General features: G+C 39.0%; 48 protein-coding genes, 1 tRNA gene, 3 other RNA genes and 1 pseudogene (1 of these 53 only partly in view). 32 read left to right on the forward strand and 21 right to left on the reverse strand.

The features are described from left to right. From A7P55_RS09155 to A7P55_RS09170, 4 genes are all read left to right on the forward strand, one after another. Positions 1-2,524 (forward strand): YadA-like family protein (locus A7P55_RS09155; RefSeq protein WP_252727846.1); only part of this gene is annotated, 2,524 nt, incomplete at its 5' end. Between the two features lie 65 nt (positions 2,525-2,589). Continuing rightward, entirely contained in the window at positions 2,590-3,381 is a 792-nt protein-coding gene (locus tag A7P55_RS09160) for an OmpA family protein (RefSeq protein WP_171551866.1), read from the forward strand. Between the two features lie 419 nt (positions 3,382-3,800). Beyond that, positions 3,801-4,001 carry a hypothetical protein gene (locus tag A7P55_RS09165; protein WP_171551867.1) on the forward strand — a complete coding sequence of 67 codons (201 nt, stop codon included), beginning with the start codon at positions 3,801-3,803 and terminating at the stop codon, positions 3,999-4,001. A 230-nt stretch (positions 4,002-4,231) separates the two neighbouring features. Then, on the forward strand, positions 4,232-5,470 hold the full coding sequence (locus A7P55_RS09170; RefSeq protein ID WP_171551868.1) for a putative solute-binding protein: 1,239 nt from the start codon (positions 4,232-4,234) through the stop codon (positions 5,468-5,470). A gap of 219 nt (positions 5,471-5,689) precedes the next feature. Here the strand turns inward: A7P55_RS09170 and ssrS (A7P55_RS09175) are convergent. The 5 genes from ssrS (A7P55_RS09175) to A7P55_RS09195 all read right to left on the reverse strand — a co-directional run bounded on the left by ssrS (A7P55_RS09175) (position 5,690) and on the right by A7P55_RS09195 (position 7,678). Beyond that, positions 5,690-5,871: non-coding RNA, 6S RNA (gene ssrS, locus A7P55_RS09175), on the reverse strand. Between the two features lie 137 nt (positions 5,872-6,008). Beyond that, positions 6,009-6,197: non-coding RNA, 6S RNA (gene ssrS / locus A7P55_RS09180), on the reverse strand. 140 nt (positions 6,198-6,337) lie between these two features. After that, positions 6,338-6,527, reverse strand: a non-coding RNA gene (ssrS, locus tag A7P55_RS09185) — 6S RNA. 309 nt (positions 6,528-6,836) lie between these two features. Next, positions 6,837-7,121 (reverse strand): cell division protein ZapA, encoded by a 285-nt coding sequence (locus A7P55_RS09190; RefSeq protein ID WP_016163025.1) that lies wholly within the window; start codon positions 7,119-7,121, stop codon positions 6,837-6,839. 2 nt (positions 7,122-7,123) lie between these two features. Beyond that, positions 7,124-7,678 carry a hypothetical protein gene (locus A7P55_RS09195; protein WP_004808598.1) on the reverse strand — a complete coding sequence of 185 codons (555 nt, stop codon included), beginning with the start codon at positions 7,676-7,678 and terminating at the stop codon, positions 7,124-7,126. Between the two features lie 66 nt (positions 7,679-7,744). Here A7P55_RS09195 and A7P55_RS09200 point away from each other — a divergent pair, with 66 nt between their 5' ends. The 5 genes from A7P55_RS09200 (at position 7,745) to A7P55_RS09220 (ending at position 13,352) form a co-directional block, all read left to right on the forward strand. Beyond that, positions 7,745-8,377: a UPF0149 family protein gene (locus tag A7P55_RS09200; protein WP_171551869.1), complete on the forward strand. Its 633-nt coding sequence runs from the start codon at positions 7,745-7,747 to the stop codon at positions 8,375-8,377. A gap of 69 nt (positions 8,378-8,446) precedes the next feature. Beyond that, a complete protein-coding gene (gene pepP / locus A7P55_RS09205) occupies positions 8,447-9,766 on the forward strand; it encodes a Xaa-Pro aminopeptidase (RefSeq protein ID WP_171551870.1) in 1,320 nt (439 codons plus the stop codon). A gap of 722 nt (positions 9,767-10,488) precedes the next feature. Beyond that, positions 10,489-11,700, forward strand: a complete 1,212-nt coding sequence (ubiH, locus tag A7P55_RS09210; protein WP_171551871.1) for a 2-octaprenyl-6-methoxyphenyl hydroxylase — start codon at positions 10,489-10,491, stop codon at positions 11,698-11,700. Next, entirely contained in the window at positions 11,697-12,929 is a 1,233-nt protein-coding gene (locus tag A7P55_RS09215; protein WP_171551872.1) for an FAD-dependent monooxygenase, read from the forward strand. The genes ubiH and A7P55_RS09215 overlap by 4 nt, the downstream gene beginning before the upstream one ends. Before the next feature lie 174 nt (positions 12,930-13,103). Then, positions 13,104-13,352, forward strand: a complete 249-nt coding sequence (locus tag A7P55_RS09220; RefSeq protein WP_005295870.1) for a hypothetical protein — start codon at positions 13,104-13,106, stop codon at positions 13,350-13,352. 24 nt (positions 13,353-13,376) lie between these two features. On the opposite strand, the gene A7P55_RS09225 is transcribed toward A7P55_RS09220, so the two are convergent. Then, positions 13,377-13,826 carry a MerR family transcriptional regulator gene (locus tag A7P55_RS09225; RefSeq protein ID WP_171551873.1) on the reverse strand — a complete coding sequence of 150 codons (450 nt, stop codon included), beginning with the start codon at positions 13,824-13,826 and terminating at the stop codon, positions 13,377-13,379. A gap of 61 nt (positions 13,827-13,887) precedes the next feature. Between A7P55_RS09225 and A7P55_RS09230 the strand changes: the two genes are divergently transcribed. After that, positions 13,888-14,529, forward strand: a complete 642-nt coding sequence (locus A7P55_RS09230) for a cation transporter (RefSeq protein WP_171551874.1) — start codon at positions 13,888-13,890, stop codon at positions 14,527-14,529. A gap of 63 nt (positions 14,530-14,592) precedes the next feature. Here the strand turns inward: A7P55_RS09230 and rsmI are convergent, their stop codons facing one another. Continuing rightward, the gene (gene rsmI, locus A7P55_RS09235) at positions 14,593-15,435 is read right to left on the reverse strand and encodes a 16S rRNA (cytidine(1402)-2'-O)-methyltransferase (RefSeq protein WP_171551875.1); all 843 of its coding nucleotides are present in this window, start codon (positions 15,433-15,435) and stop codon (positions 14,593-14,595) included. 16 nt (positions 15,436-15,451) lie between these two features. Here rsmI and A7P55_RS09240 point away from each other — a divergent pair, with 16 nt between their 5' ends. The 4 genes from A7P55_RS09240 (at position 15,452) to A7P55_RS09255 (ending at position 18,459) form a co-directional block, all read left to right on the forward strand. Further along, entirely contained in the window at positions 15,452-16,384 is a 933-nt protein-coding gene (locus A7P55_RS09240; protein WP_171551876.1) for a penicillin-binding protein activator, read from the forward strand. 12 nt (positions 16,385-16,396) lie between these two features. After that, a complete protein-coding gene (locus A7P55_RS09245; protein ID WP_171551877.1) occupies positions 16,397-16,801 on the forward strand; it encodes a YraN family protein in 405 nt (134 codons plus the stop codon). A 71-nt stretch (positions 16,802-16,872) separates the two neighbouring features. Beyond that, positions 16,873-17,583 carry a BON domain-containing protein gene (locus A7P55_RS09250; RefSeq protein ID WP_171551878.1) on the forward strand — a complete coding sequence of 237 codons (711 nt, stop codon included), beginning with the start codon at positions 16,873-16,875 and terminating at the stop codon, positions 17,581-17,583. A 3-nt stretch (positions 17,584-17,586) separates the two neighbouring features. After that, a complete protein-coding gene (locus A7P55_RS09255; RefSeq protein ID WP_171551879.1) occupies positions 17,587-18,459 on the forward strand; it encodes an alpha/beta hydrolase in 873 nt (290 codons plus the stop codon). An 18-nt stretch (positions 18,460-18,477) separates the two neighbouring features. On the opposite strand, the gene nudC is transcribed toward A7P55_RS09255, so the two are convergent. The 3 genes from nudC to dnaQ form a co-directional block, all read right to left on the reverse strand. Then, a complete protein-coding gene (nudC, locus tag A7P55_RS09260) occupies positions 18,478-19,230 on the reverse strand; it encodes an NAD(+) diphosphatase (protein ID WP_171551880.1) in 753 nt (250 codons plus the stop codon). After that, positions 19,230-20,876 carry a chemotaxis protein gene (locus A7P55_RS09265; protein ID WP_171551881.1) on the reverse strand — a complete coding sequence of 549 codons (1,647 nt, stop codon included), beginning with the start codon at positions 20,874-20,876 and terminating at the stop codon, positions 19,230-19,232. Before A7P55_RS09265 ends, nudC begins: the two co-directional genes overlap by 1 nt. A gap of 127 nt (positions 20,877-21,003) precedes the next feature. Beyond that, positions 21,004-22,362, reverse strand: coding sequence for a DNA polymerase III subunit epsilon (gene dnaQ, locus A7P55_RS09270; protein WP_171551882.1), 1,359 nt, complete (start codon positions 22,360-22,362; stop codon positions 21,004-21,006). A 520-nt stretch (positions 22,363-22,882) separates the two neighbouring features. Here dnaQ and A7P55_RS09275 point away from each other — a divergent pair. From A7P55_RS09275 to A7P55_RS09325, 11 genes are all read left to right on the forward strand, one after another. Further along, the gene (locus A7P55_RS09275; protein ID WP_171551883.1) at positions 22,883-26,137 is read left to right on the forward strand and encodes a LysM peptidoglycan-binding domain-containing protein; all 3,255 of its coding nucleotides are present in this window, start codon (positions 22,883-22,885) and stop codon (positions 26,135-26,137) included. A 6-nt stretch (positions 26,138-26,143) separates the two neighbouring features. Then, on the forward strand, positions 26,144-27,985 hold the full coding sequence (locus A7P55_RS09280; RefSeq protein WP_171551884.1) for an extracellular solute-binding protein: 1,842 nt from the start codon (positions 26,144-26,146) through the stop codon (positions 27,983-27,985). Positions 27,986-28,011: 26 nt separating this feature from the next. Continuing rightward, on the forward strand, positions 28,012-29,082 hold the full coding sequence (gene yejB, locus A7P55_RS09285; protein WP_171551885.1) for a microcin C ABC transporter permease YejB: 1,071 nt from the start codon (positions 28,012-28,014) through the stop codon (positions 29,080-29,082). Beyond that, a complete protein-coding gene (locus tag A7P55_RS09290; protein ID WP_171552239.1) occupies positions 29,082-30,092 on the forward strand; it encodes an ABC transporter permease in 1,011 nt (336 codons plus the stop codon). Before yejB ends, A7P55_RS09290 begins: the two co-directional genes overlap by 1 nt. Further along, positions 30,070-31,665: a dipeptide ABC transporter ATP-binding protein gene (locus A7P55_RS09295; RefSeq protein ID WP_171552238.1), complete on the forward strand. Its 1,596-nt coding sequence runs from the start codon at positions 30,070-30,072 to the stop codon at positions 31,663-31,665. The genes A7P55_RS09290 and A7P55_RS09295 overlap by 23 nt, the downstream gene beginning before the upstream one ends. 111 nt (positions 31,666-31,776) lie before the next feature. Beyond that, complete coding sequence (locus tag A7P55_RS09300; RefSeq protein ID WP_171551886.1) at positions 31,777-33,021, forward strand: NADH:flavin oxidoreductase/NADH oxidase family protein; 1,245 nt, start codon at positions 31,777-31,779, stop codon at positions 33,019-33,021. A 762-nt stretch (positions 33,022-33,783) separates the two neighbouring features. Further along, positions 33,784-33,951, forward strand: coding sequence for a hypothetical protein (locus A7P55_RS09305; protein WP_171551887.1), 168 nt, complete (start codon positions 33,784-33,786; stop codon positions 33,949-33,951). A gap of 70 nt (positions 33,952-34,021) precedes the next feature. After that, a complete protein-coding gene (locus A7P55_RS09310) occupies positions 34,022-34,720 on the forward strand; it encodes a lasso peptide biosynthesis B2 protein (protein WP_171551888.1) in 699 nt (232 codons plus the stop codon). Next, a complete protein-coding gene (locus A7P55_RS09315; RefSeq protein WP_171551889.1) occupies positions 34,720-36,453 on the forward strand; it encodes an asparagine synthetase B family protein in 1,734 nt (577 codons plus the stop codon). Before A7P55_RS09310 ends, A7P55_RS09315 begins: the two co-directional genes overlap by 1 nt. A 10-nt stretch (positions 36,454-36,463) precedes the next feature. Continuing rightward, on the forward strand, positions 36,464-38,242 hold the full coding sequence (locus tag A7P55_RS09320; protein ID WP_171551890.1) for an ABC transporter ATP-binding protein: 1,779 nt from the start codon (positions 36,464-36,466) through the stop codon (positions 38,240-38,242). 14 nt (positions 38,243-38,256) lie between these two features. Beyond that, positions 38,257-39,423, forward strand: coding sequence for a cupin domain-containing protein (locus A7P55_RS09325; RefSeq protein ID WP_171551891.1), 1,167 nt, complete (start codon positions 38,257-38,259; stop codon positions 39,421-39,423). Positions 39,424-39,826: 403 nt separating this feature from the next. Here A7P55_RS09325 and A7P55_RS09330 read toward each other — a convergent pair whose 3' ends face one another. The 4 genes from A7P55_RS09330 to pyrC form a co-directional block, all read right to left on the reverse strand. Continuing rightward, positions 39,827-40,273: an Arm DNA-binding domain-containing protein gene (locus A7P55_RS09330; protein WP_252727847.1), complete on the reverse strand. Its 447-nt coding sequence runs from the start codon at positions 40,271-40,273 to the stop codon at positions 39,827-39,829. Positions 40,274-40,433: 160 nt separating this feature from the next. Then, positions 40,434-40,509 (reverse strand) — tRNA-Glu (locus A7P55_RS09335). Positions 40,510-40,528: 19 nt separating this feature from the next. After that, the gene (rnt, locus tag A7P55_RS09340) at positions 40,529-41,194 is read right to left on the reverse strand and encodes a ribonuclease T (protein ID WP_016540473.1); all 666 of its coding nucleotides are present in this window, start codon (positions 41,192-41,194) and stop codon (positions 40,529-40,531) included. Beyond that, entirely contained in the window at positions 41,179-42,213 is a 1,035-nt protein-coding gene (gene pyrC / locus A7P55_RS09345) for a dihydroorotase (RefSeq protein WP_171551892.1), read from the reverse strand. Before pyrC ends, rnt begins: the two co-directional genes overlap by 16 nt. Positions 42,214-42,376: 163 nt before the next feature. Here pyrC and A7P55_RS09350 point away from each other — a divergent pair, with 163 nt between their 5' ends. Beyond that, complete coding sequence (locus A7P55_RS09350) at positions 42,377-43,654, forward strand: diguanylate cyclase (RefSeq protein WP_171551893.1); 1,278 nt, start codon at positions 42,377-42,379, stop codon at positions 43,652-43,654. Positions 43,655-43,705: 51 nt separating this feature from the next. Here A7P55_RS09350 and A7P55_RS09355 read toward each other — a convergent pair whose 3' ends face one another. Then, positions 43,706-44,911, reverse strand: coding sequence for a L,D-transpeptidase (locus A7P55_RS09355; RefSeq protein ID WP_171551894.1), 1,206 nt, complete (start codon positions 44,909-44,911; stop codon positions 43,706-43,708). Between the two features lie 463 nt (positions 44,912-45,374). Between A7P55_RS09355 and hemE the strand changes: the two genes are divergently transcribed. From hemE to A7P55_RS22865, 5 genes and pseudogenes are all read left to right on the forward strand, one after another. Then, the gene (gene hemE, locus A7P55_RS09360) at positions 45,375-46,448 is read left to right on the forward strand and encodes a uroporphyrinogen decarboxylase (protein WP_171551895.1); all 1,074 of its coding nucleotides are present in this window, start codon (positions 45,375-45,377) and stop codon (positions 46,446-46,448) included. A gap of 42 nt (positions 46,449-46,490) precedes the next feature. Further along, a complete protein-coding gene (locus A7P55_RS09365) occupies positions 46,491-47,285 on the forward strand; it encodes a DUF817 family protein (RefSeq protein ID WP_171551896.1) in 795 nt (264 codons plus the stop codon). 183 nt (positions 47,286-47,468) lie between these two features. Continuing rightward, positions 47,469-47,939 (forward strand): DUF3015 family protein, encoded by a 471-nt coding sequence (locus tag A7P55_RS09370; RefSeq protein ID WP_016163047.1) that lies wholly within the window; start codon positions 47,469-47,471, stop codon positions 47,937-47,939. A gap of 79 nt (positions 47,940-48,018) precedes the next feature. Continuing rightward, entirely contained in the window at positions 48,019-49,899 is a 1,881-nt protein-coding gene (locus A7P55_RS09375) for a DUF4105 domain-containing protein (RefSeq protein WP_171551897.1), read from the forward strand. 2 nt (positions 49,900-49,901) lie between these two features. Beyond that, positions 49,902-50,767, forward strand: a pseudogene (locus A7P55_RS22865) (PoNe immunity protein domain-containing protein). Here the strand turns inward: A7P55_RS22865 and A7P55_RS09385 are convergent. The 6 genes from A7P55_RS09385 to trpD form a co-directional block, all read right to left on the reverse strand. After that, positions 50,746-51,108 (reverse strand): cupin domain-containing protein, encoded by a 363-nt coding sequence (locus A7P55_RS09385; RefSeq protein ID WP_171551899.1) that lies wholly within the window; start codon positions 51,106-51,108, stop codon positions 50,746-50,748. The pseudogene A7P55_RS22865 and the gene A7P55_RS09385 sit on opposite strands and share 22 nt — an antisense overlap. Before the next feature lie 15 nt (positions 51,109-51,123). Next, the gene (folE, locus tag A7P55_RS09390; protein ID WP_005202404.1) at positions 51,124-51,672 is read right to left on the reverse strand and encodes a GTP cyclohydrolase I FolE; all 549 of its coding nucleotides are present in this window, start codon (positions 51,670-51,672) and stop codon (positions 51,124-51,126) included. A 91-nt stretch (positions 51,673-51,763) separates the two neighbouring features. Next, positions 51,764-52,453, reverse strand: a complete 690-nt coding sequence (locus A7P55_RS09395) for a Smr/MutS family protein (RefSeq protein ID WP_171551900.1) — start codon at positions 52,451-52,453, stop codon at positions 51,764-51,766. Between the two features lie 175 nt (positions 52,454-52,628). Next, positions 52,629-53,054, reverse strand: coding sequence for a hypothetical protein (locus A7P55_RS09400; protein ID WP_171551901.1), 426 nt, complete (start codon positions 53,052-53,054; stop codon positions 52,629-52,631). A gap of 129 nt (positions 53,055-53,183) precedes the next feature. Then, positions 53,184-53,990, reverse strand: coding sequence for an indole-3-glycerol phosphate synthase TrpC (trpC, locus tag A7P55_RS09405; protein ID WP_171551902.1), 807 nt, complete (start codon positions 53,988-53,990; stop codon positions 53,184-53,186). Between the two features lie 9 nt (positions 53,991-53,999). Further along, positions 54,000-55,049 carry an anthranilate phosphoribosyltransferase gene (gene trpD / locus A7P55_RS09410; protein WP_016540486.1) on the reverse strand — a complete coding sequence of 350 codons (1,050 nt, stop codon included), beginning with the start codon at positions 55,047-55,049 and terminating at the stop codon, positions 54,000-54,002. A 370-nt stretch (positions 55,050-55,419) separates the two neighbouring features. On the opposite strand from trpD, the gene A7P55_RS09415 reads away from it, so the two are divergent. Then, positions 55,420-57,671 carry the 5' portion of a TonB-dependent receptor gene (locus tag A7P55_RS09415; protein ID WP_171551903.1) on the forward strand. The gene runs 481 nt beyond the window's last position, so only the first 2,252 of its 2,733 coding nucleotides appear in the window; it begins with the start codon at positions 55,420-55,422; its stop codon lies beyond the right edge, outside the window.

A 57,671-nucleotide genomic window follows, 5' to 3' on the forward strand; every position in this document is an offset into this window, starting at 1 on the left:
TGCCAACACAGGAGCGATCACTACCAATGACATTGGTGGTACCGGTTCGAACACGATTGATGGTGCAATCAGCAATGTGAATGCAGCTTCAAAAGCAGCGAAAACCACAGTGACAGCGGGTGACAATGTTGAAGTGACTTCAACAATTGATGCGAAAGATGGTCATACCAATTACGAAGTGAGGACTGCGAAAGAGGTCAACTTCGATAAAGTGACTGTCGGTAGTGTCGTTGTGGATAAGACTAGCAATACCATTGAAGGCTTGAGCAATAAAGACATCAAAGCTGGTGATTTTGCAACCAAGGGTAGAGCAGCGACTGAAGAGCAATTGAAGAGCGCAATCACGAGCAACATCACAGAGGTTGTTGATGGGAATGGCAACAAAGTCAATATTATTGACCAAGTTGTAAATAAGAACCCTGATAATAAGAACCAAGACTCATTGTTCTTAACCTACGATAAACAAGGTCAAGAAACGACAGATCGTCTGACGATTGGTCAAACGGTTCAGAAGATGAATACCGATGGTATTAAATTCTTCCATACCAATGCCGATACTTCTAAAGGTGATTTGGGTGCAACCAATGACTCAAGTGCAGGTGGTATCAACTCTACTGCAATTGGTGTAAATGCAATTGTTTCTACTGGCGCAGATAGTGCAGTTGCTTTAGGCCACAACAGTAAAGCTGGAGGAAAAGAGTCAATTGCAATTGGTCAAGGTGCCGAGGCATCTGGATTGCAATCAATCAGTATTGGTACTGGCAACAAAGTGAAAGGTGATCACTCTGGTGCGATTGGTGATCCAACAATTGTGGATGGTGCGAACAGTTATTCTGTGGGTAACAATAACCAAGTGCTTACAGATGATACGTTTGTACTTGGTAACAATGTGACCAAAACAGTAGCTGGCTCAGTGGTGTTGGGTAATGGCTCAGCGGCAACGACAGGCGCAGGAGTTGCAGGGTATACGTTATCTGCTATCACAAGTGCAGATAAGAAAGCTATTGATAAGACAACATCAACCACAGGTGCAGTTGCAGTAGGTGATGAGACGGGTGGTATCTATCGTCAAATTACGGGTGTTGCAGCAGGTAGCGCCGATGCTGATGCAGTGAACGTTGCTCAGTTGAAGGCTGTTGGTAATCAGGTTGTAAACACTCAAAATACATTGGTTAGTAGTTTGGGCGGCGGTGCTAAAGTTGAGGCAAATGGTGCGATCACAGGTCCTACTTATAATGTTGCTCAAGGCAAACAAACCAATGTTGGCGATGCTTTAACAGCGCTTGATAAAGCAATTGGCTCTGCCGCAACAACATCGAAAACTACAGTTTCTGATGGTCAAAATATTGTTGTGAAAAAGACCAAGAATACCGATGGTTCTGATAACTATGAGGTTGCAACAGCAAAAGACTTAACAGTTGATTCTGTGAAAGCTGGTAATACCGTGCTCAACAATGCTGGAATCACAATTGGTAATAATGAGGTTGTATTAAGCAACACAGGATTAACGATTAAGGATGGACCAAGTATAACGAACAAAGGTATTGATGCTGGTAAGCAACAGATAATTAATGTTAAGGCTGGTGTCAATGCAACTGATGCAGTAAACAAAGGCCAATTGGATAGCGCAATTAGCAATGTAAATAACAATGTGAATGAGCTTGCCAGTAATGCAGTGAAATATGATGATGCTACTAAAGGCAAGATTACATTGGGTGGAGGAGCAGATGGCACCACGATTACCAATGTGAAAGATGGTACTGTTGCACAAGGTTCTAAAGATGCAGTGAATGGTGGTCAATTGTGGAATGTTCAGAAGCAAGTTGATCAAAACTCAACTGATATTCAGAACATTAATAACAACATTAGTAACATCAACAACGGTAAGTCTGGTCTGGTTCAGCAGCAAACTGCAAATGGTGAAATTACGGTTGGTAAGGACACTGGTGGGACAAGCGTGAATATGGCTGGTAAAGATGGTGACCGTGTTGTAACAGGTGTTAAAGATGGCGCTATCAATGCAACATCTAAAGATGCGATCAATGGTTCTCAATTGAATGCAACAAACAAGAAAGTTGTAGAATTCTTGGGAGGTGGAGCTGGTTATGACAACATTACCAATAGCTTCACCAATCCAACTTACAATGTTGGAGGTAAAGATTACAACAATGTTGGCGGGGCGGTTGATGCTTTAAACAAAGCCGATCAAGCATTGGGTAGTCGAATTGATAACCTTGATAACAAACTTGAGCAAGCATTCTACTCAACCAATCAACGTATTGAAGATGTAGAGAAAAAAGCCAATGCAGGTATTGCAGCGGCAATGGCATTGGAAGCAGCGCCATATGTGGCTGGTAAATATACTTATGCAGCAGGTGCTTCTTATCATGGTGGTGAAAATGCAGTCGGTGTAACCTTACGTAAGACTGCGGATAATGGTCGTTGGTCAATCACGGGCGGTGTAGCTGCTGCATCACAAGGTGATCCAAGTGTACGTATCGGTATCAGTGGCGTAATTGACTAAGGGACTCGTTATGTAGGAGAGCCCTTAGGCTCTCCTCATCTCCAATAGATAAAGAGAGTTAAAATATGAAAAATATGATAAAAGCATTGGTTATCGGGATCACATCTTCTTTTGCAATGGCGACATTTGCAGCAGATGATGAAGTTGTTGTTCAACAAGAGGAAATCAAATTTCCAGTAGTTGAAAAGAGCTATCTCAAGCAAGTACAACGTTATGAATACGATAATGTTGCTCGTTTAGGAACAGGTTTAACCAAAGACCAAATCCGACATGTATTGGGAAACCCTCAATTTAGTGAAGGTCTGTTCTTTGTTAAAACTTGGAACTATGTATTAGATGTTCGTCAGCCGAATAGCCAAGATTATTTACGTTGTCAGTTGCGTGTAGACTTTGACAAGCAAGCATTATCAGAACGCTTGTCGTGGAAAGGCGAGGCCTGTGAAGGTTTAATGGCTTGGGGAGCTAATAATCAAGTTCCAGCAGATACCAATTTAAATAGTCTACGTTCATCAAGTGTATTTTTTGCATTTGATCGTTCAAATGCCAATGCAATTGAACAGGGGCCTAGTTTAGTGGCGGCAATTGCACAACGGATCAAACAAGCGCCAGCGAATAGTCCTGTAATTGTTGCTGGCTTTGCAGACCCTTTGGGTAAATTTGCCTATAACCATCAGTTATCAGCACAACGTGCCAATACCGTTGCTAAGCTGTTGGTCAATGAAGGTGTTGATGCGAATCGCATTCAAATTCAAGCCAATAGCCAAACGGATCTATACCAGCAATGTGCTGGACATAAGGCAAATAGCCAACTTGTAGGCTGCTTAGCTCCAAATCGACGTGTAAATATAAGCTGGTAAATTTATTCAATAAGAAATGGCTGCTTAAGGGTGGCCTTTTTTATTCCCGAATCATACCTGATGGTAAAAATTTCTCCTTAATTTGAGTGGTGTTCAGTACTTTGCTATTAGTGGTATTAATATTTGTCTATTTTTAAATCTTTTTTATTGTTTTTAATCTATTGATTTTATGTTATTTTTAATTTTCAGGTTTTATTTTGCATAAAAAATAATTTTCGTGAACTGTCTGACAATTTATTTTCGGTTTGTTTAAAAAGTGATCTAATATGCGCCGCATGAAATAACATTTTCAGATGTCAATTTCATGTATTTAAATAATTAGATTGAATATTTGTGGGGTAAGTAACGAGAGTGGTTTCACTTCTTGGCTTGATAAAAATATTCAAATTTTTTAAAGCAGTTTTATAGAGGGAAAAACAATGTTGGATTCTAAAGAACTTATTGTACTTGATCAGATACTTGTCCTCACCAAAGAAGGCAAAAATGATTTAGTTTATGAAAATGACACATTATTAAAAGTAAAGATGATCTCGAATCAACATATTGTGGTCGAAGATGATCAACAGACCAATTTTTTATTAAAGCGACAAGATGAAAATGTAGTTTGGTCGTTTATTTAAGCCGAGAAGAATAGCATCTGAGTCGAACAAGTTGGTCATAAAACTTTGCTATTCAATGGCTTATTTTTTTGTGTAATTCTGTGATTTGGATGTTTATTCTCATATAACGAGTATTTTTTTGTATTTTGACTCAATTGACACCATCCAAAGAAAAGCAGTCAATTCTATTTGTATGTTTTATCCTTAATTTGAATAAAACTATTGGGAAATAGCTAAGGATGGAACAGGCGATGCAAAATAATAAATTCACGACATTTTTGAGGCCTTTCGCTGTGTCATGTATCTTGGCATCATCATTTGGGGTGATAAGTCCAAGTTATGCTGCACCCGAAGGGAAACTAGACTTAACGCTTTCTCCGCATTCACAAAATAAAGTTAAGCAATTATTAAACGATCCCAAAACTTGGCAACAGATTCCTAAACAAGTCACTTTATGCGTGTTTTCTCCGAATGGTGAGCATAGTGAAGCATTTGAGCAAGCAACTAGTTACATCACAGAAATTCCAAGTATTGTCCGTGTAGCCAAACAGTTTGGTGTGAATATGAACGTGACACGTCCTTCACATTTACAATTCAAATTAGACTTTGATTACCCAAAATTGAAAAAGCAAGCATCGACTGTGGTCAATCTCAAGGTCTATACCAATGAAGCTGTATTAACTGAAGATTTCCGTAGTAAACGTTGTGATGGGGCTGGAATTAGTAACCTACGCGCAAAACAGTTTAATAAGTTTGTGGGCAGTGTCGATGCGATTGGTGCATTACAAACCTATAAGCAGCTCAGTTCAGTGATTCAGGTTTTGGCTAATCCAAAATTTGATGAAAAGATGACAAATAATGATTATGAAGTGGTTGGAATTGTGCCGTTAGGTGCAGCCTATATCATGGTGACTGATCGTAATATTAATACTTTAGCTAAAGCCGCAGGTAAGAAAGTTGCCGTTTTCCAATTTGATGAAACTCAAAAAAAATTGGTACAAAATGTGGGGGCACAACCGGTCTCTGTTGATTTGGTGACAGTAGGTGGTAAATTTAATAATAAAGAAGTTGATATCATGGCGGGACCAGCCATTTTATTTGAGCCGCTTGAGTTACAAAAGGGTATGACTGATAAAGCAGGTAAGGCCGTTGGTGGAATTATTAAATTTCCTGTGATTCAGGTGACAGGGACGCTGATTATGCACCGTAATAAGTTTCCAGCAGGCATGGGATCGATTGCACGTGAAGTCATTTCTAAGCAGTTAAATCCTGCATTTGAATTTGTCGATAAGATTGAAGCAAAAATTCCTGATAAATTTTGGTTGAAATTGAATGAAAGCGACAAACCTGGTTATGTTCGATTGATGCGTGAAGCGCGGATTCAAATGACCAAAGAAGGTTTTTACGACAAAGATATGATGAAGTTGTTGAAACAGGTACGCTGCTCACAAGACCCAAGCAATTATGAATGTGCTTTGAAAGATGAGTAGTTTAGTTTAAACCATTCAGCTTAAGCCACCTTCGGGTGGTTTTTATGTAGATAAAATTACTTGTAGAGGACGTATAAATATTCTTAATGGGTGAAAATTAGGGGGAATGGTGTTGGGTTTGTTACTAGAGAGGTTTAAAAGGAGTCTGCTTTAAACAGTAGAAAATCAAATTGGATTTTTTTATAACGATTTAATTTAATTATTATTTGTTTTAAAAATAAATACTCCAGAAGTGCCGCTGCATGGTCGTTACCCTGAACCCGATGAGTTCAAGGTGGAGGTGACGCATACTTAATGGGTTTCCTACTCGAGGCAGGCATACACTCAAAATACACAGAACACATCCATAAATTTAAGTATCGGCAGGGGAATAGACGTACTGGCGAACACCCTAGAGATGTTTCCTATTATAGTTAAATCAACAACGACCACAAGAGTTAAATATTGTGATTTGTATGTTTTACTAACAATTAGAAAATTAAGTTTAATAAGATTATAAAATCTAAAAACAGGATAAATCGTTATTTGAAATAAAATATGGGTCTCCAAAATGCCGCTGCATGTCTTTACCCTTGAACACTAAGGTTCAAGGTGGAGAGCGCTGTATATTATCTGGGTTTCCTACTCAGGGTAGGCATACACGCTAAATATTCAGAAACGCTTTCCGATTAAGAAGGATATCACGGCTCAGGGGAATCAGACCGGCTGGCGTACACCTCAGAGATGTTTCTAATTATAGTGAAATTAGGGACTGTCGCAAGGGGAGAAAATAGAGAGATTTGTAAGTTTAAGTTTACAGTTAAGATGTTAAATAGAAGTGAATGAATTGAAAAATATAATAAATAAATCGATTTTTTAATCAAGAAAATAATCTCCAGAAGTACCGCTGCATGTCTTTACCCTTGAACACTAAGGTTCAAGGTGGAGAGCGCTGTATATTGTCTGGGTTTCCTACTCAGGGTAGGCATACACGCTAAATATTCAGAAACGCTTTCCGATTAAGAAGGATATCACGGCTCAGGGGAATCAGACCGGCTGGCGAGTACTCCAGAGATGGATTGCATTATAGTGAACTCTGACGATGTTGCAAGGACTCCACTAATATTATTTGTAAGTATAGCTTAACAATATGTAAGCTTATGTTTAGGTCTTTCATGCATGAAAAGAGGCAGATTATTCATTTTTTTCTGAATAATATTTAAAAAATAAATATATGAATTGACTTTATGCTAGTACTTTAATTGAGGTCAAAAGACAGAGAAGTGATAAAAATTACAATTGGAGTAAGATAAAAAGGAGAAATTATTTTTGTGTCAAAGCTTGTTTAATAAAAAAGCCTGAAATTTGTATTTCAGGCTTTTTTCATTCAGATACTTTGTTCAACATCTTCTAGAATAGTTTCTAAAAGCCGTTCACAATGGGCGTACTGTTGCAAAGATTTATTTAAGCTAAACACTTCTTGTGCCATTTGTAACGCAACCATAATCACAAGCTTATTATGTTCAACTCGTGGGGCACTACGACGCATGTCATGGAATTTTTGATTAAGTAGCTCTGCGGCACGCTCTAACTCTTCACGTTTTTCTTCTGTCGTATTAAGACGGAAAGTCTGTTCAATTAAGCGAAGTTCGACAACGATTGGTTCACTCATGATCAGATCTCCTCTTGGGTTTCAGCATTTGGGTGTGCAAGCTGCTGAATTTCTTGTGCGTGCTGATCCTGTGCTGTGCCTAAAATTGAAAGGCGCTGAATAATAGCTTCGACTTTAGATTTTGCTAGCTCATTTTTTTGTAATAAGCGATCACGATCCTGTTGTAAATCTTGAATCTCTTGCTGACTATGGCGTTGTTGTGCTTGTAATTTTTCTTTATTGACACGTAGGTCATTACGCTCAGCCAAGATTTCTTGGAAGCGATTTTTCAAATCAGTGGTGCTTTTCTCTAAGCGGCTATAACGTTCCGCTAAAGTTGTTGCATCTTGATTCAGTTGTTTAAATTGATCTTGTAACTGAGTCAGTTGTTCAGTTAAGTTATCAACTTCTTCCTGCTTTTGCGTGATGATGCTATTTTTCTGCACAATTTGTGCATGTTGGTCCGTTTCAGCTAATTGCTTAGCTTCGGTGAGCGAAGTATTTTCTCGCTCTAAGTGATGTAAGCGTGTTTTTAAAACACCAATATGCGCTTGTAGACGCTGTAATTGTTCTAACATAACGAAGGTCGCACAGAGTTGCAATCAAAGGTAATATATACAGCAGTATAGAGGTTGGATAAACGAATGCAAGACGATATTTCAGGTTGGACAGAATGGAATGCTCATTTTGATGGGATTGAAGAAATTTCAAGCCCAAGTGAGTTACACGGTTTACTAACTGGTATAGTTTGTGTGACACAAGCGCCGACTGAAGATGAATGGTCACAAATCTTAAACACCCTGAATGTGCCTGCTTTACAGCCAGAAGCATTGCAAAGTTTAACCGATGAAGCAGAAGATGTGGCACATGCTTTATCGGATGATGAATTAGATTATTTACCGATGCTCCCAGATGACAACCATTTGCTCGCTGATCGTGTTCAAGCATTGGCGGATTGGTGTGCAGGCGTGGTACTCGGTTTTGGTTTGGCTTCTGGTCATATTCGTGCAGAAGAGCAAGAGTTGATTGAGCATTTACAAGATGTTGCAGCCGTCGAGTTTGAAGATTCGGATAATGATGAAGAGGGTGAAGAAAGCTATCAGGAACTGTATGAGTTTGTACGTTTAATTCCTGTGAGCTTGTCGATTGGCCGTACAAAGATTCCTGTAGCTGAAAGTTCATTATTGCAAAACTTTCATGCCAAAAGCAGAAATCAGGACGATGCGGTTGACCCACAAACTGTAGTCGAAATGTTTACCCCACATCGTCCGAGTTAACTCGGGCGGTGCCTTAACACCTTATAAATAACGATACTTACAATCATTCATCTTCATCAGAAGGACTATATGAAATTAAGTCAAGCCGATTTTAAACAACGTCGTGATCTTCTCGCTAAAAAAATAGGTAGCAATAGCATTGCAATTATTGCGACACGAGCAGAAATGTATCGTAATCGCGATGCTGATTATAAATATCGTGCCGACAGTAGTTTTTATTATCTCACTGGATTTGCCGAGCCAGAGGCGGTTGCGGTTATTGAAACCTTTGCCGAAGGTGAGGAGTATAGCTACAGTTTGTTCTGCCGGGAACGTGACCGTGAAATGGAAATCTGGCATGGCTATCGTGCAGGTATTGATGGCGCGATTGAAATTTATGATGCAGATGAAGCTTATGCGATTGACTTATTAGATGAAGAAATCATCGAAAAACTTCTAAATAAACAGCGTCTTTACTATCGTATTGGTCAGCAAGCTGAGTTTGATGCACGTGTCAGTCAGTGGATTCAAAAGGCGGATGCAGAACAGCGTCGTGGTAGTGCTGCACCAGCTGAGTTGATTCAGCTAGATCGTATTGTTGATGAAATGCGCCTGAAAAAATCAGCACAAGAAATTGAGTTGATGCAGATCGCCTCGAATATCAGTGCCGAAGCACATACTCGTGCTATGCATACTGTTAAACCTGAGATGATGGAGTATGCACTGGAAGCGGAACTCAATTATATTTTTGGGAAAAATGGTTGCGTGCCATCGTATAACAGTATCGTTGGTGGCGGTGAAAATGCCTGTATTTTGCATTATGTTGAAAACAACAAGCCACTAAAAGATGGTGATTTAGTACTCATTGATGCAGCATGTGAATATGAATTCTATGCGTCTGATATTACGCGTACATTCCCTGTCAATGGTAAGTTTAGCCCTGAACAAAAGGCTTTGTATAATATTGTGTTAGACGCTCAGCTCGCTGCAATTGATGCGACGCGTATCGGCAATCATTATAAATATCCGCATCAAGTTGCAGTAAAAATCTTAACCCAAGGTTTGGTTGATCTTGGTTTGATGAGTGGCGATGTCGATGAATTGATTGAAAGCGAAACATTTCGTCAGTTCTTTATGCATGGTACAGGCCATTGGTTGGGTATGGATGTACATGATGTCGGTGCATACAAGAGTGGTGAAGATTGGCGTGCTTATGAAGTAGGCATGGTCGTAACCGTTGAACCTGGTTTATATGTCGCACCCGATGATGAAACGGTTGATGCAAGATGGCGTGGTATCGGCATTCGTATCGAAGACGATATTGTCGTAACTGAAAATGGACCATTGGTTTTGACTAAAAATGTAGTTAAAACTGTTGAAGAGATTGAGAGCTTGATGGCAGCGAATTAAGTTGAGGTTGAGAAAAAGGTCTATCGATTGATAGGCCTTTTTATTTACCCTAAGTTTAACTTAAAATTTTTCTAACTTATTGAAAAAATATCTTTGTGGAATCTTCTTGAGTAATCATCCAATTTTAGGATAAGCCGTCGGCTGGACCTACTTTTGTTTCTGCAAAAGTAGGCAAAACCATTGTCATCCGCAAAACTCGTTGCTTGCTGTCAGCTAATTTAATGAGTCGCAGAAACAATACCTGATTAATGGAGTCCTGTCTCAAACAGTTGCGGATGACATTTCCGAGTATCATATTATTGTCGAACTCAGATTATCTAGTTTGATGCTCAAAACAACTTTTGAATATATTTTAAAAACATAGACCAAACAAAGTACAAATTCCCTTCCTGATTTAAGTTAGAGTAAGATAGGCTAGGGTCTATTGATAGTTCACAAATGCTTGCGACAGTGGACATTTTTTAGGTGATACAAGGCATGGCTTATGCAATTTAGTCATTCTAAATAAATAAGCCGTAACGCCGTAGCGACAAAAAATGTTCCTGTCCCGTAGGGTTATGGCTAAAACTTCCTTAAACTTTGTTATGAAACTTGACAAGGGAGTGGCCATTGCCTACGTTTCATGCCTCGTTTAAGTTGTTTTAGCCTATAACGCAACGCATAGATGAACTATCAATAGACCCTTAACATCAAGTCATGAAAAACTAATAAGGAATAATATTATGCAGCAACAAGTCATCATTGTTGGTGGAGGTATGGTTGGACTCAGCCTTGCTTTAATGTTGGCAAAATCTAATATCGCAGTAAAGCTATTAGAAGCTGTGAAATATCCGAATTACGATGACGAAAATGTTGCCCCTTATCATTCCAGTTTTGATGCACGTAATACCGCATTGTCGCGTCGTAGTGTACAGATTTACCAAAAATTGGGTTTATGGGAAGCCTTACAGCAACATGCTACCCCAATTCTGCAAGTGCATATTACCGAGCAGGGTAGTTTTGGTAAGGCACGTTTAGTGGCAGAACAAGAAAAAGTAGAAAGCTTTGGACAGGTGATTGAGAATGCATGGTTAGGTCGTGTATTGCTGACTCAGGTTCGTCAGCAGCCGTTGATTGAGTTGATTGATGGTGTGCAAGTCACCTCACTCACACAAGATGCAGACCAAGTCCAAATTGAAGCGATGCGAAATGGTGAATATATTCATTCGCTAAAATCCAAATTAGTGATTGCGGCAGATGGTCGTGATTCTTTCTGCCGACAGGCCATTGGCGTGGGTGTCGATGAGCATGATTATGACCAAGTCGCGATTGTGACTACTGTACAGACTTCTAAGCCGCACCAGCACGTAGGCTTTGAACGCTTTAGCGCATTGGGACCATTGGCATTGTTACCATTACCGGGTGAATACCGTCGTTCAGTGGTGTGGCCTGTGAAAAAAGGTACTGAAGCAGAATGGTTAGGTGAAGAAAATGATCAACATTTCCTTGATGCTTTACAGGAAACCTATGGTGACCGTGCTGGAAAATTTGAAAAAACAGGTAAGCGTTTTAGCTATCCATTGTCACAAGTGTTAGCAGATAAGCAAGCCGTTGGGCGTGTGGTGCTGATGGGCAATGCCGCACATACCATTCATCCAGTGGCAGGACAAGGTTTTAACCTGTGCTTGCGTGATGCAGATGTGTTGGTTCGTTTCCTGATGGAGCAACTGGCGAAGTCAGATGATATTGGTGCGCCTGAAAATTTATTGGCCTATGAACAATCACGTTTGAAAGATCAGCAACGGGTGATTAAGTTCTGTGATTCAGTGGTACGTGGTTTTAGTAATCAAAATCCAATTCTCAAGTTATTACGTAATACAGGACTGATCGCATTTGATGTGATTCCGGGTGTTAAGCCTTTGGTTGCTAACTATGCAATGGGGCTAAAAGCATGAGCGAAATGTTAGATGTCGTCATCGTTGGTGGTGGTTTAGTCGGTGGTTTAACGGCTTTGTTACTCTCGCAAGGTGGGGTACAAGCGACGGTGTTGGATGCTGCACCTGTACTTGATCAAGACAAAACACTGGCGGTGATGAATCCACGGGTATTGGCACTGAGTCAGGCGACCATACATCTGCTTAAAACCGTCGATGTCTGGGATAATTTAGCACGTCAAATGCCTTATTCAGGCATGCAAGTCTGGAATAAAAATGGCTATGGTGAAATTAATTTTGGACATACATCTGAACAGCAACCGCAGCCTGATCAGGCTTTAGGTTCAATGGTTGAGCCAAGTGTTTTAAATGTTGCGATTCAACAAAAAATGTTGCAGCAGCTCAACGATTATCGTACTCAAGTCAAAGTGGTTCGTATTGAGCAAATTCCTCAAGGTTGGTCGATTCAATTGGCGGATGGCTCAACATTAAAAACGAAGTTGCTCATTGGTGCAGATGGGGCGAATTCTTTTGTACGTGAGCAGGCGTATATCGATTTAGATGTCTTGGATTACCAGCAAGCTGCGATCAGTTGTGCGATTAAAACCACTAAACCCAATCAATATGTCGCTCGTCAGATATTCTTGCCGACAGGGCCATTGGCTTATTTACCTATGGCCAGTTTGGACGCACAAGAGAATGGCTATTGGCAGTCGATAGTCTGGACATTGCCCGATGATTATGCGGATGAGTATTCAGCATTAAGTGATCAAGATTTTAAGCAATTATTGACGCAAGAAAGTTTGCATATGTTAGGAGACGTGGTCGAGGTCCGTTCTCGGGCTCAATTTCCACTGAAAGCACGTGCTGCTCAGCGTTATATTAAATCAGGTCTGGCATTGATTGGTGATGCTGCGCATGTGATTCACCCTTTGGCTGGACAGGGTGTGAATATTGGTTGCTTAGATGCCGCAGTACTGTGTGATGTATTACTGCACGATTTAAAGCGTGGTGTGTGGGCCAATGATCAAACCTTATTACGTTATGAACACCAGCGTAAAGGGCAGAATGATGCCATGATGCATAGTATGTCTGCGATTGGATGGCTGGAAAGTTCGGAGCTATTTCCCTTTGTTTGGGCGCGAAATTTCGGCTTAAAACAAGTTGAACAATTCGATTGGTTCAAAGATCGTTTTATGCAACAAGCCAATGGATTAGGGACATTGAAAGACACACAATATGCGTGTTAAAAAATAGTAGATATTTTTTAAACAATCATTTATAAATCAGAGTGAATTTGGTCGCAAAAAATACGATTTAATCAAGATTGTACTTTGCGAATTGACGAGAGCTTGCTAAATTTCACCAAGTTCTGATGGCCAAATAGCGATGATGAGAAATTTAGTCATTGTGGGGAGATTAATATGACGGAAATGAATGATTACGACGACAACACAGAAGATTCTGCTGTAGACGACGAAGAGGCGAAAGCTGCAGAAACTGGTGCAGATAGCGAAGAGTCGAGTGCGAATGATACTGATCTTGCTGAAGCAGAGAGCTTAACAGTGACTGCCAAGCTGAAACAGCGTCAAGCTTTAGAAGATGAAGTTGCTGCATTTCTAGCGAGAGGTGGGCGCATTACTGAAGTTCCTCCTGATGAACATCAAGATTAAGTCAGTTATGACATAGAAAGGGCATCACGTTTGTGATGCTTTCTTCTGCTGATGTGATTCATGTTCACACTCATGCGGTTGGTGTAACTCTTTTAAAATGCCACATTGTTCAATGGTACGATGCTGTGAACATTGTTGTTTTAAATGGCTCAGATCTTGTTTCAGATGTTCTAGATTTCTAATTTTTTGTGAAACTTCTGCGAGATATTGATCAATCAGATGATCGACCTGCATACAGGTTTGATTTGGATCTTCGGCTAAGCCCTTGAGTTTTTGAATATCCTGTAAGGTGATGCCCAATTCTCGACAGTGCTTCAAAAATAATAGCTCTGAAAGCATCTGTTCCGAATAATGACGATAATTTCCCGCCGTTCGTTTAGCTTTTTCAAGTAATCCAATCTTTTCATAATAACGTATGGTGTCGACAGATACGCCTGCTTTTTTTGCCAATTGTCCAATGCTAAAACTGATCATGCTTGACTCTGGAGTTACTCTAGGGTTTTAAATCACTATAAAAGATTATGTGAGAAAAGTCATGGCAGGATGTGGATGTAATACAGCATGTGCCCCAGCAAAACAAATTAGTCCAAAATTTAGAAAAGCATTGTGGATTGCACTAGTGCTCAATGCACTGATGTTCTTTGTCGAGATTATTGGGGGATCACAAGCACGATCTGTATCACTGTGGGCAGATGCGCTGGATTTTGCAGGTGATGCAGCAAACTATGCTATCTCACTAGCTGTGTTATCAATGACCTTATATTGGCGAGCTACTGCGGCCTTAGTCAAAGGGATAACTATGGCCGCTTTCGGTATTTTCGTGATTGTTAAAGTGTTTTGGTCATTGTGGTTAGGGCTAACGCCTGAGCCGATGTTGATGGGCGCAATTGGTGTACTGGCATTGGCTGTCAATGTCATTTCTGCGCTGATGCTCTACGCCTTCCGTGATGGCGATGCCAATATGCGTTCGGTATGGTTATGTAGTCGGAATGATGCAATCGCCAATATTGCCATTATCATCGCAGCTGTTGGTGTGTTTGGAACAGGAACCATGTTTCCTGATTTGTTTGTGGCCTTTATTATCGCGTATTTGGGTGTTTCTTCTGGTTTGGTTGTGATTAAGCAAGCGAGAGCGGAAAGAAAACTAGATCAGGTTAATATCATGACTAAGGCCTAAGGCACATTGTTGTTATTTCAAATTGAGATGATAAGGGGAGATTGTTTAATCTCCCCTTATGTTTTATTCATCTTGTTGAGTGAGTTCTAAAGCCCGCTGATAAGCCACTTTCTTTTTTATACCGGTCAAGTCAGCAGCTAATTGTGACGCGGCTTTTACCGATAAATCCTGTAATAAGCGTTTTAACAATGCATCCAGTTTATCTTGCTCTAGGTCTTTTTCGGCAGATGCTCCACCGACCACGACCACAATTTCACCCTTTTCTTGGTTGTGATCATTTTCGATAAAAGTAACCAATTCTTGTAAAGTCATCTTCTTGATGGTTTCAAAAGTTTTGGTAATTTCGCGGGCAAAACCAACAGGTCGGTCTTCACCAAAAACTTGCACCATATTTTTGATGCTGTCTAAAATACGATGAGGTGCTTCGTAGAAAATCAAGGTCTGGGTTTCATCCTTGAGCTTTTCAAGCTGGCTGATTCGTTGCGATGCTTTCGATGGTAAAAAACCCTCAAAGCTAAAGCGGTCACTCGGTAAACCCACTGCACTTAATGCCGCAATTGCTGCACAAGCACCCGGTACTGGAATGACCCTAATCCCATGCTCTTGAGCTGCACGAACCAGCTTAAAACCTGGGTCGCTAATCAGGGGCGTACCAGCATCACTGATTAATGCAACATTTTCTCCTTTTAACATTCTTTGGAGAAGTTGATCAATTTTGTTACTTTCGTTGTGATCATGACACGCTGTGAGTGGAGTTGAGATATTATAATGTTTGAATAATTGAGCAGATTGACGAGTGTCTTCTGCGGCAACTACCGATACAGATTTTAAAATATCAATTGCACGAAAGGTCATGTCATCTAAGTGCCCAATCGGGGTTGCTACAACAAATAATTGAGCACTCATAAAAGGTAACTCCCTAATGTATTACAAAAAATATTGGCTGCTACTATGTTTGGCGGCATGTGTGAGTCCAGTTTATGCGGACGTACTGGTGATTCTACCTGAATCTGGTACGATGGCGCGAGCTGGTCAGAGCATCAAACGTGGTTTCTTGAGCGCTTATACAGCATCTGGCAGCAAAGAAAAAATCATTTTTGTAGATTCAGCAAAAAACAACATAGATACGATTTTTAAGAAAAGGGTCAATAGTAAGACTCGACTGATTGTTGGACCATTGGCACGACCTGAAATTGAAACTGTCATGCAACAGAATCCAGCAATTCCTGTAATTGCATTAAATGATGTGAATAACCAGACCACCAATGTATGGCAATTCAGTTTGGCAAAGCAACATGATGCGGTTGCATTAACTCAATTATTGAAGAAAGACAAAACTAAAAACTTATTGGTATTGCGCCAAGCTGGAACTGAATCTGCAACAGAACTATTTATGATGGCACTCATGTCTGAATTTGGCTCTGATATTCATGTCGTTAACGAACTACCCAAAAAACTTGCGCGTAGAGAAGGACTGTTATTGTTGGGTGATCAACAGTGGTTAGAACAATTAGGTCCATTACCTGAAAAAAATATTTATGCTACAGCCTTGAGTATTGAACAAGACAAGAGCATTCCGATGGGGCTCAGTTTTTGTGATACACCAGCTTTATATAACGGACAATGGGCAGACTTAATCGCTGCATATAAAGAACAACCAGAAAATATGGCGTTTCAACGCTTATTGGCCTTTGGTGGTGATGCATGGAGTATTAGTCAGCAATTTTTAAATAGTCCAGATCGACACTTTTCCTTTGAAGGCCGAACAGGGGCAATTGATGTGAAAGACGGGAAAGTCTATCGCCAACCTTATTGCTATCAACAGCAGAAAAAGGGTATTCAAGCATTAAAATAAGATCGGACAGGTATGTCACAACAAGTACATGATTTAGGGCAATGGGCTGAACAGAAAGCACTTGCTCTTTTACAGTCCAAACAATATCTATGTGTAGCGCGGAATTATCATTCACGTTATGGGGAAATTGACTTAATCGTTGAACGGGATAAGGAACTCGTTTTTGTCGAAGTCAAAGCCAGATCGAAAACAAGTTATGCGAAAGCCTGTGAGGTGATTTCACTTGCTCAGCAAGGTAAAATTATTAAGACAGCACAATTTTTTTTACAGAAATCTCCACATTATGATGACTTTGATTGTCGTTTTGATGTGATTTGTTTTGATTTTCCACAGAAAATTGCAAAAACAGTACAACCAGATTTTTCAAAATTGCAGTATGATCAGCAATGGATTGAGCACGCATTTACTTTAGACTAATTAAGAAGTCTAATCTAAAGCTAAATATTGAAAATTGAACAAATTTGTTTGTAGATAGGGAGTCTTGCCAAGTGTTAAAACGTTTATCGATTACGTTGCTTTGCGCTGCAAGTTTATCGGGATGTGCTAGTTTTATTTCTGGTGGCACAGGAAGTTCACCCGTTGGAACGAACAGTGGTGAACGTAGTCTTGGGCAGATTTTTATTGATTCTTCGATCAAGCGTACTGCAAATATTAATTTGTACAAATTAGATCACCGCTTTAAACAGTCACGTATCAACATTGAAAGTTTCCACAGCAATGTTCTATTGACAGGACAAGTTCCAGATCCATATTTAAAACAATTGGCAGAAGATAACTTACGCTCAATGTCAGATGTAAAAGCCGTACATAACTATATTTCGGTAGGTGACAAGGTCGGTTATAACACCATCATGCAAGATGCGACTGTGACTGCAAATACCCGCGGTTTGTTGATGAAAGCCCCTGTAGTATCTGACAGTAAAGTATTAGTACATACCGAAAATGGCGTGTTGTACGTGATGGGACGTTTAAATACTGCTGAATCAAGAGATTTAGATGACGTCTTACAAAAAGTTGGAAATGTGACTAAAATTGTGACACTCATTGACAATACGGATCAACCTTCTGGTACCGTAGCAAGTTCAACCGCGGCAGCGCCGATGGTCGGAACAGCAACGACACAGCCTTTAGTTGAGACACCTGTTGCAATTGATCCAGATCAGGCGGACCCTGCGACCATTACTCCAACTAATCCTTAATTTATGAAGCAACTTATCCAACAAGTACAAGAAAATGTAATAAAGGCGAAAAACCTCTATCAGGAGTTTCGCCTTTATGATTTTGCTAGCTACTCGATTAATTACCTGACACCCAAAGATACCTTTGAAAAAGAAGAGCATCTTGCCTATGGATTGAAAGCAAGACAGCGTTTAGATCTGTATCGAACTAAAAAACCTAAAACGCAAAGACCGCTGATTATATTTGTACATGGTGGTTCTTGGCAGCATGGTAACAAACGCGAGTATCTGTTTATTGGGGAAACGTTTGCCCGTGAAGGTTATGATGTTGCAGTGATTAATTACCACCTTGCACCTGAACATATCTTCCCGACTTTTATTGATGATATTGCGCAAGCCATTCATTATTTAAATCAAAATCAGGCCAAGCTCAATATTTCGACAGATAACATCATTTTAATGGGGCATTCTGCGGGTGCGTTTAATGTGATGTCTGTGGTGTATTCTGCCTATTCACAAAATTTTAAATACAAAGAAAATATTAGAGCAATTGTGGGGATGGCTGGGCCTTATCACTTTGATTATAAGGGTGATCCTTTAGCTGAACATGCTTTTGATCAGAAAGTATCGTATCAACAAGTGATGCCGTATTACTTTATTGAGCCGAATCAAATTAAGCATTATTTGCTGATGGCTGAACAAGATCAGTTGGTTGGCAAAGAAAATAGTTTTGATCTGGATAAAGCACTCAGAGAAAAAGGCAATCATAGTCATATCGCCGTGATTCCAAAGACAGGGCATATCACCATTGTTGCGACACTGGCAAGTTTAATGAGCCATTATTTCAAAACCAAACGGACTATTCTGCACTTTTTGGATGAAGCCTTAGACCCTTAATCAATAAAAAAGCATCGTTTAAGATGCTTTTTTATTGTCGATGATTTGCATGATCATGCTATGGGCAATACTGCCTTTAAATGGAATCTCTGGAAGTTGATCAAATTTAAAAAACGCCGCCTCACTGATTTCCTCGAGCTGTAACTGGATATCACCTGAATCATATTCAGCATGGAAAGCAATCATTAAATTACTCGGAAATGGCCAAGGTTGGCTCGACATATAACGAATATTTTTAAGTTTGAGTCCAACTTCTTCAAATGCTTCGCGTTGCACGGCTTCTTCCAATGTTTCACCCACCTCGACAAAACCAGCAATCAAACCATGCATATTACTTTTGTTATGCGCTGATTTGGCAAGCAGAATCTCATCATTCCCTTTGGTGATAATGGTAATGATACAAGGCTGTACACGGGGATATTGATGGTAAGCACAAGCAGGGCAAACCATGGCATATTCTTTAGGGTGAATTTCAGTCGCATGACCACAGTGGCTACAGAATTTGTGGTTGCGACGCCATTCAAGTAATTGAACTGCTCGACTGGCTTGCAGGAAATCACTACTTGACCAAGACTGAATCAGTTCTCGAATCGGAACTAATTGATAACCTTCAGGAATAGATTCATTTTCAAGCAGATCACGTGCGATGACGTGATCATTATGATGGATGGGGAGGTCACTTGCTAATTTCTCAACTTGGGGTAGTTGAAGGTTTTGGTCGACTAACAGTTTTTGGTGTTGAAAAATATAAGCAAGTGATAGTTGAGTCATTATGCGGCTATGGTTTGTAATTGCTGACTGTTTGATAATGCCACATCAAACATAGATTGCAATACGGGTTGCTTGTTCTTTAAGTTCTCAACCAGTAAATCTAGGCCTGCGACAACGTTTAAGATGCAATTAATTTGTTCGGCATCGAGCGGTTGATCTTGCGCTAAACGATATTGGGCAAAGTGCGTTGCACCCAATAAAGCGGTTTGTTGAGCTGAACTACCTAAGAACAGAGCAGCGCCTGAAAGTTCCTTCAGATACACAGGTAACGCTTCTAAGCTATGTGCTGTAGGATCTTGAACATAGAGACTTAAAGTTTGCGTTAACGTATCAATCAGGGTTTTGGTTTCAGTCAATAACGCTTTATGTGCTTCATCTAAACGATCAAGCGAGATTTGCATGTTATTAACACGTAACTGTAAACGACTAGACGTGTAATTACGTTCTAAAATCCCAATCGAATTCATTGAAGCCAAAATACTATTCATTAACTGTTGTACCGAAGTCGCATCCGTTAACGTGTTTGGCTGGCTCAATTTTTCTGCTTGTTGGGTGAGTTCTCGCGCTGCTTCATTGAGATTCAGTACTTTGAAAACATTCGAAAGCTGATGTAGTTTTTGTTGCAGTTCTTGGGTTTTTTCAGCTGACATATTTTGATGGTTGTACTCAATCTCATTTCGGATTTGAGCCATCTCATCTGTCATTAACTGGCTAATCGTGTGCACAGTTTCGTAGTCAGGGCCATATAAATGACGGCTTAGTACTTGTAGTTGCGTATCGCTGAGTAACTCATCACCAATATTAAGCTGATCACGAATATGCTGTGACACATCATCTTCTTGGCTAATACAAATACACAAGATGTCTGCGAGATCTGCAATGGTGTTTTTAAAGCTGGCCGATTGAGCGAGGAATTTACCGATATTGGTTTCAATTTGAATCAACGTACGTAAGCGTGCTTCAGTAATTGAAAGCTCATCAATATGGCTTAAACCTACATTGACCAACTGCCAGTATTGTTGACTTGGTTGACCTGTCGCTAAACCTGCAAGATAAACGCCGACCAATTTGATCCCTTGTAGATCAAGTGGAGTTTCTGATTGCTTAATGAGCTTGTTTAAACACAATTTATAAAGCTGATGGATATATTGTGATTGTTCCAAGCTTGGTGCTTGCGGCAAATTAAAACTCGGGGTAATGAACTCAAGCAATGGTTGTACCGTTTGACCTTCTTTGGTCAGTGGTTTGCCCAAGGCTTTTTCTAAACGGTTCAGTGTATCGAGTAGGAATTGAGGAACTTTGACTTCACGTAAACAAATGAATTCGATATAACGCTTCAGCATGGTGGTGCCTTCACTGAGCGCAATCACATCATTGGTTTGAATTTGCTGCGGTTGCGCCATGATTTTGCGCATCAGCTCTGCAGAGTATTGCGTAATTTGTGATAAATGCGGCATATCAATTAACGCGAGAACTTGCGTACATTGTTCAAACTGGTTCAGCGCATCATCAATCCCGAAAGGTAGTGCTTGTTCTTCGGCAAGGGTATTGACTGCTGTTTCAACCAATTTAATCGAATTGTCGATTTCGTTTTTTATTATTAATAATGCCGTTGGGTCGAAATGAATCGAGGTTTGGTAAGACATATGACCTACACCTTTCCTAAGTTGTTATATCCATGGACCTCCTTTTTTAGGAGGCCTAAATCTTTAAAGGTTAATATAACTTAACTTTAGAGCCTTGAAATACAAAAAATTACATTGACTGGAAAATTTATTTTGCGAAAAGGCAAGGCTCTCCATGTTTTTGTTCAAATTGTTTGACCCAGGTCTCATGTTCATTGAGTTCATGTTCAGAAGGTTGAATCACAGGTAAGTCAACTTGGACACGTTGGCGAGTCGATTTATTTTGATTTTGTTCTGTTTGGGAAAGGGCGTCCATATCAAATGAAACTTGCCCACCCGTCATGGCAAGGTAAACATCGGCTAAGATTTCAGCATCGAGTAAGGCACCGTGGAAAGTACGATCTCGTGCTGGAATTTCATAACGGCGTACCAAAGCATCCAATGAGTTCTTTTGACCAGGGTGCTTATTCTTGGCCATTGCCAAGGTATCAGTCACCTCACAAACCTCAGACAATAAAGGTAAGCCAGCACGTTTGAACTCCATATCCAAGAAGTTCATATCGAAGGTCGCGTTATGCGCGATAATTTCAGCGCCTTTTAAGAAGGCAAAAAGTGTATCGGAAATTTCAGCATATTTCGGTTTGTCTTTTAAAAAGTCATCGCTGATACCATGCACATTTTCAGAGTCACCAACGGGTTTTTCTGGATTGATATAGATATGAATTGAACTACCCGTAAGTTTGCGGTTGATCATTTCAATTGCACCGACTTCAATAATACGGTCGCCATCTTGATAGTAAAAACCTGTGGTTTCCGTATCGAGAATGAGCTGGCGAGGGCCTTGAAGATGTACTTTAGCTTCTGTAATGACAATATTTGGATGCTGATTTAATGGAGCAGCTTCAACTACCACGTCATCTGATACTGTATTTTCACCCATATTATCCAAGACTTCTTCATGTTCTGATTCTTCGATCATTTCATCGCTATCCATATCAATATCTAATCCGAAAGGGTCATTTAAGAGCCAATCGGATTCAGGCTTTTTTGTATCAGCGTTAGCCTGCGTTGGCGATTTTAGTTGTTGAGCGATTTGTTCTGCACCTAAATTTGCCAATTGGTCTGCCATTTCATTGCCAGCATGTCCAGCATGACCTTTGATCCAGTTCCATTCGATTTCTCGGTTGGCACAGACTGCATCCAGTTTCTGCCATAAATCAGGATTTTTAACATCTTTCCAGTTTTTCTTTTTCCAGCCATGAATCCATTCAGTAATGCCTTGTTTTACATAATTGGAGTCTGTCCAAATAATTAAATGGGCATCGGTAGGGCAAAAAGAAACGCCTTCGATCGCAGCTTGAAGCTCCATACGGTTATTGGTTGTTTCAGGTTCACCACCAAACAGCTTGTGTTCACCTTGTTCGGTAATGACATACGCGCCCCAACCCCCAAGACCTGGGTTACCCTTGCATGCGCCATCAACGTAAAGTGTGATTGTTTGTGACATATTTGAACCTGAACAATAAGCAGAATAAGAAGATGAATATTTTAATCGCACAAAAGGCTGGTCAAGATTCAAGTGTTACTTAAGCATATAACAAAAGAATAAGACTTTTACGTGAGCTAAAATAAGCAGGGAATTTTAGCATCCCCATAACAATAACAGCTATTGTAAAGCTAAATTTGGCGTCTGAACGTTACAAAACTCATCTTTTTTAATTTCTTGTAACATTTCCATGCAAATCACGTTAAATTATTGCCTTGTCTAAGTGACATGCTTTACTACAATGGCTAAGTCTGTTGACGTTTCACAGATGACAGAAGAGTTTTGCCTTGTGCTGTGATCAAAGCAGTGCTTTGATTATGGCTAAAACTTCCCCAAGCTTGGTTATGAAACTTGATAAGGGGAGGCCACTGGCTTAGCTCTATGCCTTGTTTCAGTGGTTTTAGCCTATAACGCAATGCATGTTGAAATATCAATAGACCCTATTAAGAAATAAACTAGCGTGAGTTGACTGGAAGTTTTTATGTATAAATCGAGCACATTGGTGTCGCAAACATCTGCAACATCATTATTCAAAATTACTGTACTCACTTCTGCTCTCGTTGCGTTGGGAATCACCACAGGTTGTTCTTCAACACCTCAATCAAGTAAAACCTCGTCTTCAAAGCAAGCTGGTTCAGGTTATTTAGATGCAAGTAGTTTAGATTCACTTGAAGACTTATTGTCTGCAACCGACATGCGTGCTGTGGAAGGCGACCGTTTATTGGTACTGAAACATGGTGATGTGTGGAAACGAATGACGGTTGGATTCAAGATGGACTTGAACCATTGGGATTCACGAATTGAAGCACAACGTAGCTGGTTTATTTCTCGTCAACCGTATTTAGATCGTTTAAGCGCGCGTGCCAGCCGCTATTTATATCACACCGTAAAAGAAGCTGAACGTCGTGGTATGCCAACAGAATTGGCTCTTCTTCCGATTATTGAAAGTTCGTATGACCCAGCAGCAACCAGTAGTGCAGCAGCGGCAGGCTTATGGCAGTTCATCCCAAGTACAGGGCGTATTTATGGTTTGCAACAGACCAGCCTCTATGATGGACGTCGAGATGTGGTCGAATCGACACGTGCCGCGTATGAATTCTTTGGTAGCTTATACAACCAGTTTGGTTCATGGGAACTGGCATTAGCTGCATATAATGCGGGACCGGGTCGTATTCAACAGGCGATTAACCGTAACCGTGCCGCAGGTTTACCAACCGATTATTGGTCATTAAAACTTCCACAAGAAACCATGAACTATGTTCCACGGTTCTTGGCTGTGGCGCAAATTATTAAAAACCCAGGTGCATATGGTGTGAGCTTACCGCCAATTGCAAACCGTCCTCACTTCCGTGAAGTGAGTTTGGCTGGTCCAATGGATCTCAACCAGATTGCATCGATTACGGGTTTAAGTCGAGCTGAACTTTATGCACTGAACCCTGCTTATCGTGGTGAAAGTGTTGATCCAATGAGTCCAATGCGGATTTTAATCCCAGCAGACTTAAGTCCTTCGATTGATACAAAATTACGTTCTGGTAAAGCCAGTTCTGGTGGATTCTGGGCAAGCAATAAAACCCCACCGCCAATGAATACCAATCCATTGAGCAGCTCAACGACGATTCGTACAACGACCAATAGTGGGCAAAGTATTACTGCATCGACAGTAACACCACCGAATATAACGGCGAGCAATTCGTCTCGTCCAACGACATCAATTTCGAATACCAGTAAAGTCAGCACACCTAGAGGCTCGAATGCTCTAGCTTCATTTGCCGCAGCGGCAGATGTGCCGAGTGCACCGCGTATTCCTGTTGCGATCACACCAGCAACCAATGTGAAACCTGTGGTGACCGAACCACCAATTTCTTTGAAAGAGCGTGAACAAATTAGCGCTGCAATTAAAGAAGAAGGCAAGAAAGAAACAGTGGCTCAAGTGTTAGAGCCACAAGCAACACAAGCTGAACGAGATCAGGTTGTGGCTGAAATCAAAGCAATTGCACCGAAGGGTACAGAAATTGTTGATCCATTTGACGGCAAGATCAAATTAACGGCGATTCAGACCAGCCAGTCGGTTGCAGATGAGAAAGGCCAAGAAGTCAGTAAGGGTTTTGCTTATCCAAAGAACTTAGTTGAAGACAGTGCAACTGCCAATAGTGAAGATGCCAAACGCAACCAAGGTAAGCCATATATCAAAACCGATACCGATGTGGTCGTGGTTGCACCGAAAGGCAAGCGCAGCACTTATGTGGTACAGCCTGGTGATACTTTAGCGATTATTGCGCAAAAAAATGGTGTGAACTGGCGTGATATCGCACAGTGGAACCAGATTGATCCAAACGGCACCTTATTTGTTGGCGCAAGCTTATATTTATATGATGCCAAACCTGAAGCGCCTAAAGCTGCTGAAAAACCAGAGAGTTATGTGGTGCAGTCAGGGGACAGTTTAACTAACTTAGCTTCACGCTTTGATTTAAGCCTGAAACAGTTGGCGGATTATAATAATTTGTCTGTGACAGATGGTTTATTTGTTGGGCAAAAATTAACCTTGATTGAGCCAAAGAATAACACTCGCACAACTCAGCAGCCAGTGCGTGTGACTGACAGTAAGGCAACAACGACTCAAAAAGTTGCAACCAAATCGTATACTGTTAAGCGTGGTGAATATTTAAAACTGATTGCGGATCGTTATGCGTTGTCAAATCAGGAGCTGGCTGACTTAACCTCTGGTTTAACTGCGAGCAGTAGCTTATTCGTTGGACAAAAAATCAATGTGCCATTGCATGAAGTTTCTTCAACTCAGGACACAGCTGAGCCAACCAAAAACAGTGTTAAATACGAAAATGTAAACGCATCGACCAGCTATAAAACCGAAAGTTATACCGTACAGCGCGGTGATACCTTGTCGAGTATTGCAACCAAGTCAAAGATTAGCTTGAGTGAATTGGCTGAATTGAATAACTTGAAGTCAAACAGCGGCGTGCGTTTAGGTCAGAGCTTAAAGATTCCAGCAGGTTCGACTGTACCTGACAGTTATGTGGTGCAGTCGGGGGATAGCTTGAATGCGATTGCATCTAAGTACAATCTTCAACTCAGCTATGTTGCCGATCTAAATGGTTTGGAACGTACATCGGGTGTCCGTGTTGGGCAACGTTTGAAGCTGACGGGTGATGCACCTGCAAAAACCACTACAAGCACCACGAGTAAATCGAGAGAAGAAACTACGCCAGATATTTATACCGTTAAGTCTGGAGATACCTTAGGCAATATCGCCAGCCGTCATAATCTGCAGCTCGACTATGTTGCAGGTTTAAATGGTTTAACACGGGGCAGTAGTGTTCGTATTGGTCAAAGGCTCAAATTGACAGGTGATTTACCGAAGGCTGAAACCTCAAAAGTGGAGAATAGTAAAACAACACCAAAAACATCAGTACCAAGCCGTAATACTGAAAGATATAGTGTCAAAGCAGGTGAGTCTTTGAACAGTATTGCTAATCGTTTTGGAATGTCTGGACGTGAACTGGCTGAGTTAAATGATCTAAAAGCCAATGCAAGCCTGCAACGTGGTCAAAGTATTTCAGTCCCTAAAACAGTGAGTGAATACAAAGTAAAACGTGGTGATACGCTGATTGGTTTGGCAAGTCGCTATGGTTTAGATACAGGTGCGCTGGCAGAAATGAATGATTTAACCCCAAGTACCCAGTTACGCATTGGTGACGTGATTAAAGTGCCTAACCTGTAATTGTAAATGATTCATTTACGCTTAATCAAAAGGCTTAGTCTATATGCTGGACTAAGCCTTTTTGCTCAGTCTTCATTTGCAGCGATGCAAACCACGCCATATTTAGCAATGCATGTGCAGCCGAAATATACTCAGCTCAAAGTCATGCCTTATGCCAATGCAAATGCACCAAAGGGCGGTACACTGAGTCAATCCAGTTTGGGAACATTTGATAATTTAAATAGTATGAATGGCAAGGGCAGTTCGACTGAAGGTGTCAATTATCTATTCGATAGTTTAATGGATCGTTCATTGGACGAGCCGCGTGTGATGTATCCACTGCTTGCCGAAAAAGTCAGTTATGATCCAGATCAGCTGCAATCGGTGACCTTCCACTTGAATCCACAAGCACGATTTAATAATGGTCAGCTTGTAACTGCCGAAGATGTGAAATTTACTTTCGATACATATCAGACCAAAGCCAATTTAGGTTTTCAAATGTATTTGTCAGATTTAGCTAAAACTGAAGTGTTAACTAAACATCAAATCAAATTTATTTTTAAGTCTAAGAACAATGTGGAAATGCCACTGATTGTGGCGAGCCTGCCGATCTACTCAAAATTGGATTGGAAAAATAAGGACTTTGGTCGTGTCACCCTTCAACCGATTGTCGGTTCAGGTCCTTATGTAGTAGATCGTATAGATGCAGGGCGTAGTATTAGCTATAAGCGCAGTCCAAACTATTGGGGCAAAGATTTACCAGTCAATAAAGGGCGCTATAATTTTGATCGACTGAAATATGTGTATTATCGAAATTTGGATGTGAGTTTTGAAGGGTTTAAATCTCGACAATTCAATTTATATGAAGAAAAAAATATCCGTAATTGGGTCACAGCCTATAACTTTCCAGCAGCGAAATCAGGTTTAGTCAAAAAATATAAAGCGCGGTTAGGTACTCCTCTAGATATTCAAAGCTTGGTGTTTAATATCCGCCGTGCGCCACTCAATGATATTTATCTACGTCAGGCATTAACCTATGCTTATGATTTTGAGTGGCAGAATAAGGCACTGTTCTTTAACCAAAATAGGCGTTTACAAAGTTACTTTGATAATACTGATTTAGCTGCAACTGGCCGACCCAGTGCCGCAGAGCTCAAGCTATTAAAGCCATATTTAGGGCAACTGCATCCGATTATGCAACAAGGTGTTTTAGCCGATTGGCATTACCCCGTTTCTGATGGCAGTGGTTTTAATCGACAGAATTTATTGACGGCACAAAAAATCTTGAAAGATGCTGGCTATGTGGTTCGTAACGGAAAATTGTATAACCGCACAGGCAAAGTCATTCAAATTGAACTGTTGATGCAACAAGAGAATCCACAACGCGAACTGATGCCGTTTGTTCGCAATTTAAATCGTTTGGGGATTCAAGTTCAGCTCAGACAGGTCGATGTACCGCAGTATATGGAACGGATTCGTCATCAAGATTTTGATATGATGGTACTGAAACTGCCGCAGACTTTAACACCAGGTAAGGAACAAGCTCAGTTTTGGGGCAGTGCTGCAGCAGATGAGACGGGCAATTATAATTATTCAGGGATCAGGAGTTCTGCGATTGATCAGATAATCGCGAAAATTGTAGCGGCAAAAACACGCGAAGAGGTGGTGTTGTACACGCGTGTGCTCGATCGTTTATTACGTGCAGGGTATTACCAAATTTTGACTTATGGAAAACCTGAACGTTGGTTTGCCTACTGGGATATCTATCAACAGCCTTCGGTTAAGCCAAAACTTTCTGTAGGATGGGAATATTGGTGGGTGGAAGCAAATAAGGTTAAGAAACTAGATCAATCCATACAGAAACATTGAATTAGAAAAATTAAGGATCTTATTAAATGGTTCACTATATTCTGAAAAGAATGTTATTGATGATCCCGACATTATTTTTCATTTTATTGATTAATTTTTGTATTGTGCAAATTGCCCCAGGCGGACCAGTCGAACAAGCGATTCAGCAAATCCAAAATGCGCAAGGCTTAGGGGTAGGCAACAGTACACCCTCAGGTTTGACCACTTTGGCGCAATATGAAGGTGCGCGTGGCTTAAGTCCAGAAATGATTGAAAAAATCAAAGCCCAGTATGGTTTTGATCGACCTGCAACAGAACGCTTTTGGTTGATGTTGCAAGGCTATTTAAGCCTAGATTTTGGTAGCAGTTTTTTTAAAGATAAACCTGTGACTCAACTGTTATATGAAAAGTTGCCTGTTACGCTGTCTTTAGGTTTGTGGAGCACCTTCCTGATTTATCTGATCGCAATTCCACTCGGCATTAAAAAAGCCAAAAATAATGGCTTACTGTTTGATCAATCTACCTCTTTGTTATTAGCTGTGAGTTATGCCATCCCATCTTTTGTATTTGCCATTGTACTGATTGTTTTTTTTGCAGGGGGCAGTTATTTGCAGTGGTTTCCATTACAAGGTCTGGTTTCAGAGAACTTTGCACAACTCAGCTTGCTTGGCAAAGTCAAAGATTATCTTTGGCATATGAGTTTGCCCATCTTGAGTATGGTATTGGGCAGTTTTGCCGCATTGACTTATCTGACGAAGTATTCATTTGTTGAAGAACTACAAAAGCCCTATGTACTGACTGCTCGCAGTAAAGGACTGAATGACAATCAGATCCTTTATGGCCATGTCTTTCGCAATGCAATTTTAGTGGTTGTGGCCGCTTTACCAGAAGCTTTGGTCGGCATTTTCTTTGTCGGTAATTTATTTATCGAAATCATTTTTAATTTAGATGGGATTGGGTTATTAGGTTTTGAAGCGATTACTCAGCGTGATTATCCGGTCATTTTTGGCACCTTATTTTTATTTACCTTATTTGGCATGATGCTACGCTTAATCGGTGATCTGCTGTATCAAGTGATTGACCCGCGCATTGATTTTGAATCAAGAGGTGGAAAATGATGTCACCTTTGATGCGCGCACGCTTTGAGCGTTTTAAACTGAATAAATTAGGTTTTTGTTGTTTTATTCTATTTTTAATTATTTTCGTTGTATCTTTATTTGCTGAATTGATTGCCAATGATAAACCGTTGTTGGTTCGTTATCAGCAGTCCTTTTATTTCCCGATCTTGAACGATTATCCCGAAACCACCTTTGGTGGTCAGTTTGAAACAGCGACCGATTATCAAGATCCAGCGGTAAAACAATTGATTCAGCAGCAAGGGTGGATGATTTCGCCGCCCGTGGCTTTTTCTTATCAAACCCCAAATCTTTCATTGGCTGTACCTGTACCTTCAGCACCAAGTTCACAAAATTGGTTAGGAACGGATGATCAAGGCCGTGATGTGTTTGCTCGAATCTTATATGGTTTGCGTATTTCTCTTTTATTTGGGTTTGCATTAACCCTAGGTTCTGCAGTGATTGGCATTATTGTTGGGGCAATACAGGGTTATTATGGTGGTTGGATTGATTTAATTGGGCAGCGGATTTTGGAAGTCTGGGGTGGCTTGCCGATGTTGTTCATTGTCATGATCTTGGTGAGTATGTTTAGCCCTAGCGTGTATTGGTTATTTTTAATCATGTTGCTATTTGGCTGGACCGAGCTCGTAGGATTGGTACGTGCCGAATTTTTACGTGCCCGAAACTTTGATTATGTTAGAGCTGCTCAAGCTTTGGGCGTGAGTGATCATAAAATTATCTTTAAGCATATTTTACCGAATGCAATGAGTTCAAGTCTGTCGCAGATCCCGTTTATGCTGACCGCCAATATTATTGCTCTCACTGCACTGGATTTTTTAGGTTATGGCTTACCGCCTGATGCTGCGTCATTGGGTGAATTATTATTGCAAGGCAAAAATAATCTAGATGCACCGTGGTTAGTGCTGTCTGGCTTTTTTACATTGGCGATTGTACTTTCGTTATTGATTTATATCGGGGAGGCTGCACGTGATGCATTTGACCCAAGACGATAAACAACTTGATCAATCACCGTTATTAAGGGTTCAGCAACTCAGTATTTGCAATGAATCCGGATATCATTTAGTCGAAAGTTTAAGCTTGGATTTATATCCAGAGCAGACAGTTGCAATTGTTGGAGAGAGTGGCTCTGGTAAAACTATTAGTGCGTTGGCTGTGCTGAATGTGTTGCCTGAACATTTTACAGTACAAGGTAAAGTGGAACTAAATGGAGAAAACTTGCTGGCTTTGAGCCAGAGCCAGTTACAGCAAATACGTGGTAAACGTATTGGCATGATTTTTCAAGAGCCGATGACGGCTTTAAATCCTTTGCATACAGTAGAGCTGATGCTGGGCGAGAGTCTAATGCGACTTGGTATTGCCAAGACCGAGATTCGAAAACGGTGTGTGGGCCTATTGCAGGATGTTCTCATAGACGATCCAAGACGTATTCTGCAATGTTATCCACATGAGTTGTCTGGTGGACAGAGGCAACGAGTCATGCTGGCAATGGCTTTGGCTTTAGAACCAGAAATTCTGATTGCTGATGAACCAACCACGGCTTTAGATGTGGTGTTACAAGCGCAAATTTTAACGCTGTTAAAAGGATTGCAGCGGCAGCGAAAGATGGCGATCATTTTGATTAGCCATGACCTAAATTTAGTCAAGCATTATGCAGATCAGGTTGTGGTACTGAATCAAGGACGAGTTGAAGAGCAGGGTACTATTCCTGAAATATTTACTCATCCCCAAACCTCATATACACAAAATCTGCTTCATCATGATTTTGGACAAGCTTTGGCGATACAGCCGACGCAAAAATTGCTTGAATTAAATGACGTCACGGTAAAATATCCGATTCAGCAGGGATTATTTCATCGGGTTAAAGCTTATAAAGTTGCAGCAGAATCCATCCAGTTTAGCTTGTCTCAGGGGGAGGCTTTAGGCATTGTTGGAGAAAGTGGTTCAGGTAAATCATCATTAGCTTTAGCGATTGCTAGACTGATCAGCAGTGAAGGTTCTATTTATTTTCAGGCACAAGATTTAAACCTATTGACTCAAAAACAGCTTCGACCACTTCGACGTGATTTTCAGATTATATTTCAGGATCCTTTTAGTAGCCTGAATCCTCGTATGTCAGTTGAACAGATCATTGCCGAAGGGCTGAGTCTTCATTCCATTCCAAAACAGCAATGCGAAGTAGAAATTGCCGAAGTTCTCGCAAAAGTTGAATTACCTGTGGATATTAGACACAAATATCCGCATCAGCTTTCTGGTGGGCAGCGGCAACGTGTGGCACTTGCAAGAGCATTGGTGCTAAAACCCAAGCTACTGATTCTAGATGAACCGACTTCAGCCTTGGATCGAAGTACGCAGTTAGCCATCATTCAATTGTTACGTCGTTTGCAGCAGCAACAGCGCATCAGCTATATCTTTATCAGTCATGACTTACAAGTCATTAAAGCACTGTGCCAAAAAGTGCTGGTGATGCATCAGGGTAAAGCCTTGGAATATCAAGCCACAGCACTTTTATTTAGCCAACCTCAGACTGAATATACCTGTCAGCTGATTTCTGCGAGTGAATATTAGCATTGTAATTAAATTGACATGTGATATTGTCAGTTTGTCGGAAGAATGCTTGACAGTAACAATAATCAGATTAAATTAGTGCAAATGCTCTAATTTTAGCAGAGGATGGCCATGAGTCAGATTGCAGACAGTATCCAGATTCGGAACACCACATTTAAAAATCGTATTATTAAAGGGGCAATGAGTGAAGCGCTCGCGAATGATGCAGGACAACCCAATGATCTATTGATTGGTCTATACGAAGCGTGGGCAAAAGGTGGTTTGGGCTGTGCCATTACAGGAAACGTGATGGTGAATGTAGGTGCTAAAAATGAACCAGGTGTGGTTGCAATTGAAACCGAGCGTGATCTGGAAAAACTCAAGCAATGGGCTGCTGTGGGGAAGAAACATGGCATGGTGCAATTGATTCAGTTGTCACATCCTGGTCGCCAATGTCCAAAAGGTCTAAATAAGGAAACGGTTGCACCTTCCGCGGTGCCTTTTAGCCCAATGCTTGCTGCAATGTTTGGTACGCCACGCGAACTTAAACATGAAGAAATTTTAGATATTATCCAGCGTTTTGCGACAGCTGCGGCGGTATGTGAAAAGGCGGGTTTTGAAGGCGTACAACTGCACGGTGCACATGGTTATCTGATTAGCCAGTTTCTATCGCCTTTGACCAATAAGCGCACGGATCAATGGGGTGGTTCGATTGAGAATCGTATGCGTTTCTTGATCGATGCTTATCAGGCGGTACGCGATGCAACTTCTGAAAACTTCATCATTTCGGTGAAACTGAACTCGGCAGATTTTCAGCGTGGCGGGATCACAGAAGAAGATGTCATTACCGTATTTAAAGCGATTGATGCAGCGGGAATCGATATTATCGAAATTTCTGGGGGAACCTATGAAGCCCCTGCAATGGCGGGTGCAAAATCAGAATCACGTAAAGCCAGTACCATTGCACGTGAAGCTTATTTCTTGGAATTTGCAGAAAAAATTCGCCAACATGTTGCCTGTAAATTGATGGTAACCGGTGGTTTCCGTACTGTAGAAGGAATGAATGCTGCATTGGAAAGTGGTGCATGTGATTTTATCGGAATTGCACGTCCATTGGCGGTTGAAGTTGATTTAACAGATCGTTTAATTGCAGGGCATGATGTTCGTTATGCAGTGAATCAAATTAAAACAGGAATTCCATTTGTCGATAAGATGGCGATTATGGAAATCATTTGGTATGCAGCGCAGTTTAAGGCCATTGGACAAGGTAAAAAGCCGAATCCAAAATTATCACCACTGTTGGTATTCTTAAATTATGCGAAGGGGAATATCAAAGCAGTTGTGAAAGGTCGAGTCAATTCACGGAAGTCTGCATAATATATTTTAGGGCTCTTCGGAGTCCTTTTTATTATTCAAAGCAAATAAAAAAGCCACTGTCTTAAAATGCAGTGGCTTTTTCAAATTTGGCGTCCCTACGGGGATTTTTATTGTTTTAATTGGAACAATGCTTTCATGAATTAAGGGGCTATGACTCGTTCTACTTTAGGTTAGTCTGAACTATTTCAAATCTTAAAAAATAAATTACACTTACACGTTAATTTTTTCTTAAATTAAAATGTTTTTTTACTTTCTATGTGGGGTTATATTATGTTAATTAAAATGATCCTAAAGTGAGAATTTGTAATCAAAATAAAAAAACAAAAAAGAATTATAATGTTGATTTTAAAATTTATATTTTTTAATTAAGTTGTTAAGTATATAGAGCTCAATAGTAGTATGGGTTTGTGGAGTATTTGAATTTTCAAATAAATAGTAATGTTATTTTGATTCATAGTAATAAAGGATTAATAATAAAATAATTTTTAAATTTAAATTTTTAGGAGTTGTTTACATAAGTAAACTTGATTTTAGGCAAAATGTTTTTTTACTGATATTATTGTTCTATTAAGTGAAGTTTTATTTAAAAATTATATTTTGTATTTTATTGAAATTAAAGAATAAGATCTCATAGGTGATATTTTGCTTACAATCGATATTATAAAATTACAATTTACAAACAAATAGGTTTTGAAAAAAAGATATTAATATATAACCAACATTTTGTTTGGTATTTCTTAATTTTAAAATAGGGTTGATATTATGGATAACAATCAGGTGAATAATTTAATTGATGATCAAGATGATGTTGATTTAATCTTTCTTGGTTCTGTAAAAGATGAAACCAAAGGTTTTGATTTTGAAGGGTCTGTTGAGCCAAGAGACTTTGATAAATATAAAGATGTTCAAGAAATTGACATTATGCCATAAGTTTAAATAATCAATAATAAAGAGATAAATTATCTCTTTATTATTTTTAACAAGAAAGATAGAAATGCTTATGAATATAAAATTACAGCAAGGAGTTTTCTCTTGTATTGCAGATGAGTCTTTGATTTTCCTTGATAGTAATGAAATGAAGTACTTTCAATTGGATATTAAGAAAACTCAACTGTTATTAGATTATTGCAAAAATACAGAAGATAGAGAGAATTTTGATAAGAAAACTATTAAATTATTAAATAGCTTAGAGGAGAATAGTTTATTAAGGTTTGTTGATGATCTCGACACAGTTATTAATAGAGAGAGTTTTTTTAGTAAAAAAATTGCGAAACCAGAGGATTCAATTTATTCACTAACTTTTTTTAATAGAGATAAATTGAATTTTAAAGATTTTTTAATTGCTTTGAGTGTAAATATATATGTGCGATTTAAATTTAAATTTTTTTATAATCCTATGAAAATTAATAGGGGTAAGACTATTTTTTTTAACGATTTTGATCAGCAGAAGTTGATTAAAATAATTGGGTTATATAATTCAGCATTAGTCTTTACTCCTTGGAGAGGGGTTAATAAATGTCTTTTAAAATCAATGGCACTAAAATATTTTTTAAATTTAAACGGTTATAATGCTGATTTGATAATTGGTGTAAGAGCAAATCCATTTTTTGCACATGCATGGCTGCAAATAGATAATGTAGTACTTAATGATAATATAGATAAGGTTGGCGATTATCAACCTATCATGAGGATTAGGTAGTGTTTGATTATATAATTGAATTTAAAGATAAAAATGAAGAGAGTGTGATCCATTTAGATAAAATTGAAGATTCAAAATGGTCTACATACTATATAAACGAGAATTATAATTTTTATATAAGCCCTCCAAAAAGTAAAGGTGAAGTTTATTTTTTTAAAAAATTGATAGTTCTTGGCCGACTTTTTGAAAAGAAAGATAACAAGTCTTTTCAAGTGAAAAGTAATAGTGAAATAGATATTACACTTGAAGGATTAATTAAAAACTATTGGGGAAGTTATATTGCTATAATTTTAGATAAAGATGAAGTCAGGGTGTTTAGAGATCCAAGTGCTTCAAAAGAGTGTCTATGGTATAGGGATAATGAAAGAGGACTAATATTTTCGGATATAGAATCCTTGTATAATAAAACAAGGAAGAGATTTGAAGTCAATCATGAATATATTGCATCTACTCTTTATCTTAGTAGAGTAAACAATAATAGAACAGCTTTAAAAAAAGTTTTAAGTTTAAAGCCTGGATATTGCTTAAATATAAGAGATTGCAACGTGGAGTGCCTTTGGTCACCAGTTCAATTTGTTGGTAAGAGGAGTAAAGATCAAGATATAAAAATATTTGAGAGAAAGCTTAAAGATACAATAGTAGACTGTATAAAAACTTGGGGGGATGTTTATGATTCTGTATTATTAAATCTATCAGGTGGGCTTGATTCAAGCATTGTAGCTATATGCTTAAAGTTATTTAATAATATTTCATTAAATGCACTAAATATTTCTTTCGACACTGTAGTTAGCGATGAATTAAAATATGCAAAAGAATTATGTGAAAAATATAATATTCCACTACATGTATTTAAGTTGAATGATCCAAAAATTAATCTGAAAAGTAAGTTGTCGGTTTTCCCATATCAACATCGCCCTTTAAAATATGGATTAGGATTTGAATCTTTAGACGAGGAAGAGTTACTATTAAAAGATAAGAAAGTTGAAGCAATATTCTCAGGATGTGGCGGTGATGTATTGTTTCAAAATATGGATTCAATATTTATAACGCAAGACTACTATAGAGATTATGGATTAAAAGGCTTGTTTAATATTTCTCGACGTGTAGCAGAACTAACAGATAGAACAGTATGGGATGTTTTTGCAAAGTCAATTACTAATAAATATTTTCAAGGTCGAAAGTATTTATATGAGGGTAGTGTTAATAAGGAGTTGATTAATGATAAATATTCTTTAATTGTTGATAATGACTATGTTTCTCACCCTTGGCATCATATTATATCTAGCCTAAATAATGGTAAGAAATTTCAGATTTCAGGGTTAATTGATACTGAAAATTTCTATACATATAGAAAGACATCAGAATATGTAGATATAGTTCATCCTCTGCTATCTCAACCCATAATAGAATTATGTTTAAGTATACCCAGTTATTTCTTGACACCTAATTTAATTAATAGAGGATTATTAAGAAATGCGTTTAAATCGTATCTTCCTAATAGTATATATTTAAGGCGCTCTAAAGGGAAAATTGGTAATTTTTATGATGAAATTATTAAATATAATTACGAAGATATTTGTGGTACTTTAAATGAAGGAAATTTAATTAGTGCTGAAATATTGTCAAAGGAATGGCTTGACCAAAATATAAAAAAGGGTGTGGTGGATGAAAATATCAGAATGCAATTATTTCAGTTAATGACAACAGAAACTTGGTTGGAGAAATTAATGTAAGAGGATTTGTATGAAAAAAATAATTAATAGTAAGATTTTGTATTTAATTGATTTTATTCTTAAATTCATAAAATCAGATTCAGATAAAAATCTAAAAGCAAACTTCTTAATGCTATTTGGAATTATCTTAATATCTTCTTTGGTTACGGCTTTATCTCCTGTTGCTTTAAAGTTTTCTATTGATAACTTTAACTTAAACTCAAATTCAGCTATAAAAGTGACTGGAATATTGCTGTTGTTATATGTTTTATCACAAGGATTGGTAAGAATATTAAGTGATTTTCAATGGTCAGTATATGGCAGGATAGAGCAAAAAATCCATAGGAAAATTAGAATTAATTCTCTTAAACATATTTCAAATTTACCAATTAGTACACTTCATAAATATAGTTCTGGTCAGCTAATTCAATCAGTGAATAATGGTTTAAGAAGTGTCTCAATGTTTATGCAATCTTTTTTACAGGTTGGACTATTAATTTTTTTTCAAATAGTTGGTATTTCTTTAGTTGTTTTAACATTTTATGATTTAAGTTTTTTATTAATTATATTGGTTGGGGTTGGTTTCTATGTTTTTTTCTTCTTAAAGGGGAATAGCAATATCGCAATAAAAAATCAAGAGGTAATTGAAAGCCAAAACGAAATAGGAGCATCACTCCAATCTTCAATTCAATATCCTGATTCTAATAAGTATCTTAATTCTTATAAAGATTATTTGAATATAATTGATAAAAATAGCAGAAGAACACAATTAGCATGGACTAGATACTATGATACTTCTATACAAAGTAGTTTAATTACTACTCTAATATTTATAACTACATTAGGAGCTATAACATTTTTAGCATATAAAAAGTTATTAGCTGGTAGTATGACAACTGGTGATTTCGTATTAATGGTAACTTATGTGCTTCAACTTGTTAAACCAATTGAAGCTATAGGACAAGTCCTCAGGCAAATTGATCAGTCAAAGAATCTTTTGGATAATTTTAATAAAATAAACAATTTAGATGAGGAAGCGGAGTTGTGGAAGGGTAAAGATACAGTTGATAATAAAACATCAATAGTTTTTGATGATGTGTCTTTTGCTTATCCAGGAAAAGATAAATTCTCTATAACAAATATCAGCTTTAAGATAAAGGAAAAGCAGAAAATTGCTGTTGTGGGCCCAACTGGATCTGGTAAGTCTACTTTAATAAAATTGTTGAGTGGTTTTTATAATAATTACAGTGGAAATATCTTACTTGGTGATACTAATATTAAAGAGTTGGATATTAAAAGTATTCGAGAAAATATTTCTGTTATCTCACAAGAAAGTAATATATATAATTTATCAATTTGGCAAAATATTACTATAGGTACGGATTACTCTAAGGGTGATGCTATTAGAGTAGCAAAGGAAATAGGTGTTGATAAATTTATTTCTGCATTACCAGAGGGTTATGATACTGTTGCAGGAGAACATGGAGTTAAATTTTCTGGTGGTGAAAGGCAGCGTATAGCACTAGCTAGAGCTATACTAAGGAAATCCTCTATTATATTACTGGATGAACCTACATCATCATTAGATGTGAAAACTGAAAATAATATTATGAACTTAATTTTTGATATTTTTAAAGATAAAACTATACTTATTATTGCTCATCGATTACAAAGCATCATTAATGTAGATAAAATTTTTGTGGTTGATGATGGTGTTTTAGTGGAAGAAGGTTCTTATAATGAATTAATGGAGAATGATTTTATATTTTCTTCTCTAGTAAATTTAAATGATATTAAAAAAATTTCTTAATAAGCGAGGATGAAATGCTAAAGAAATATATGAATCAAGAGGCAATAAATGAATTTAATAAACACTATAAAGAATCAAAGTGGTGGTTTAAAAAAAATGCTTTCCAAGACATGAATTTGTTTACTTGGGAAAATTTAAGTGACATAGTCTCTACCCATGATTTTGATGATCTAGATTTGGTATTTGCAAAATCTCAGTTACAGTTTAACCCTCTTAGTAAAAAAAGGAAAAAAATTGCTCATACAGTAAATATTTCTAAAATTTTTTCAGATTATATTAAAGAAGGACATACTTTAATTCTAAATAGTGCACATCGATGGCATCCACCTTTATCTAAATTTTGCTTATGCTTGGGGCACGAATTAAGCACCTATACTCAAACAAATATGTATGCTTCATGGAATAAAGATAAAGGTGCATTCGGTAAGCATTGGGATGAACATGATGCTTTAATCATTCAGCTTGATGGTCGAAAACATTGGAAAATGTTTGGAAAAGCTGATGAAAATGCTGTTTCACATGAATACAGCAAAGGCACGAGTGAAGTGCTTTTAAGTGAGTTTATTATGGAAAAAGGGGATATATTATATATTCCAATGGGGCAAGTTCATTCTGTTGAGATGGAGGATGATATTTCTTTACATGCGACAGTTGGAATTAGAAGGTTAACAGGGCTTGATCTTTTTGCATGGTTGAAAGATCAAGTCGCTAGCCTGCCGGAATTTAGAAAACGAATACCAGATATTAAAGATAAAGCCGAATTAACAAAATTTATGGAAAATTTTTTCAGGAATCTCTCCACTATCCAGTGGGATACCAAAGCAGGAGCTACGAGCGTAGAAAGCCATATAAAATCTAAGATTTCTACTAGACCTTATATAAGTTTTCCTAATGTAGGGCTTTCGAGTGAAAACAAACAACTAGATAATAAAAAATTTTCTATTAATTCTTTTATTACCTATATAGGTAATCATAAATCAGGGCTCAAAGTTAGTGATGGTGTTAAAAAATGGGTAGTTCCTTCTAGTGTAGCTGTAAGTTTTAAACAACTATTAGATGGAGAGTTGGTAGATTATGATTTAATTTGTTTAGAGGGTTTAAATAATGGGATTGATAAAAATATGATTGAAAAAATCTGTAGTGATATGTTAAATGAAGGAGTGGTAACTTTACACTTATAATAAATATTTACTAAAATAGTAGTTTTAAAAAAGCCTAGAAAATATTCAGGGCTTTTTTATGCTTATAGAAATATTAAAATTATACCTTTTTTGATGAAAATTATTAAACTTTAAAAGTTATAATTATTCAACTCTAACAAAATTTTATTCAATATTGATTGAACTATAATAAAACTATTGACGTTAATAATTATTTCCAATTCGCTGACCATATTATCATTCGGTTTTTACAGGCTATTTAGTAAAGAGTAACAGAATTATTACTTCAGGGGAGTGGTTTTGTGTGCTTCTCGTCCTTTGCTCGTTGCAATAGGGTAGCTAAGGGGCGGCTTGTGCGTGCTAATTCTTTACTATCAGTCTGTCTACTCTTGCTCATTCGCCACCATAAAGTTGCATTCTGAATTCATGCAATGAGTTTTAAGTAAGGTTTATGGGATGTGGACAAAAAATAAGAATCAAAAACTTTCAATATTGATAAGCAATTTTGTAAAGCAATCGCTTCTATCCATTGTTCTGCAATATGCCGAAAGCTATTTTTAGCATTTGCTTTTGCCTGCTGTTTTACTTGTTCTCGCATCTCAGCAGGATCAATATTATTAGCAATCTGCTGTCTAACCTCGTCACGGCGCTTTCTTGCGGCTTCTAACGTTATCGTCGGGTAAACGCCTAAAGCCAATGTATTTCTTTTACTAGTTATAGGACTTGTGTAATCCATTCGCCAATACTTACTTCCATTTTTATGTGTGTATAAGTACAGACCCGCACCGTCCGTATGCTTATTACTTGAGGAATCTTCAAACTTTAAATTTTTTACTTTGAGTGCTGTTAATTTGTTTAGCTGTCTACCCATGACAAAATTTTCCAGTACATTTATCTGATACCTTTAAATATACCGTTAAAGTACATGGATTTCAGGGGAAGATTGTGAATTCCTATATGCAACAAAAAACCCTTGAACTTAATGAATTCAAGGGTTTGTGTACTACTATGGATCACAGTAGATTTGAATTTGGCGTCCCTACGGGGATTCGAACCCCGGTTACCGCCGTGAAAGGGCGATGTCCTAGGCCTCTAGACGATAGGGACTTCTTGAGGTGGGTGTATATTAGGGTTCTGTCACCAAACTGTCAAGAAGGTGAGGAGACAGTTTGTTCAAAATATAGCAAAACAGTTCAGCCGTCTTTTGAGTATCGTATAAAGCAGAGTGCGCTTCTTTACCATCAAACTCGATTCCAGCCTGAATACAGGCACGTGCCAATACCGTTTGTCCAAACATGACCGCACTTAAAGTCACGGTATCAAAGACAGAGAAACTGTGAAACGGGTTTTGATTTTTGGTACCCGAACGTGCAATCGCTGCTTGCAGGAAACCTAAGTCAAAGTGCGCGTTATGACCCACTAAGACAGCATGGGTACAATGCTGGGCTTTACGCACTTCATTCAATGATTTGAAAATACGACGCAAAGCGCTGCGCTCATCTTCTGCCATTGCAACACGCATTGGATTGAATGGATCAATACCAATGAAGTCTAATGAGCGACGGTCAAGATTCGCACCTTCAAAAGGATTGATATGTGCTTGAAAAGATGGGCCTGGGACAAATTGCCCATTTTCATCATAGACAATTGGGATACAGGCGATTTCAAGTAGTGCATCGGTTTGAGAATTAAAGCCTGCTGTTTCCACATCGACAACAACAGGTAAAAATCCACGAAAACGCTGACCAATGACAGGCGCTTTGTTTTCTTCTTGGGTCACACTTTTCTCCATTGCAGGGTTTTACCAGCATGAAGTGGAATAATTTTCTGATCTTCAAGATAATCAAAAGATTCAGCGACGGTAATGTCTTCTTTCACTAAGGTAATGGTTGAGGTATTGCGTGGTAGGCCATAGAAATCAGCACCAAACATACTCGCAAAGCCTTCTAGACGCTCTAACTTACCAACCTGATCAAAGGCTTGTGCATAAAGTTCAATTGCATTTGGTGCACTATAGCAACCAGCACAACCACAGGCATTCTCTTTGGCATTTTGTGCATGTGGTGCACTGTCAGTACCTAAGAAAAATTTAGGATTACCACTGGTTGCGACTTCTAATAAAGTCGTTTGATGAGTCTGACGTTTTAAAATCGGTAAGCAATAGAAATGTGGTTTGACACCACCGACTAACATATCATTCCGGTTGAATAATAAATGTTGTGGGGTAATGGTTGCTGCCACATTACGATCTTGTTCCAACACAAAATTCGCCGCATCACTTGTTGTAATGTGTTCTAACACGACTTTTAATTTTGGGAACTGTTTCAATAAAGGCGACAGCACTTCATCTAAGAATTTTTTTTCACGATCAAAAATATCAACGTGATTATGCGTCACTTCTCCATGTAGTAACAATGGAACCTGATGTTCTTCCAGTTGTTCAATCACGGCATACACTTTGCGAATATCACTAACACCATTATCAGAGTTAGTGGTCGCACCCGCTGGATAAAGCTTGATGGCATTGACGAATTCAGACTCTTTAATTTTACGAACTTCATCTGGAGACGTATGATCGGTAAAATAAAGTACCATGCGTGGATCAAAATTCAAGCCTTCAGGTACATGGGCAACAATACGCTCGCGATAAGCTAAAGCTTCTTCTACCGTTTTAACGGGTGGGACAAGATTGGGCATACAAATTGCGCGGGCAAATTGTTTGGCTAAATCAGGAACAGTACGTTTTAAAGCTAAACCATCACGCAGGTGTGCGTGCCAATCATCAGGCTGCAAAAGTGTAAGAGTATTCAAGGTCTACTTCAAACTTAAAAATAATACAAATAATAATGCATAAAGTGTGAAAATGGTAACTAGAATTACGGATAAGTGGTTAAGCAAAGCGCATGACAAAATGATAATTTATGTTATTTTTTATGCGGCACAAAAATAGTGCAGCATAAAAAGAGTATCTGGGATGGACAACGGCTATGATCTTGATCAATTGCGGAGGTCAAAAGAAGACCTCGAGCAGCTTGTTGCCCAACATTCTAAATCTAAGAATACCCATCAAACTTTACCGCAAAAATTAGAAAATGAATTCTGGAAATTTAATGTAGATCGAACGCGTCTCAATGCGATTCAGTTCTTCGGTCAAGGTGTGATTACCTATACCATATTTGTGTTGTTGATCCTGCCATCTAATTTTCTCGTGATTCGTGGAAGTACATATTTTGTCCTCGATTTTATCTACAGTATTCTCAGCTTAATTGTTGTGGGGATTGCACTGTTCTTATTTTGGGCTTTTTCACGCTTTAAAAGACTCAATCCTTTATTTTATCCTGCTGCTTGCCTGATCGTATTCCTGACCATTGTATTAACCTCATTTTTGATGATGAGTGTTTCAAATCTGGTGTTGCAAAATCAGGCCATGGTCCTCATTGCATTCCTGTATATGTTGGGTTTTATCCTGAGTGGCATTCGACCACTACATATGTTATGGATTGGTTCCTTTGCCGCAATTTCGATTTTGTTTCTTTTATATTGGTTTGATAACCCTAGTGATTTTCTCATGATTGGGCGGACACTAATAGGAAGTTTACTGCTGGGTTTTTCGATTAGTGTGATGTTGACTTCAAAAGAAAGAAAAATATTTATAAAGTCCAAAATTTCAGAAATTGATGAGCAGATTTTACGGATACAAGCATCTGAGTTGTTACATCTGAGTCAGCATGACGAACTGACAGATGTGTCAAATCGACGTACCTTTGAAGAGATGTGTACCTATTACTATGATTTAGCCTGTAAAGAGCGCAAATCGCTATCGGTCTTATTTATCGATATTGATTATTTTAAAAACTATAATGATTTTTATGGGCATCAAATGGGGGATCAGGTGATTTCAGCTATTGCGAAAACCATTAAAAGCTCGATTCGACATATGGATTTTATTGCCCGTTATGGTGGGGAAGAATTTGTGGTGTTATTACCTGAAACCTCTGCACAAGGGGCTTATGCGGTCGCAACCAATATTTATCGTGCCATTGACCGCTTAATGATTCCACATGATAAATCGTTGGTGTCTAATCATGTGACTATTAGTTTGGGGATTACGGTATTTAACGGCAATCCAAAAATTAGCCAAGATATGTTGATTCATACAGCAGATAAAGCTTTGTATCGAGCAAAACAACTTGGGCGCAATCAGATTTATTATCAGCCTTTACCGAATATAGAAGAAAGTATTTTGAAATAAAAAAACCGAATATCAAGCACTGATATTCGGTTTTTGTAGAAAATGCCTAGATTATTCTAAGAATTTTACAGTCACACCTGAACGTACTTTAGCACCTAAGTCATTGGCATCCCAGTTAGTTAAACGGATACAGCCGTGTGATGCAGTCTTAGAGATTAAAGATGGGTTTGGTGTACCATGAATACCAAATGATTTTTTGCTTAAACCAATCCAAATGTTACCGACTGGTGCATTTGGACCAGGTGGTAGAGAAAGTGGTTTAAGGTTTTTACCTTGCACAAAGTTAGATGGTGAATAACTATACCAAGGGTTTTTGGCAACACCGACTACTTTATAGGTACCTGCTGGAGAAGGCGTATCAGTACTGCCAATTGTTGCAGGAAATGATGCAATCATTTGATTACGGCTGTTGAACAAATAAAGCTGTCTTGCACCTTTGTGTGCAACGATCAAATGAATATCTTCAGGTAAGTCATTGCGGACATTGGCCACAATAATTTTTTCACCCGCTTTTTTAAATGTTGCAGTTGGATTCAGTTTCTTTAAGAAATTTTCATCCATATGGAATTTTTCACCTAACATCTCTGTTACGCGGGTGTAATACAAACCTTTCATTTTTGCTTGTAGTGCATAATCAGAAGGGATTGAGTCAGCATATGGACCTTTTAAGTCTGCGTCGGTAATCGTGTACTCAACATAAGCTGGCTTGGTCTGCTTAGCAACCAATGCATCCCAAGTTTCCTTGGTTAACTGACCTGTTGGTGTTAAACCATTCATTTGCTGGAATGATGCAATCGCTTTTAAAGTATTTTTACCATTTGAACCATCAATCGCACCTGGTGATGCGTGTGCATTGTTCAACATGACATGCGCGCGAGCATAGGCTGGCAGTTGTCCTTTTGGTAAAGCTTCAGGGTATTCAGCATTATTCATGCTGTCTAAAGTCCATGAAATTTTAGCAGCTGGAGCAGTGGTTGTTGCCGTGGTGGTATCCGGTGTATTTTCTAATTTTTGCGATACAACTGATGCGGCACCTGTATTGACTTGTGGCTCTGACACTGCTGGGGCTGCGACGCTTGACGCAGGATCAGCAACTACACTAGAAGCCGCACGTTCAATGGCTAACGGATCAATAGGATCTTGGACCGAACCTGTAATTTGTTTTGGATTTAATGGTTGCTCAGTTGTTGGAGCAGCGAAAGCAACATTAGCAAGAATACAACTTAAACTCATAGCGAGTAATGAGCGAACAAACATGTAATTCAACCTTAAGAATTATTCATATTGGGATAGAGGGGCTGTTGGCGTTTCATGCATGCTTGCGACAGAGGACGTATTTTGTCGGTACAAGGCATGACTTACTATATTTAGTAATTCTAAATAAGTAAGGCGTAACGCAGTAGCGGCAGAAAATGCCCCTGTCCCGAAGGGTTATGGCTAAAACTGCTTCAAACTTCGTTATGAAACTTGATAAGGGGACGCCATTACCTACGTTTCATGCCTTGTTTGAGTTGTTTTAGCCTATAACGCAATGCATGGCTGAAATGTCAACAGCCCCTAACATGTTGCAAGTATTACAGAAAATAATGCCGCTTGCAGTAGCAGTTTTGTGTAAAAGCGAAATTTATTTCAGCTCATAAATTTGAATGCGATTGAAATTATAAATTCCAAGCTAACTTTGTTATGATGCGCGCTACATGAAACAATTTAGAGATTGGTAATGACAACGTTGAAAAATGATCGTTTCTTACGAGCTTTATTACGTGAGCCTGTAGACACCACACCTGTATGGATGATGCGTCAAGCAGGGCGTTATTTACCAGAATATCGTGAAACTCGTGCGCAGGCAGGGGATTTCTTATCTCTATGTAAAAATACTGACTTTGCTTGTGAAGTGACTTTACAGCCATTGCGCCGTTATGAGCTTGATGCTGCGATTTTATTTTCAGATATTTTAACGGTTCCTGATGCTTTAGGTTTAGGTCTATATTTTGAAACAGGCGAAGGGCCAAAGTTTCATAAAACAGTACGTACTGAACAAGATGTGGCAAATTTACCTAAATTAAATGCTAAGTCTGATTTGGCTTATGTCATGAATGCCGTTTCGACCATTCGTTCTGCTTTAAATGGCCAAGTTCCTTTGATTGGTTTCTCTGGCAGTCCGTGGACTTTAGCAACTTATATGGTTGAAGGTGGATCAAGTAAAGAGTTTCGCTTCATTAAAAATATGATGTACGCGCAGCCAGAAGTGTTACATGCTTTGCTAGATCATTTGGCTGATTCAGTGATTGATTATTTGAACGCGCAAATTGATGCAGGTGCACAAGCGATTCAGATTTTTGATAGCTGGGGCGGAGCGCTCGCGCATAGAGAATATATTGAATTTTCATTGAATTATATGACCAAGATTATTGCAGGTCTTCAACGTGAAAAAAATGGTCAACGTATTCCGATCATTGTGTTTACCAAAGGTGGCGGGCAATGGCTGGAAACCATGCTAACCACGGGTGCTGATGCGTTTGGTCTAGATTGGACCACACCACTTTATACTGCTCGTGATGTGGTTGCAGGACGGGCTGCATTACAAGGTAATTTAGATCCAGCTGTACTTTATGGTTCAGCCGCTTCAATTGAAAAATCAGTGAAAGCAATGATTGATGATGCTTATGCAAATGGTGAAAAAACAGGCTACATCGCAAATTTAGGTCATGGTATTACTCAATGGGTCGATCCAGCACAACCTAAGATTTTTGTAGATACTGTTCATGAATACAGTGCTAAATATTTAGGTTGATATTTTTAAGTACTTCAAGATAAACACGCTAGGATCAGTTTTGTGCAGTTGATTGTATTACCGCTCAACTTTATCTTTAAGGCAGCTTCGGCTGCCTTATTTGGATTGTTGCTTTTGATTGCATTTGCAGTCACCGCACCGATGGGAAGCCATGAATATTATGGTTTCTACCGTTATGACTATTTGTTGTTCTATGCCTTGATCATTCAAGTCTGCCTGATCTATTTAAAGCTTGAGTCATGGGCAGAAGCAAAAGTCATTGCTTTATTCCATGTCATGGCAATGGGAATGGAAATATTTTTGACCCACCCAGCGATTGCCTCATGGCAGTACCCACAACCAGCGGTATTGAAGTTACTTACTGTGCCATTGTTTGCCGGTTTTATGTATTCAGCAGTGGGGAGTTTTTTTGCTCGATCTTTGCGACTTTATAACGTCTCATTCGAGAATTTGCCGAATTTTGGCAATATGCTGTGTTTGGCAGTGTTGTCTTATCTCAACTTTATGACCAAGTTTTTTATTCCTGATATTCGTGTTGCATTATTTATTTGGAGCATTTTGATTTTCTGGAAAACAAAACTTTATTTTCAATTGCAACAGCATCGTTTTAGAGTGCCGATGTTGCCGATTTTATTGTTACTTGCCTTCTTGATCTGGATTGCAGAGAACATCAGTACCTTCTATAAAATTTGGTTGTACCCAAGCCAAGTCGATGCTTGGCATATGGTGGGGTGGGGTAAATTAGGTTCATGGTATTTATTATTATTGCTGAGCTTAGTGTTGGTATTAAAAATCTTGGGGACGCGAGATAAAAATGGAGCTTGGCAGTTAAATTAAGCCATTCGAGATCGTTTAAAACGGGCATCTGATTTCCTTTTGTTATGAATATTTCAGATATATTTCAAAATTTATTTGCTAAAGCGCGCTAAGCTCGCTATTTTAACTTTTGTGTAGGAAAAATTACACAACACAATAGTGATAACAAATACTGAAGAATAATTGATACTGGAGATCGTTCCTATGTTAAAAAAAATTGCATTAGCTGCTCTATTGGCCGCTGGTTCAACAGTTGCAATGGCTGACAATGATGTCGGTTGTGGTGCTGGTACACAAATTTGGGCAGGTAAAAAAGGTGTTGCACCTAAAATTCTTGCTGCGACAACCAATGGTATTTTTACGAACCAATTATTAGGTATTACTTTTGGTACTTTAGGATGCCGTCAAGGTGGTACTGTAACAGCTCAAGTGGTGACTTTCACCAATGAAAATGCTGAATCTTTAGCGCGCGATATGGCGGTTGGTCAAGGTGAAAGCTTAAATGTACTCGCTGAATTAATGCAGATTAAAGCCAATGACAAAGCACGTTTCTTTGCTGTGTCTAAAGCAAACTTTGCTGAAATTTATTCAAGTAAAAATGCAAACTCGCTTCAAGTTTTAGATGCTTTACAAAGTGTGATGGCAAAAGACGCAGTGCTTAAAGCATACGTTTAATTTGCTACATGTTAAAACCCTGTCTTGATGACAGGGTTTTCTTATACCTACGATCATTATTCTTAAAAATTGCGATTGAATGAAATTAGCTACTTTTGCACTTGCATCTTTGATGTGCCACTTTGCCCATGCTGCGGTTGAATCTGATATTCAAATTTATTTAGATCTTGCCAACACAAAACAATTAGATCAGCACATCACTTGGCAACGCTTGATGTACGTGGATCAAAAACAAAATAGTGAAGTCACTTATGCGGGCTATTTTTATGCCAAAGATGGCAAAACCAATTTAAAGAGTGAATTACAGGCCGATATTCGTGCCTTATTTGTAGAAGCTGCGGATAATCAATCGATTCGTTGTAAATTTCCCGCGCGTAGCCGTTGGCTAATGCAACAGTTTAATATCGATGTGAAACTACTTCCCAACGTCAATTGCGTTGAATTTGAGGAGTGGATCAACCAAATCAAGCCGTATAAAGCGACTTTGATTTATGCAACGGATTTTATGGGTAATCCAAGTTCGATGTTTGGACATACCTTACTACGCCTAGACCCTAAAGATCAGAAGCAACTCAATCTAGTGTCCTATGCAGTGAATTATGCTGCCACAGTGAAAGGTGATGATAACTGGTCTTATGCATGGAAAGGCTTAACAGGGCAGTATCCTGGTGAATATTCATTAATGCCGTATTACCGCAAAGTCAAAGAATACGGTGATTTTGAAAGCCGTGACCTGTGGGAATATGAGCTCAATCTCACACCAGAGGAAACTCGCTTTCTGGTTGAGCATATTTGGGAAATGCAGCATGTGAGTTTCCCTTATTATTTTGTTAGCGATAACTGTGCCTACCGTTTACTCGGCTTAATTGATTTAGTACGTCCAAATTTAAACTTAAAACAGCAATTTAACTATGCTGCCATTCCGATTGAAACTTTGAAGGCTGTCGATCAAGAAGACTTAGTGAAAGAAGTCGTGTATCGACCAGCTTTAGAAACGCAGTTACTTGCACAAGCCAAACAACATGGCACAGCTTTAGCCAAAGTCGCTCATCAGATTGCCTTTACCGAGACAGATCTGGCTCAACCGATTTTAAAAGCATATCAGCCACAAGATCAGGCCAAGATTTTAGAAATGGCTTATGACGATTTATATCTACAATATATTAGCCATAAGGCAGATGCGGATTTTGCCCAACCACAACTACGACAGTTACTTGCTCAGCGTAGTCAAATCGAGGTTGATAAACAGCGTCAAGAACCGATACGTCCGATAAAGCAGCCTGTAGAAGGACATCATGCACGAAATCTTTCTGTGAATATGGGGGAGGTACAAGGGCAAAAATTTGTTGAGCTCGGTCACCGCCAGGCCTATCACGATTTGATTGATCCACAAGGTGGCTATCGGACAGGGACGCAACTCTTATTTTTAGATGGCAGTTTGCAATACCGTGAGGACAAGCTCAAGCTCGAACATTTAGATCTATTGTTAGTGAATTCCTATAACCCGATTCAGCCATTTAAAGCGCCAATCACTTGGGGTTTTAATTTAGGTTGGAAACAAGAAGCGATTGAGAAGGGGCAGTTTAGTGAAGATGCACAACATGGCGTGATGAATCTGAATATGCAAGTCGGTTATAGCGTGGCAGATTATGATCGTCGACATCTGTGTTATGCCCAACTACAAAGTCATATTCAAGGCGGTAAAAATTTAGATAAAGGCTGGCGTATTGGAGCTGGGCCGACTGTAGGGTGTATGAATGTATGGTCTGATAATATCAACAGCGTGGTACAGGTAGAATTACCGTATTGGCAAGATCAGAGCCAGTGGAATTTAAGAGTCGGTACACAGCTGCAATATAGTCTGAACTCAAATCAGGCGCTAAGAATGAGCTGGGATTATGAGCAACAGGATCATAAAGATTGGAATAAAATTGGCGTGAGCTATGTACGGTTTTTTTAATAATGAATGATATTGATCAAGCACAAGAATTTGAAAAATTACTACAACAATTGGATGAGGTTCAAGAAAGTATCTCTGACCCAAAAAAATGGAGAATTTCTCAACCGGGATCTTTAAGCCATTGGAATGATATTAAAGCGCAAGTCTCGGAGTATAGAGAAAATGAAAGTTTATACTTTGATCCTTATGCAGTTGATGATCTGGATGTCTATCAGTTATTAGAGCAGGAAATATATTTTAAAAATTTCTGTTTGGAGCTGACCTATCTGATTCGTCTTGCTTATGATCTGGGTTTGGCTTCAACACAAATCCGAGAAATTTATCTGTCTGTTTATCAGTTCTGGTTGGCCTATGCTGACTTACTGTCACTCATTCAGTCGCATGGACAACAGCTTGGTGTTGCTGCAATAGAACTCACCATAGATTACAGCCATGCATTGTTATTGCTTTGCTGCGCAATGTGTTATGGAGATGAGGCTGATATTATAAAAATAATCGATGGATTGTTAGCTTATCCTTCAGATCGGCTGATTGATTTGATTAGCTATCCTCATCTTGAGGTTGAAACGATTAGCGAGAATTACGCAGTTGATTATCCATTTAAACAGTTAGATGGCCTCTTGAATACAACAGTCGACGCGTCTACGATGAGTTTGTATTTACAACAGCTTGAACATGATCAGCAGCAAGGTAAATATTGGGAAAAGAAATTTTTCCACAAAATTGCATTGTGGGGGAGGTGGCGCTTTGAAGCTTTGATGATCTGTAAATTATATGCAATTGAACTGGATGAAATGAAAAATTTCGAGAGTTTTCCAGATGAGTTTGAAATTTAAAGAGGATTGATCAAACCTCAACAATCACATAGTATTTTTTAACTGCTTCAATGACTTCAAATGTACCAACAAATGCGGGTGGGATAATTCCTGCATTTCCAGCAGTCACTTCAATAAAAGAATTGGTTTTTGCATCGTGGATACGCACAATTCCTTCAATGACCTGAAAAAACTCTTGTTTATTTTCAGCAAATTGAATATTCCAAGCACCAACTTCACATTGCCAAATGCCACAGTCCATATGTGGATGTTCATATAAACTATAGGTTAAACGTTCAGGATTACCTCGAACCAAACGATCGGGACGAGGATAATCAATAGTTGCTTCATTTGCGATTAAATCGCCGAAACCTGCTAACTGAACTGATGACATTCTAGGTTGCCCAGCTTAATAGTTTTCAGGAACAGCGCTTAAGAATTCACGACGTACATCTTTGTCTGTTTTAAAGTCACCAACAAAAGAAACCGTACGTGTGGTTGATTCTTGTTTACCTACACCGCGCATCATCATGCACATATGCGCAGAGTCAATCACAACTGCAACACCACGTGCTTGAGTCACTTCAGCAACTGCTTCTGCAATTTGCTGTGTCAAGTTCTCTTGAACTTGTAGACGACGTGCAAACATTTCTGTAATACGCGCAAATTTCGATAAACCTAAAACTTGACCTTCAGGTAAATATGCAATGTGTACACGACCATAGAATGGCAGTAGGTGATGTTCACAAAGTGAATAAAATTCAATATTTTTGACCAATACCATTTCATGGTTATCGGAAGGGAAGAGCGCACTATTTGTAACTTCTTCAAGCGTTTTGCTATAGCCAGAAGTTAAAAAAGAGAAAGCTTTAGCCGCACGCATTGGCGTATCTTTTAAGCCCGGGCGATTTAGGTCTTCACCAACGGCAGTTAAGATATTTGCGTACGATTGCTGCATAGACATAACAATGTTCACTTAGGTGGGTTGAACAAAAACGGCAATTGTATCAGAAAACGATTAGAAATCTTAATTTTGATAAAAATGCCGATTACTGTTTGTACTTAGGGTTCTTTTCGGCACGTTTGAGTAAGACTAAAACAGCACCTGTACCGCCTTGATTTTCAGGGGCACTGACGAAAGCAAGTACATCACGATGCTGTCTGAGCCAACCATTGACATAGGTTTTCAAGATTGCTTCAGGACCTTTGCCATGTACAATTTTAACGACATTTTGATTTTCATCTTTGGCCATCTGAATCACTTGCAAAACGGCGGCGCGTGCTTGTTCAACAGTACAACCATGCAAATCGACTGCTTCAAACCAGCGAATTTTGCCTGCTTTTAAATCTTCAAATACTTTGTGCTGCAAGGTTGCAATGCGATAGCTTAAAGCCGCTTGGCTGGCAACAGGGTTTAAGATCGCTTGGGTATCTGAAATTTCTGTAAGTTCTTGCTCAGCTCCACCTTCTGCTGCAGCACGTTTTGCCAAAGTTTGGGCATCGACTTTTTTGCTACGCGCAACTTTAGTATCGGCAATATTCTGATTGTCGATGGGTTTTACCCCAAGTAGGGCTTTTTTAAAAAGTTCAGTATCTTCCAACTCTTCAGCAGCGGCTGGAGTCTTTTGTGACTCTGCTTGTTTGGCAATCACACTCGCTTGCGGATTGGAAATTTGCTTTTTAAAGGCTTTCAGTAAATTAAACTGATCTTTAGAAAGCGATGAATCGTGTTTACTCATAATTATATAAAAATAGGCAAGCGACTAGAGATGTAAAATTATAGTCCGAAACCGTGATGATTTGAACTGAATTGCATTCATGGCGAAATACGTATTTTAAAAGTATTAAAAAATGGTCAAACGAGAGGAGTGTAAATTCATTTTGATTCTTTATTTTAATTGCCATCTACAATAGCTAAATCTCTGAGCGTGTTAGAAGCTTTATAATCCGTGATTGATCTAAGCCTTTATTTTTAAAACGATCATAAAACTCAAAGCAGATATGCTTATTGATTTCAACACGGGGTAAAGTTTCGTCGAAGGCAAAATAACGAATATAGCCAGATTGATCCATCACAATCGCGAGTCGTTCGATTTGACGTCGTTTCTTGGGGAACATTTTATATTGTTTTACGATGCCACATTCTTCAGATTTAATGTAAGTCTTTGCGGGAGAAAAAAACATAGCAATGCCAACAAGAATAAGTCCAGGAATTAAAGTAAAGAAATAAACGACTCTTGGATCTTTAAAACGCTGAATTTTTTCGTAGAAAAATAGATGACTATAAATAGGAAAGCCAACTAAAAAGATCAGTCCCAAGATTAATAAAAAATTACTCACATTGTTCCATCAATATTTAATCTTTGAGTATTTTCGAACTCTAATTTTTATTCTTTATTTAGAGTCTATATCTAGTTCTAGCAACCTTTAAAAGGTTCAAGGCAGAATTTTACCTTGAACCTGATTTGTTTAGATCCGATCAGGCCGCCCAAACAATTCATTAAATGCTTGATCAGGGCGAGGTTGTTTCATAAAGCTTTCACCGACAAGGAAAGTATGAATATCATTGGCTTGCATCATGTCTACATCCGCAGGCGTGGCAATACCACTTTCAGTCACCAAGATACGGGAAGCAGGCAATAATTTCTTTAAACGTAATGACGTATTTAAATCAACATCAAAGGTTTTAAGATTGCGGTTATTCACACCCAAAATACATTGCTCAGAAAGTTTTAAAGCACGTTCTAACTCATATTCATCATGCACTTCAACCAACACATCCAACTGATGTTCAAATGCGGTTTTCGACATTTCTTCGAGTTGTTGGTCAGATAAACAAGCCACGATCAATAAAATACAATCTGCTTGTAGTGCACGTGCTTCAACTACATTGTAAGGATCAATCAAAAAGTCTTTACGCAAAGCTGGTAGGGCACAATGCTGACGTGCAATCGCAATATTTTCGTCTGCGCCTTGGAAGAAATCCACATCGGTTAATACCGATAAGCAAGCAGCACCTGCCTGCTCATACTGCTGGGCAATCTCCGCAGGATTAAAGTCTGCACGGATCACACCTTTAGACGGTGATGCTTTTTTAATTTCAGCAATTACAGCAGGACGTTTGTGTTGTAAGGCATTGGCAAAACCACGAACAGGGGTGGCTTGTTTTGCCCACTGCTCAACATCATGCAAGCTACGTTGTTTTAAACGTGCTGCAAGTTCCTCATGTTTGCGGTCAACAATTTTACCTAAAATGGTATTTTGAATATCGATCATGAGAAGTCCTTAATCTGCCTGATATTGTTTCAATGTCTTGGTAAATTCAGCCAAGATACTCATTTTTTCTAAGGCCTGTCCGCCGTAGAGAATATCTTGAGCCAGCTCAACGGCTTGTTTATAGGTCTTGGTAATGCCTGCGACGTAAATGCCTGCACCTGCATTCAGCGCAATCATATTTGCGGCTTTTTCGCCTACGTCTGATTTGTCACGACTTAAAGCATCTTTGATCAGTTTTAAGCTTTCTTCTGAACTATTCACCACTAAACCAGTGAGGGTTTGAGAGGCGATACCAACGTCTTCTGGGTTCAGCGTCCATTCGGTAACTTCGCCATCTTTAAGCTCAGCCACTGCGGTTGGCGCAGCTAGGCTAATTTCATCTAGGCCATCTTTAGAATGTACAACCAGTACATGTACTGCACCGAGCTGTTTGAGTACTTCGGCAATCGGACGACACAATTCATCTGAGAATACGCCAATCACAAAACGATTTACGCCAGCCGGATTGGTCAAAGGGCCAAGTAAGTTAAAAATGCTGCGAATGCCCAATTCACGACGGGGTGCCACTGCATATTTCATGGCTTTATGATGATTTGGCGCAAACAGGAAACCTACGCCCATTTCACGGATACAGCGTTCCGTTTGCTGCATGTCTAAATCAAGTTGAATGCCAATCTGTTCAAGCACGTCAGAAGAACCCGATTTGCTGGATACACCGCGGTTACCATGTTTCGCAATGGTTGCTCCCGCAGCCGCAATCACAAAACTTGAAGCGGTTGAAACATTAAATAAGTTTTGACCATCACCACCTGTACCTACGATATCTACCAGATGAGGAATATCACTGACATCAATTTTAATCGCAAACTCACGCATGATACGTGCAGCAGCTGTAATTTCATCAATACTTTCACCCTTCATGCGTAAACCCATCATTAGCGCACCGATTTGAGCATCAGTGGCTTCACCTTGCATGATACTGCGCATGACATCTTCCATTTGTGGCTGGGTTAGATGGATGTTCTTGGTAATATTATTGAGTGCCTGTTGGATATTCATAGTCATGAGTTACAGCATTTAATGATTAAAAAATTTGGATGAAAGTGGTTGATGATGAAGGATAGCTCAGCTTTTCGTGGGATGTACGCCACCCGCTAAAGGGCTATGTTAGCAGAAAATAACCCAAGATTTAGGTTGTGGCTAGAGAGTTTTTAAAATTTAACCCGTTTAAGTTGGTTGATAAATTTATGGTTGGGAGTGATTGAATGAAAAAGGTATTATTTTATGAGGGGTTTATTTGAGTTTTTATGATAAATAATCAACCATTTGGTATATCTTAATCCGCCATATCTCTATAAAAAAATGTGTATAAATCAACTAAATAAAAGTGGATATATTAGGTCGGTCATAATTTTATTCATTCATAAATATGTACCTAAATTACTTGAAATATCTTGGGGCTGTTAAAAACAAAGGTTGTTTTGTTTTTGTCTTTATTGCATGTCTTCATCCATTAGAAACTCATGCTGAGACAAATATAGAACAGCCACAAATCGATGCGACATCGGATAAAGTGGTGCGTGTTGCAGTCACAGGCTCACGTATCTCCAAAGCGCAAAAAGATGGCCCAACCAGTGTAACGGTCATTACCGCAGCCGATATCGAAAAACACGGTTTTAGTAATGCTTTTGATGCCTTGAATAACTTGACCCAAAACACAGGTTTTGTACAAGGAGCGGATTATGGCAATACCTTTACGCCTGCAGCCAATGCCATCAGTTTACGTGGTTTAGGGCCGAACCATACCTTAACTTTAATTAACGGTCATCGAGTTGCAGATTATCCAGTGCCTTATGATGGCGCTGTGAATTTTGTCAATTTAGCCAATATTCCGACTGCAATTATTGACCGCATTGAAATCTTAAACGGAGGGGCTTCTGCGATTTACGGATCGGATGCGATTGCAGGTGTGGTCAATATCATCCTGAAAAAGAAAACCGATGGCACTCAATTCAATATTAAGGCGGGTGGGACCAAAGAAGGTGGCGAAAATTTACGTTTACAACTGAGTGGTAGTAAAACACTGGACAAGCTCAATCTGGTTTATGGTGTTGAACTGAGTGGGCGTGAACCGATTTGGGCGGCTGATCGTGATTTTATGTCGAGCCGAACACGTCGAGGGGAAAAGCCAGACACGATCGTTGGACGTAAAAATGCCAAGACAGGCCAGTATCTTTCAATTAATAGCTGTGAGGCATTTGATGATCTATTTAAAGGCTCAGTAACAAATATTGGCAAAGCGGGAGCAGATAACTGTGCCAGTGGTTTGGCCCGACCGACCTATTGGACAGTACAGACTAAGAATCGCAGCCAAAATGGTTATCTCGGTTTAGATTATGAGCTGAATGAGAAAACCCAATTATTCGCAGATGTTTTGATCGGTGCCAATCAAATTGAAAATAATACCCGTGGTCCGACATGGACATCTTTAGGTGCAAGTAGTGGCTATTTCCTAAACCAAGACACGGGAAATTATGAAATTTGGAGTCGTCGTTTTGCACCAGAAGAACTCGGTGGTGTTGAACAAGCCAATAAAAAATGGAAAGAACTTTCCTCCAATTTGAACTTTGGTATCCGTGGCGATATAGGGGACAGTAGTTGGCGCTATGAAGCAGCCTATAATGGCTCGATTTATACCAGTCAATTACGTAAACAAGGGCTGGTTCGCTCGAATGTTGATGAATATTTCCTAGGTCAGCGACTGGGTGTAGACCAAGATGGTATTCCAATTTATTCCCCGCATTTAGACCGTATCAGTCGGCCACTGATCGCTAGTGAGTTTAGAAGCATTTCAGGCACAACTGAAGAAAATGACAAGTCTTGGGCACAGGGCTTAACTTTAAGTGCCAATGGTGATGTGTTTGAATTGCCTGCAGGAACGGCCAAGCTTGCTGCGGTGGTAGAAATTGGACGCCAAGGTTTTACAATTAAACCCGATAAAGCGGTGGAAAATGGGGACTTCTATAATGCCACTTCCAGTGGTGAATATGGTGGGGCACGTACCCGTCAGGCATTGGGTACGGAATTATTCTTACCTTTAGCCAAGCCACTCAATTTAACCTTATCTGGACGCTATGACCGCTATGCCTTATCCGATAACAGTATTGATAAATTCACCTTTGGTTCAGGCTTAGAATTTAGACCACATCCAACCTTATTGGTGCGAGGCAATTACGCCACCAGTTTTCGTGCACCAGATATGAATTATCTGTTTTTAAATAAACAAAGAGGGTATTTCCCAAGTACCACCGATTATTTACGTTGTAGCCAAACGGGACAAGCATTAGATAAATGTAGCTTTAAAGATTATTCGCCTGGCGCGAACTACACATTAACAGGCAACAAAGATTTAAAACCCGAAGAAGGTAAATCTTATGGTGCAGGCTTTGTGTGGTCTCCGAGTAATAAGTTTGATATCTCCGTCGACTACTGGGATATCAAAATTGATAATCTAGTGACCAATCTCAGTCCAGATAAAATTTTACGTCAAGAAGCTGCTTGTCGCTTAGGAGCGCAAGATATCAATTCAGCACAATGTGTTGATGCATTGGCACGTGTAGAGCGTAATCCAGCAAATGCAGTGGTTGATCCAAATGTCATCAACAATATCAATATTGTTCC

The sequence above is a fragment of the Acinetobacter sp. Ac_5812 genome, assembly GCF_013072695.1.
Taxonomy (GTDB): Bacteria; Pseudomonadota; Gammaproteobacteria; order Pseudomonadales; family Moraxellaceae; genus Acinetobacter.

Excerpts from the sequence above, each read along its gene's own strand:
- A7P55_RS09160 (WP_171551866.1), top strand. The coding sequence starts at position 2,590 with ATGAAAAATATGATAAAAGCATTGGTTATCGGGATCACATCTTCTTTT.
- A7P55_RS09165 (WP_171551867.1), top strand. The coding sequence starts at position 3,801 with ATGTTGGATTCTAAAGAACTTATTGTACTTGATCAGATACTTGTCCTC.
- A7P55_RS09170 (WP_171551868.1), top strand. The coding sequence starts at position 4,232 with ATGCAAAATAATAAATTCACGACATTTTTGAGGCCTTTCGCTGTGTCA.
- A7P55_RS09190 (WP_016163025.1), bottom strand. The coding sequence starts at position 7,121 with ATGAGTGAACCAATCGTTGTCGAACTTCGCTTAATTGAACAGACTTTC.
- A7P55_RS09195 (WP_004808598.1), bottom strand. The coding sequence starts at position 7,678 with ATGTTAGAACAATTACAGCGTCTACAAGCGCATATTGGTGTTTTAAAA.
- A7P55_RS09200 (WP_171551869.1), top strand. The coding sequence starts at position 7,745 with ATGCAAGACGATATTTCAGGTTGGACAGAATGGAATGCTCATTTTGAT.
- pepP (WP_171551870.1), top strand. The coding sequence starts at position 8,447 with ATGAAATTAAGTCAAGCCGATTTTAAACAACGTCGTGATCTTCTCGCT.
- ubiH (WP_171551871.1), top strand. The coding sequence starts at position 10,489 with ATGCAGCAACAAGTCATCATTGTTGGTGGAGGTATGGTTGGACTCAGC.
- A7P55_RS09215 (WP_171551872.1), top strand. The coding sequence starts at position 11,697 with ATGAGCGAAATGTTAGATGTCGTCATCGTTGGTGGTGGTTTAGTCGGT.
- A7P55_RS09220 (WP_005295870.1), top strand. The coding sequence starts at position 13,104 with ATGACGGAAATGAATGATTACGACGACAACACAGAAGATTCTGCTGTA.
- A7P55_RS09225 (WP_171551873.1), bottom strand. The coding sequence starts at position 13,826 with ATGATCAGTTTTAGCATTGGACAATTGGCAAAAAAAGCAGGCGTATCT.
- A7P55_RS09230 (WP_171551874.1), top strand. The coding sequence starts at position 13,888 with ATGGCAGGATGTGGATGTAATACAGCATGTGCCCCAGCAAAACAAATT.
- rsmI (WP_171551875.1), bottom strand. The coding sequence starts at position 15,435 with ATGAGTGCTCAATTATTTGTTGTAGCAACCCCGATTGGGCACTTAGAT.
- A7P55_RS09240 (WP_171551876.1), top strand. The coding sequence starts at position 15,452 with ATGTATTACAAAAAATATTGGCTGCTACTATGTTTGGCGGCATGTGTG.
- A7P55_RS09245 (WP_171551877.1), top strand. The coding sequence starts at position 16,397 with ATGTCACAACAAGTACATGATTTAGGGCAATGGGCTGAACAGAAAGCA.
- A7P55_RS09255 (WP_171551879.1), top strand. The coding sequence starts at position 17,587 with ATGAAGCAACTTATCCAACAAGTACAAGAAAATGTAATAAAGGCGAAA.
- nudC (WP_171551880.1), bottom strand. The coding sequence starts at position 19,230 with ATGACTCAACTATCACTTGCTTATATTTTTCAACACCAAAAACTGTTA.
- A7P55_RS09265 (WP_171551881.1), bottom strand. The coding sequence starts at position 20,876 with ATGTCTTACCAAACCTCGATTCATTTCGACCCAACGGCATTATTAATA.
- dnaQ (WP_171551882.1), bottom strand. The coding sequence starts at position 22,362 with ATGTCACAAACAATCACACTTTACGTTGATGGCGCATGCAAGGGTAAC.
- A7P55_RS09275 (WP_171551883.1), top strand. The coding sequence starts at position 22,883 with ATGTATAAATCGAGCACATTGGTGTCGCAAACATCTGCAACATCATTA.
- A7P55_RS09280 (WP_171551884.1), top strand. The coding sequence starts at position 26,144 with ATGATTCATTTACGCTTAATCAAAAGGCTTAGTCTATATGCTGGACTA.
- yejB (WP_171551885.1), top strand. The coding sequence starts at position 28,012 with ATGGTTCACTATATTCTGAAAAGAATGTTATTGATGATCCCGACATTA.
- A7P55_RS09290 (WP_171552239.1), top strand. The coding sequence starts at position 29,082 with ATGTCACCTTTGATGCGCGCACGCTTTGAGCGTTTTAAACTGAATAAA.
- A7P55_RS09295 (WP_171552238.1), top strand. The coding sequence starts at position 30,070 with ATGCATTTGACCCAAGACGATAAACAACTTGATCAATCACCGTTATTA.
- A7P55_RS09300 (WP_171551886.1), top strand. The coding sequence starts at position 31,777 with ATGAGTCAGATTGCAGACAGTATCCAGATTCGGAACACCACATTTAAA.
- A7P55_RS09305 (WP_171551887.1), top strand. The coding sequence starts at position 33,784 with ATGGATAACAATCAGGTGAATAATTTAATTGATGATCAAGATGATGTT.
- A7P55_RS09310 (WP_171551888.1), top strand. The coding sequence starts at position 34,022 with ATGAATATAAAATTACAGCAAGGAGTTTTCTCTTGTATTGCAGATGAG.
- A7P55_RS09320 (WP_171551890.1), top strand. The coding sequence starts at position 36,464 with ATGAAAAAAATAATTAATAGTAAGATTTTGTATTTAATTGATTTTATT.
- A7P55_RS09325 (WP_171551891.1), top strand. The coding sequence starts at position 38,257 with ATGCTAAAGAAATATATGAATCAAGAGGCAATAAATGAATTTAATAAA.
- A7P55_RS09330 (WP_252727847.1), bottom strand. The coding sequence starts at position 40,273 with ATGGGTAGACAGCTAAACAAATTAACAGCACTCAAAGTAAAAAATTTA.
- rnt (WP_016540473.1), bottom strand. The coding sequence starts at position 41,194 with ATGGAGAAAAGTGTGACCCAAGAAGAAAACAAAGCGCCTGTCATTGGT.
- A7P55_RS09350 (WP_171551893.1), top strand. The coding sequence starts at position 42,377 with ATGGACAACGGCTATGATCTTGATCAATTGCGGAGGTCAAAAGAAGAC.
- A7P55_RS09355 (WP_171551894.1), bottom strand. The coding sequence starts at position 44,911 with ATGTTTGTTCGCTCATTACTCGCTATGAGTTTAAGTTGTATTCTTGCT.
- hemE (WP_171551895.1), top strand. The coding sequence starts at position 45,375 with ATGACAACGTTGAAAAATGATCGTTTCTTACGAGCTTTATTACGTGAG.
- A7P55_RS09370 (WP_016163047.1), top strand. The coding sequence starts at position 47,469 with ATGTTAAAAAAAATTGCATTAGCTGCTCTATTGGCCGCTGGTTCAACA.
- A7P55_RS09375 (WP_171551897.1), top strand. The coding sequence starts at position 48,019 with ATGAAATTAGCTACTTTTGCACTTGCATCTTTGATGTGCCACTTTGCC.
- A7P55_RS09385 (WP_171551899.1), bottom strand. The coding sequence starts at position 51,108 with ATGTCATCAGTTCAGTTAGCAGGTTTCGGCGATTTAATCGCAAATGAA.
- folE (WP_005202404.1), bottom strand. The coding sequence starts at position 51,672 with ATGCAGCAATCGTACGCAAATATCTTAACTGCCGTTGGTGAAGACCTA.
- A7P55_RS09395 (WP_171551900.1), bottom strand. The coding sequence starts at position 52,453 with ATGAGTAAACACGATTCATCGCTTTCTAAAGATCAGTTTAATTTACTG.
- trpC (WP_171551902.1), bottom strand. The coding sequence starts at position 53,990 with ATGATCGATATTCAAAATACCATTTTAGGTAAAATTGTTGACCGCAAA.
- trpD (WP_016540486.1), bottom strand. The coding sequence starts at position 55,049 with ATGAATATCCAACAGGCACTCAATAATATTACCAAGAACATCCATCTA.